At 71.7% G+C, this 55,249-nt stretch carries 55 protein-coding genes and 1 tRNA gene (2 of these 56 cut by a window edge); 40 read left to right on the top strand and 16 right to left on the bottom strand.

Annotation, left to right across the window (positions count from 1 at the left end; all coding sequences use genetic code 11):
* Together ppk2 and FB391_RS18095 are read left to right on the top strand one after the other, a co-directional pair.
* Positions 1-381, top strand: the end of a protein-coding gene (gene ppk2, locus FB391_RS18100) for a polyphosphate kinase 2 (RefSeq protein WP_141896576.1). 486 nt of this gene lie to the left of the window's left edge; 381 of the gene's 867 nt are visible here — the last part of the coding sequence; its start codon lies off the left edge, out of view; its stop codon occupies positions 379-381.
* 141 nt (positions 382-522) lie between these two features.
* On the top strand, positions 523-840 hold the full coding sequence (locus tag FB391_RS18095; RefSeq protein WP_141896481.1) for a DUF7882 family protein: 318 nt from the start codon (positions 523-525) through the stop codon (positions 838-840).
* Between the two features lie 18 nt (positions 841-858).
* On the opposite strand, the gene FB391_RS18090 is transcribed toward FB391_RS18095, so the two are convergent.
* The 3 genes from FB391_RS18090 to FB391_RS18080 all read right to left on the bottom strand — a co-directional run bounded on the left by FB391_RS18090 (position 859) and on the right by FB391_RS18080 (position 2,696).
* On the bottom strand, positions 859-1,419 hold the full coding sequence (locus FB391_RS18090; protein ID WP_185843162.1) for an FHA domain-containing protein: 561 nt from the start codon (positions 1,417-1,419) through the stop codon (positions 859-861).
* Positions 1,420-1,501: 82 nt separating this feature from the next.
* On the bottom strand, positions 1,502-1,903 hold the full coding sequence (locus FB391_RS18085) for a hypothetical protein (RefSeq protein WP_141896480.1): 402 nt from the start codon (positions 1,901-1,903) through the stop codon (positions 1,502-1,504).
* A 4-nt stretch (positions 1,904-1,907) separates the two neighbouring features.
* The gene (locus FB391_RS18080; protein ID WP_141896479.1) at positions 1,908-2,696 is read right to left on the bottom strand and encodes a CDP-alcohol phosphatidyltransferase family protein; all 789 of its coding nucleotides are present in this window, start codon (positions 2,694-2,696) and stop codon (positions 1,908-1,910) included.
* 89 nt (positions 2,697-2,785) lie between these two features.
* Here FB391_RS18080 and FB391_RS18075 point away from each other — a divergent pair, with 89 nt between their 5' ends.
* The 8 genes from FB391_RS18075 to FB391_RS18040 are packed head-to-tail and all read left to right on the top strand — an operon-like array spanning position 2,786 to position 10,170.
* Entirely contained in the window at positions 2,786-3,778 is a 993-nt protein-coding gene (locus FB391_RS18075) for a zinc-dependent alcohol dehydrogenase (protein ID WP_141896478.1), read from the top strand.
* A complete protein-coding gene (locus FB391_RS18070) occupies positions 3,775-4,170 on the top strand; it encodes a 6-pyruvoyl trahydropterin synthase family protein (protein WP_141896477.1) in 396 nt (131 codons plus the stop codon). The genes FB391_RS18075 and FB391_RS18070 overlap by 4 nt, the downstream gene beginning before the upstream one ends.
* Entirely contained in the window at positions 4,167-5,300 is a 1,134-nt protein-coding gene (locus tag FB391_RS18065) for a glycosyltransferase family 4 protein (protein ID WP_141896476.1), read from the top strand. The genes FB391_RS18070 and FB391_RS18065 overlap by 4 nt, the downstream gene beginning before the upstream one ends.
* Positions 5,297-6,112, top strand: coding sequence for an SAM-dependent methyltransferase (locus FB391_RS18060; protein ID WP_141896475.1), 816 nt, complete (start codon positions 5,297-5,299; stop codon positions 6,110-6,112). Before FB391_RS18065 ends, FB391_RS18060 begins: the two co-directional genes overlap by 4 nt.
* Positions 6,100-7,179 (top strand): lysylphosphatidylglycerol synthase domain-containing protein, encoded by a 1,080-nt coding sequence (locus tag FB391_RS18055; protein WP_141896474.1) that lies wholly within the window; start codon positions 6,100-6,102, stop codon positions 7,177-7,179. Before FB391_RS18060 ends, FB391_RS18055 begins: the two co-directional genes overlap by 13 nt.
* Before the next feature lie 10 nt (positions 7,180-7,189).
* Positions 7,190-7,960 (top strand): RibD family protein, encoded by a 771-nt coding sequence (locus FB391_RS18050; protein ID WP_246093604.1) that lies wholly within the window; start codon positions 7,190-7,192, stop codon positions 7,958-7,960.
* Entirely contained in the window at positions 7,957-9,648 is a 1,692-nt protein-coding gene (locus tag FB391_RS18045) for an alkaline phosphatase family protein (protein WP_141896472.1), read from the top strand. The genes FB391_RS18050 and FB391_RS18045 overlap by 4 nt, the downstream gene beginning before the upstream one ends.
* A gap of 27 nt (positions 9,649-9,675) precedes the next feature.
* Positions 9,676-10,170, top strand: coding sequence for a GNAT family N-acetyltransferase (locus FB391_RS18040; RefSeq protein WP_141896471.1), 495 nt, complete (start codon positions 9,676-9,678; stop codon positions 10,168-10,170).
* A gap of 7 nt (positions 10,171-10,177) precedes the next feature.
* On the opposite strand, the gene FB391_RS20030 is transcribed toward FB391_RS18040, so the two are convergent.
* Positions 10,178-11,560 (bottom strand): alpha/beta fold hydrolase, encoded by a 1,383-nt coding sequence (locus FB391_RS20030; protein ID WP_246093603.1) that lies wholly within the window; start codon positions 11,558-11,560, stop codon positions 10,178-10,180.
* Between the two features lie 300 nt (positions 11,561-11,860).
* On the opposite strand from FB391_RS20030, the gene FB391_RS18030 reads away from it, so the two are divergent.
* The 6 genes from FB391_RS18030 to FB391_RS18005 all read left to right on the top strand — a co-directional run bounded on the left by FB391_RS18030 (position 11,861) and on the right by FB391_RS18005 (position 17,886).
* On the top strand, positions 11,861-14,017 hold the full coding sequence (locus FB391_RS18030) for a heavy metal translocating P-type ATPase (protein WP_246093613.1): 2,157 nt from the start codon (positions 11,861-11,863) through the stop codon (positions 14,015-14,017).
* 88 nt (positions 14,018-14,105) lie between these two features.
* The gene (locus FB391_RS18025) at positions 14,106-15,041 is read left to right on the top strand and encodes a DUF2510 domain-containing protein (protein WP_141896470.1); all 936 of its coding nucleotides are present in this window, start codon (positions 14,106-14,108) and stop codon (positions 15,039-15,041) included.
* Positions 15,038-15,844, top strand: coding sequence for a sulfite exporter TauE/SafE family protein (locus tag FB391_RS18020; RefSeq protein WP_141896469.1), 807 nt, complete (start codon positions 15,038-15,040; stop codon positions 15,842-15,844). Before FB391_RS18025 ends, FB391_RS18020 begins: the two co-directional genes overlap by 4 nt.
* A gap of 42 nt (positions 15,845-15,886) precedes the next feature.
* Entirely contained in the window at positions 15,887-16,336 is a 450-nt protein-coding gene (locus FB391_RS18015) for an FAS1-like dehydratase domain-containing protein (RefSeq protein ID WP_141896468.1), read from the top strand.
* The gene (locus tag FB391_RS18010) at positions 16,333-16,746 is read left to right on the top strand and encodes a MaoC/PaaZ C-terminal domain-containing protein (protein WP_141896467.1); all 414 of its coding nucleotides are present in this window, start codon (positions 16,333-16,335) and stop codon (positions 16,744-16,746) included. Before FB391_RS18015 ends, FB391_RS18010 begins: the two co-directional genes overlap by 4 nt.
* Before the next feature lie 3 nt (positions 16,747-16,749).
* Positions 16,750-17,886, top strand: a complete 1,137-nt coding sequence (locus FB391_RS18005) for a UDP-N-acetylmuramate dehydrogenase (protein WP_141896466.1) — start codon at positions 16,750-16,752, stop codon at positions 17,884-17,886.
* Between the two features lie 254 nt (positions 17,887-18,140).
* Here FB391_RS18005 and FB391_RS19780 read toward each other — a convergent pair whose 3' ends face one another.
* Positions 18,141-18,653: an endonuclease domain-containing protein gene (locus FB391_RS19780; protein ID WP_185843161.1), complete on the bottom strand. Its 513-nt coding sequence runs from the start codon at positions 18,651-18,653 to the stop codon at positions 18,141-18,143.
* Positions 18,654-18,734: 81 nt separating this feature from the next.
* Here FB391_RS19780 and FB391_RS19775 point away from each other — a divergent pair, with 81 nt between their 5' ends.
* The gene (locus tag FB391_RS19775) at positions 18,735-19,094 is read left to right on the top strand and encodes a hypothetical protein (protein WP_185843160.1); all 360 of its coding nucleotides are present in this window, start codon (positions 18,735-18,737) and stop codon (positions 19,092-19,094) included.
* Between the two features lie 273 nt (positions 19,095-19,367).
* Here the strand turns inward: FB391_RS19775 and FB391_RS17995 are convergent, their stop codons facing one another.
* Positions 19,368-20,570: a pyridoxal phosphate-dependent aminotransferase gene (locus FB391_RS17995; protein ID WP_141896464.1), complete on the bottom strand. Its 1,203-nt coding sequence runs from the start codon at positions 20,568-20,570 to the stop codon at positions 19,368-19,370.
* Positions 20,571-20,705: 135 nt separating this feature from the next.
* On the opposite strand from FB391_RS17995, the gene pnuC reads away from it, so the two are divergent.
* From pnuC to FB391_RS17960, 7 genes are read left to right on the top strand one after another with little or no spacing between them, the layout of a single operon-like run.
* Entirely contained in the window at positions 20,706-21,317 is a 612-nt protein-coding gene (gene pnuC, locus FB391_RS17990; RefSeq protein WP_141896463.1) for a nicotinamide riboside transporter PnuC, read from the top strand.
* Positions 21,289-22,416: an AAA family ATPase gene (locus FB391_RS17985; RefSeq protein ID WP_185843159.1), complete on the top strand. Its 1,128-nt coding sequence runs from the start codon at positions 21,289-21,291 to the stop codon at positions 22,414-22,416. Before pnuC ends, FB391_RS17985 begins: the two co-directional genes overlap by 29 nt.
* A 9-nt stretch (positions 22,417-22,425) precedes the next feature.
* Entirely contained in the window at positions 22,426-24,000 is a 1,575-nt protein-coding gene (locus FB391_RS17980) for an AAA family ATPase (protein WP_141896461.1), read from the top strand.
* On the top strand, positions 23,997-24,650 hold the full coding sequence (locus FB391_RS17975; protein WP_141896460.1) for a potassium transporter Kef: 654 nt from the start codon (positions 23,997-23,999) through the stop codon (positions 24,648-24,650). The genes FB391_RS17980 and FB391_RS17975 overlap by 4 nt, the downstream gene beginning before the upstream one ends.
* On the top strand, positions 24,647-26,632 hold the full coding sequence (locus FB391_RS17970; protein WP_246093602.1) for a vWA domain-containing protein: 1,986 nt from the start codon (positions 24,647-24,649) through the stop codon (positions 26,630-26,632). Before FB391_RS17975 ends, FB391_RS17970 begins: the two co-directional genes overlap by 4 nt.
* Complete coding sequence (locus FB391_RS17965; RefSeq protein WP_141896459.1) at positions 26,625-27,233, top strand: phosphohydrolase; 609 nt, start codon at positions 26,625-26,627, stop codon at positions 27,231-27,233. Before FB391_RS17970 ends, FB391_RS17965 begins: the two co-directional genes overlap by 8 nt.
* On the top strand, positions 27,226-28,578 hold the full coding sequence (locus FB391_RS17960; RefSeq protein ID WP_141896458.1) for a phenylacetate--CoA ligase family protein: 1,353 nt from the start codon (positions 27,226-27,228) through the stop codon (positions 28,576-28,578). The genes FB391_RS17965 and FB391_RS17960 overlap by 8 nt, the downstream gene beginning before the upstream one ends.
* A 53-nt stretch (positions 28,579-28,631) precedes the next feature.
* Here the strand turns inward: FB391_RS17960 and FB391_RS17955 are convergent, their stop codons facing one another.
* Both FB391_RS17955 and aceB read right to left on the bottom strand, forming a co-directional pair.
* Positions 28,632-30,224 (bottom strand): isocitrate lyase, encoded by a 1,593-nt coding sequence (locus FB391_RS17955; RefSeq protein WP_141896457.1) that lies wholly within the window; start codon positions 30,222-30,224, stop codon positions 28,632-28,634.
* A 32-nt stretch (positions 30,225-30,256) separates the two neighbouring features.
* Positions 30,257-31,921, bottom strand: a complete 1,665-nt coding sequence (gene aceB / locus FB391_RS17950; protein ID WP_425462966.1) for a malate synthase A — start codon at positions 31,919-31,921, stop codon at positions 30,257-30,259.
* 205 nt (positions 31,922-32,126) lie between these two features.
* Between aceB and FB391_RS17945 the strand changes: the two genes are divergently transcribed.
* Positions 32,127-33,605 (top strand): helix-turn-helix transcriptional regulator, encoded by a 1,479-nt coding sequence (locus tag FB391_RS17945; RefSeq protein WP_246093601.1) that lies wholly within the window; start codon positions 32,127-32,129, stop codon positions 33,603-33,605.
* A gap of 13 nt (positions 33,606-33,618) precedes the next feature.
* Here FB391_RS17945 and FB391_RS17940 read toward each other — a convergent pair whose 3' ends face one another.
* Positions 33,619-34,824 carry an MFS transporter gene (locus tag FB391_RS17940; RefSeq protein WP_141896456.1) on the bottom strand — a complete coding sequence of 402 codons (1,206 nt, stop codon included), beginning with the start codon at positions 34,822-34,824 and terminating at the stop codon, positions 33,619-33,621.
* A gap of 54 nt (positions 34,825-34,878) precedes the next feature.
* Here FB391_RS17940 and FB391_RS17935 point away from each other — a divergent pair, with 54 nt between their 5' ends.
* A complete protein-coding gene (locus FB391_RS17935; RefSeq protein WP_141896455.1) occupies positions 34,879-35,196 on the top strand; it encodes an ArsR/SmtB family transcription factor in 318 nt (105 codons plus the stop codon).
* Between the two features lie 8 nt (positions 35,197-35,204).
* On the opposite strand, the gene FB391_RS17930 is transcribed toward FB391_RS17935, so the two are convergent.
* Together FB391_RS17930 and FB391_RS17925 are read right to left on the bottom strand one after the other, a co-directional pair.
* Complete coding sequence (locus FB391_RS17930) at positions 35,205-36,626, bottom strand: NAD(P)/FAD-dependent oxidoreductase (protein ID WP_141896454.1); 1,422 nt, start codon at positions 36,624-36,626, stop codon at positions 35,205-35,207.
* 570 nt (positions 36,627-37,196) lie between these two features.
* A complete protein-coding gene (locus FB391_RS17925; protein WP_141896453.1) occupies positions 37,197-38,729 on the bottom strand; it encodes a PucR family transcriptional regulator in 1,533 nt (510 codons plus the stop codon).
* Between the two features lie 92 nt (positions 38,730-38,821).
* On the opposite strand from FB391_RS17925, the gene gabT reads away from it, so the two are divergent.
* From gabT to FB391_RS17900, 5 genes are all read left to right on the top strand, one after another.
* The gene (gene gabT, locus FB391_RS17920) at positions 38,822-40,183 is read left to right on the top strand and encodes a 4-aminobutyrate--2-oxoglutarate transaminase (protein ID WP_141896452.1); all 1,362 of its coding nucleotides are present in this window, start codon (positions 38,822-38,824) and stop codon (positions 40,181-40,183) included.
* A gap of 102 nt (positions 40,184-40,285) precedes the next feature.
* A complete protein-coding gene (locus FB391_RS17915) occupies positions 40,286-41,647 on the top strand; it encodes a flavin monoamine oxidase family protein (RefSeq protein ID WP_141896451.1) in 1,362 nt (453 codons plus the stop codon).
* Positions 41,644-42,525, top strand: a complete 882-nt coding sequence (locus FB391_RS17910; RefSeq protein ID WP_141896450.1) for a universal stress protein — start codon at positions 41,644-41,646, stop codon at positions 42,523-42,525. The genes FB391_RS17915 and FB391_RS17910 overlap by 4 nt, the downstream gene beginning before the upstream one ends.
* The gene (locus tag FB391_RS17905) at positions 42,522-44,087 is read left to right on the top strand and encodes an APC family permease (protein WP_141896449.1); all 1,566 of its coding nucleotides are present in this window, start codon (positions 42,522-42,524) and stop codon (positions 44,085-44,087) included. Before FB391_RS17910 ends, FB391_RS17905 begins: the two co-directional genes overlap by 4 nt.
* A gap of 40 nt (positions 44,088-44,127) precedes the next feature.
* Entirely contained in the window at positions 44,128-45,489 is a 1,362-nt protein-coding gene (locus FB391_RS17900; protein ID WP_141896448.1) for an NAD-dependent succinate-semialdehyde dehydrogenase, read from the top strand.
* A gap of 113 nt (positions 45,490-45,602) precedes the next feature.
* Here the strand turns inward: FB391_RS17900 and FB391_RS17895 are convergent, their stop codons facing one another.
* Positions 45,603-46,217, bottom strand: coding sequence for a hypothetical protein (locus FB391_RS17895; RefSeq protein WP_141896447.1), 615 nt, complete (start codon positions 46,215-46,217; stop codon positions 45,603-45,605).
* A gap of 63 nt (positions 46,218-46,280) precedes the next feature.
* Between FB391_RS17895 and FB391_RS17890 the strand changes: the two genes are divergently transcribed.
* The 7 genes from FB391_RS17890 to FB391_RS17860 all read left to right on the top strand — a co-directional run bounded on the left by FB391_RS17890 (position 46,281) and on the right by FB391_RS17860 (position 50,916).
* On the top strand, positions 46,281-46,718 hold the full coding sequence (locus tag FB391_RS17890; protein WP_141896446.1) for a pyridoxamine 5'-phosphate oxidase family protein: 438 nt from the start codon (positions 46,281-46,283) through the stop codon (positions 46,716-46,718).
* Positions 46,719-46,883: 165 nt separating this feature from the next.
* Positions 46,884-46,956 (top strand) — tRNA-Trp (locus FB391_RS17885).
* Between the two features lie 88 nt (positions 46,957-47,044).
* Positions 47,045-47,317 (top strand): preprotein translocase subunit SecE, encoded by a 273-nt coding sequence (gene secE, locus FB391_RS17880; protein WP_141896567.1) that lies wholly within the window; start codon positions 47,045-47,047, stop codon positions 47,315-47,317.
* An 82-nt stretch (positions 47,318-47,399) separates the two neighbouring features.
* Positions 47,400-48,521, top strand: a complete 1,122-nt coding sequence (gene nusG / locus FB391_RS17875; RefSeq protein ID WP_141896445.1) for a transcription termination/antitermination protein NusG — start codon at positions 47,400-47,402, stop codon at positions 48,519-48,521.
* Between the two features lie 103 nt (positions 48,522-48,624).
* Positions 48,625-49,056 carry a 50S ribosomal protein L11 gene (rplK, locus tag FB391_RS17870; protein ID WP_018172800.1) on the top strand — a complete coding sequence of 144 codons (432 nt, stop codon included), beginning with the start codon at positions 48,625-48,627 and terminating at the stop codon, positions 49,054-49,056.
* Positions 49,057-49,070: 14 nt separating this feature from the next.
* On the top strand, positions 49,071-49,763 hold the full coding sequence (gene rplA, locus FB391_RS17865; RefSeq protein ID WP_018172799.1) for a 50S ribosomal protein L1: 693 nt from the start codon (positions 49,071-49,073) through the stop codon (positions 49,761-49,763).
* Positions 49,764-49,869: 106 nt separating this feature from the next.
* The gene (locus tag FB391_RS17860) at positions 49,870-50,916 is read left to right on the top strand and encodes an NAD(P)H-dependent flavin oxidoreductase (RefSeq protein ID WP_141896444.1); all 1,047 of its coding nucleotides are present in this window, start codon (positions 49,870-49,872) and stop codon (positions 50,914-50,916) included.
* Positions 50,917-50,920: 4 nt separating this feature from the next.
* Here FB391_RS17860 and FB391_RS17855 read toward each other — a convergent pair whose 3' ends face one another.
* Positions 50,921-51,196, bottom strand: coding sequence for an acylphosphatase (locus FB391_RS17855; protein ID WP_141896443.1), 276 nt, complete (start codon positions 51,194-51,196; stop codon positions 50,921-50,923).
* A gap of 45 nt (positions 51,197-51,241) precedes the next feature.
* Between FB391_RS17855 and FB391_RS17850 the strand changes: the two genes are divergently transcribed.
* Positions 51,242-51,634, top strand: coding sequence for an iron chaperone (locus tag FB391_RS17850; protein WP_141896442.1), 393 nt, complete (start codon positions 51,242-51,244; stop codon positions 51,632-51,634).
* A 3-nt stretch (positions 51,635-51,637) separates the two neighbouring features.
* Here the strand turns inward: FB391_RS17850 and lysE are convergent, their stop codons facing one another.
* Positions 51,638-52,321, bottom strand: coding sequence for an L-lysine exporter (gene lysE, locus FB391_RS17845; protein WP_221886325.1), 684 nt, complete (start codon positions 52,319-52,321; stop codon positions 51,638-51,640).
* Positions 52,322-52,389: 68 nt separating this feature from the next.
* Here lysE and FB391_RS17840 point away from each other — a divergent pair, with 68 nt between their 5' ends.
* Positions 52,390-53,289: a LysR family transcriptional regulator ArgP gene (locus FB391_RS17840; protein ID WP_141896565.1), complete on the top strand. Its 900-nt coding sequence runs from the start codon at positions 52,390-52,392 to the stop codon at positions 53,287-53,289.
* 13 nt (positions 53,290-53,302) lie between these two features.
* Here FB391_RS17840 and FB391_RS17835 read toward each other — a convergent pair whose 3' ends face one another.
* Positions 53,303-54,328: an NADP-dependent oxidoreductase gene (locus FB391_RS17835; RefSeq protein WP_141896440.1), complete on the bottom strand. Its 1,026-nt coding sequence runs from the start codon at positions 54,326-54,328 to the stop codon at positions 53,303-53,305.
* Between the two features lie 128 nt (positions 54,329-54,456).
* Positions 54,457-55,249: the 3' portion of an ROK family transcriptional regulator gene (locus FB391_RS17830; RefSeq protein WP_141896439.1), read on the bottom strand. The gene runs 383 nt beyond the window's last position; 793 of the gene's 1,176 nt are visible here — the last part of the coding sequence; its start codon lies beyond the right edge, outside the window — the gene reads right to left on this strand; it ends in the stop codon at positions 54,457-54,459.

The raw sequence follows: 55,249 nt of genomic DNA, 5'->3' as shown, positions 1-55,249 counted from the left end.
GCGCGCTTCGCTTCCCGGGTCGGCGATCCGATGCGCCGGTGGAAGCTGTCACCGACGGATCTCGAGTCGATCCTCCGGTGGGAGGACTATTCGCGCGCCAAGGACGACATGTTCGCCGCGACGGACACGGCAGAGTCGCCGTGGTGGACCGTGGAGAGCGACGACAAACGCAGCGCTCGCCTGAACGTGATGAGCCATCTGCTCAGCCGCATTCCCCACGGCAGGGTCGAACTGGAGGAGGTGTCGCTGCCTGACCGGCCGAAGGCCGACGACTACGAACGGCCCTCCGCCGACCTGTTCAACTACGTCCCCGACATCGCGTCCGATCTCGCCCGCGACCCCTCGAAGAAGCGCCGCACCGCGAAGAAGAAGGCCTCCTGATGGAGAGATCAGAGCACCGACACGAGCATGAGGACGCGCCGGCGACCACGGCGCCGTTCGAGCCGTCCACGGGCGAACGGGACGACCGCGAGGACAAACACACATGACTTCGCAGAGCCTGAACGGAGTAGCGTCCCTCGTGTGGGAACCCTCTACTACGGCGCGCACGACGTGCCGATCCACATCGAGGATCGCGCGCTCGCCCACCTCAAGGTGGTGATCGCGACCAAGCTGCGCCGCAACGAGAGCTTCACGCTCTCGTGGCGACACGGCGACGACGAGCCGGGGGGCCGCTCGACGATCTGGCTGCACCCCTCGATTCCGCTCATGTTCGTCTTCGACGATGCGGAGCCGCCGGAACTCAGCCGGGAGTGGATCGACAAGCTCGCGCACTCCGCGAACACGACGGGCGGCATCCTGCTCGTCGACGAGCTGCTCGAACCCGGCGGGGGCAGCTGATCGACGGCCTGTGGGACGTCACGCCCGGTCGGGCTTGACGTCCCGAGCCTCGCCCGTGTCGCCGGGGCTCGGCGCCGACTCGGCCGCCTCTTCGGTCGGCACCGTGCCTTCGCCGCGTTCCGAGTAGTCCGGGCGCGGCGGCTGCACGGGCTGGTCCTCGAGCTCGCCGCCTTCGCGCCCGCCGAACGGGCGTCCGTGGTCGGCGTACTCGTCGCGGGCGAAGGTGAACCGCCACTGGCCCATCCGGAACTGCGCGCCCGAGCGCAGAATGATCGACTGGGCTCCGTCGAGCGACTTCCGTGGCTCCGGCGTGGTGTTCGTCTCGGCCTCCGCGTACGTCAGCAGGAGGTATTCGTCACGGTCGTCGTGACGGATCTCGGCATGCACGGGCTGGGTGCCTGCGACGAGCAGATCCGCGTCGGACCCCGACCCGATCGTGAACCGCTCGCCGTCCAGCGGGAACTCGAAGTGGTCGGCACCCGAGACGATGAGCCGCGGATGGCCCGCACCCCATTCGCTGTGGGTGGTGGTGGGCACGTAGCCGGCCGTGTCGGCGGCATCCAGGTTCTCGTCGGTCATGGTGTTCGCCTCCTTCGTCTGCTCCCACGCTAGGGCGCGGGCGGGTCGGCGGCGCAGGGGTTGACCGTCTCGGAGGGCGGTGCTATCTCGCCGTGACAGGCGTGGGGCGCAGCACCATCACCGTGGTCACCGCCAGCAGCACGATGCCGATCGACTCGACGATCACGGTCTCGGGGACGAGCATGAAGTCCCAGGTCTCGGTGATCCCGAACAGCCCGACGGTGAGCGCGAGGATCAGCGCGCCCAGCGTCGCGATGAGGAACAGCAGGCTCAGCACGGTGGCCAGTTGCAGCAGTCGTCCGCGCAGGAACAGCATGCCCACCGCCAGGACGAGCGCCCCCACGGCGTTGAGCCCGAACATCACGCCGAGGATGCCGCCGACGCCGTTGAACACGAGATACAGATGGATGCCGCCTGCCGCGAGCAGAGCGAGCGCGCTGAGGATCCGCATGACCCGGAGCGCGGTGGTGGTCTGGGGCGCCATCGTCCTACCTGCTTTCGTCTCGAGCCCCGCGTGGCTCACGTGCGGGGGCGTTCTCGGGTGACACGAGATCCGCGCTCGTGCGGTTCATCCTGACGAGCCAGAGCACGTCGCGGCCGAACGATTCGACGAGCAGCGCGAGCGCCGCCGCCGCCAGGACCACGTTCGCGACCGCCGGCAGCAGCTGGGCGGCGACCACGGTGAGTGCGACACCGCAGGCGGCGGTCACGACCTTGCGCCAGTAGCGGTAGGGCAGGGTGCGCGCGAAGAACGGCCACAGCCAGGCGGCGGCGACGAATGCGTACCGCATGAGCCCGATCGACAGCACCCACCACCCCACGAACCTCGCGTCGTGCACGCTCAGCACCAGCAGCAGGAACGCGTCGACCTCCATGTCGAAGCGGCCGCCGAGCTCGCTCACGCTGCCGGTGCGCCGAGCGACATAGCCGTCGACGCCGTCCAGTGCCAAGGCGACGGCGACGATCGTCACGAGCAGACCGGTGTCGCCCCCGTCCGCGAACGCGGAGACGACGAGGGCGGTGGCGACCCCGACGAGTGCCGAGCGCGAGGCGGTCACGGCGTTGGCGGCGCCGAATCGCGTCTCGCCTCGCCGCCGCAGCCCGAGCGACATGAGCAGTGATGAGACGACCAGATAGGCGACCCCGGCGGCCCACGCCAGGAGCGTCAGCGGGGCGACTGCGCCGACGGCAGCCAGCATCGCGACGCCGCCTGCCGCCCACCACCAGGGGCGGGTCCACGCGGCCGACGGCGCGGGGGACGACTGAACTTTTGGCATGGGTGCTCCGTGTTCCCTTCATGGTCGTCAGAGATGACACGACGCGGAAGCCCGTTTCGGTTCACGCGGAATCGGTTCATGCTGAGGGGATGGATGCCGCGACCGCATGGTGGACCGTCGGCCCGGGCTGGGGCGAGTTCCGCTCGGAACCGCTGCCCGACCCGGACGATGGCGAGGCGCGGGTGCGCACCCTGTGGAGCGGGGTCAGCCGCGGAACGGAGTCGCTCATCGCCCGCGGGTCGGTGCCGACCTCCGAGCGCGAGCGCATGCGTGCGCCGTTCCAGGACGGCGACTTCCCGTTCCCCGTGAAGTACGGGTACCTCAACGTGGGCGTCGTCGAGGACGGGCCGCCGGCGCTGCGCGGCGGCACGGTGTTCTCGCTGTTCCCGCACCAGTCGCGATTCGTCGCCCCGGTGGACGTGCTCGTGCCCGTCCCGGCAGGGGTGCCCGCGCGTCGCGCCGTGCTCGCCGGCGCCGTCGAGACCGCCGTCAACGTGCTGTGGGATGCCTCGCCTGCCGTCGGCGACCGCGTCGTGATCGTCGGGGCGGGCATGATCGGGTGCGCCGTCGCGAGGCTGGCCGCCGGCATCCCGGGCTCCGATGTCACGGTCATCGACGTGGATCCGTCGAAGCGGGTCGTGGTCGAGCGGCTCGGGGCTCGCTTCTCGCTCGCCCCGGACGGATCGCACGACATCGACGTGCCCTCGGCGGATGTCGTGATCGAGGCGAGCGGCAACGGTGCGGGCCTGCAGCTCGCGCTGCGCCTCGCGCCCACCGACGGCGAGGTCGTCGTGGCGAGCTGGTACGGCGGCCGCACCGTGCCGCTGGAGCTCGGCGGCGACTTCCATTCGCGACGCCTGACGATCAGGTCGAGCCAGGTCGGAGCGGTCGCGACGAGCCGACGCTCGCGCCGCACGACCCGGGAGCGGCTGATGCTGGCGCTGGGCCTGCTCGAAGACCCGGCGTTCGATCTGCTGCTCGGCGGCACGTCGTCGTGGCGGCGGCTGCCCGACATCACGGCTGCGCTCGCCGACGGCACGGCCGGTGACCTGTGCGAGACGATCGACTGGAGCACGAAGTGACGTTCACGGTGACGGTCCGCGACCACCTGATGATCGCCCACAGCCTGCGCGGCAAGTTCTTCGGCCCGGCGCAGCGTCTGCACGGCGCGACGTACGTCGTCGACGCGGCCTTCCGCGCCGACGTCCTCGACGAGCATGGCGTCGTCGTCGACATCGGGAAGGCGTCCGATGAGGTGCGGGCGATCGTCGGCGCACTGTCGTACCGCAACCTCGACGACGAGCCCGACCTGCAGGGCGTCAACACCACGACGGAGCGGCTGTGCCAGGTGATCGGCGACCGCCTTGCGGCGCGCGTGCGGGACGGCGCATTCGGAGCTGCCGCGCTGACGGGGATCGCCGTGACGCTGCACGAGTCTCATATCGCGTGGGCCTCCTACGAGGTCGCGCTGTGACCGTCGCGTCGGTGGACGAGCCCCCGGTCGTCGCGGCTTCCGCGACGCAGCGCTCCGTGACGTTCCTCGTGCCCGAGGGTGTCGACGATCCGCTCCGCGTGAGCGGCGGCAACGTCTACGACCAGCACGTGCGCGACCGTCTGGGCGCGCACGGCTGGTCCGTGGACACGGTGGAGGTGCGGGATGCGGTTGGTGCGGCTGGGCCCACGCGGCCGGAGGCTCCGCTCGACGCGCCAGCGGCGAGGGGAGGGGACGCGGGGACCCTCCTCGATGAGCTGCCCGACGGAACCACTGTGCTCGTCGACGGGCTCGTCGCCGCAGGGGCGCCGGAGGAGTTCCGCGCTGCGGCCGACCGCCTGCGCGTGGTCGTGCTCACGCACATGGTGGTCGCCGCCTTCCCCGACGCGACGCCCGCGCAGGTCGATGCCGAGCGTCGCATGCTGTCCGCAGCGCACCGCGTCGTCGCGACGAGCGCGTGGACGGCACGGGAGTTCGAACGCCGCGGACTGGTGGACGCCGGCCGCGTGAGCGTCGCGGCACCCGGAGTGGCGGCATCCCTACCCGGTTCGGGGGAGCGGGCCCCGTCGGTCCGGGCCGACGGGCAGCTGCTGTGCGTGGGGGTGGTCGCGCCGCACAAGGGTCAGGATGTGCTGCTCGCGGCGCTCGCCCGGCTGCCCGACCAGGGCTGGGCGTGCACCATCGCCGGGTCGACCGACACCTCGCCGGAGTTCGCGTCCGGGCTGCGGCGCGACGCGGCCGCGCTCGGCGGCCGCGTGAGGTTCACCGGCGTGCTCGGGCGCGTGGCCCTCGACGCGGAGTACGAGCGCTGCGGGCTGCTCGTGGCCCCGTCGAGGGTCGAGAGCGCGGGCATGGCGATCGCCGAGGCGCAGGCACGCGGCATACCCGTCGTCGCGGCCGACGTCGGGGGGATCCGCGACACGGTCTCACGAGGCGGGGCGATGCTCGTGACGCCGGAGGATCCCGCGGCGCTCGCCGCCGCCCTGCGGGAGTGGCTGACCGATCCGGACGTGCGGCGCGGACTGCGCCACGGTGCGCGCGCCGCGCGTGCGGCGCTGCCGTCGTGGGACGACACGGCGGCTGCAGTGGCGGCCGCGCTGGAGGCGACATGACCACGATTTCGACGGCAGCGCCTTCGTGGCTCGCGCTGCGTGCCGGCGCCGACGACGCCGCCCGCTCCGTCGGGCTCGCGGCCGCGCTCGCCGCGCTCCTGCCGCCCGCCCCGGTCGTCCTGCACGATCTCGGGGCAGGCACCGGCGGCATGACCCGCTGGCTCGCACCCCGCCTCGCCGGACCCCAGCAGTGGGTGCTGCACGACGGCGATGCGGGCATCCTGGACCAGCTCGATCTCCGGTCGGCCGTCGACGATGCCGGTCGACCGGTCGCCGCGCAGACCGTGGTGGCGCACCTCGATGCGCTGCATCCCGGGGTGTTCCGCGGGGCGGCGGGCGTGACGGCATCCGCTCTCCTCGACGTCATCACGCGCGCCGAGGCGCGGCGGATCGTGGCGGCCTGCGTCGACGCGGGCACTCCGGCGCTGTTCGCGCTGTCGGTCACCGGCGAGGTGGAGCTCGACCCGCCGCACCCCGCGGACGCCGTGATCGGACGAGCATTCAACGCGCATCAGCGGCGCAAGGCGCACGGACGGCGGCTGCTCGGACCCGACGCAGCCGCCGTGGTCGCGGCGCTGTTCGCCGACGCCGGCTGGCAGGTGCGCCGCGAGGCCACCCCGTGGCGACTCGGCCCCGCCGATGCCGAGCTGGTCCTGGAGTGGCTCGACGGATGGGTGGGCGCCGCCGTCGCGCAGCGTCCGGAGCTCGGCGCCGACGCGGCCGGCTACCTCGACCAGCGCCGTGCGCAGGTCGCCGACGGCGCCCTCTCTGTCGTCGTCGGCCACGAGGACGTGTTGGCATGGCCGCGCTGACGGCCGTCGCGGTGCCCGCCGCCCGGCGGGCGGCGACGCTGCCCGCTGTGCGCAGGGCCGTGCGGGTCGGCGGGGGCATCGCCGTCGTCGTCGCGACCGCCCTCGTCGTCGGCGTCGGACCGTTCCTGCACGGCATCGCGGCGATCTCGCCGCCCGCCATCGCCGCCGCATTCGCGCTCATCGCGGTCGCCACCGCCGCCGCAGCCTGGCGCTGGCGCGTCGTCGCCGGCGGCTTCGGGCTGCCGCTGCCCTGGCACGAGGCGCTCGCGGCCTACTACCGCTCCCAGTTCCTCAACGCCGTGCTGCCCGGCGGGGTCGTCGGCGACGTCCATCGCGCGTACGCGCACGGGCACCCGCACGAGCGGATCGGATCCGCCGCGCGCGCCGTGGCCGCCGAGCGCGTGTTCGGGCAGATGGTGCAGGTCACGCTGACGCTGGCCGTGCTGCTGCCGCTCGCGGCCGCGCACTCGGCCTGGGGCTCGCCTCTCGCCCCGGTCGCGTGGGGCGCGGGCGTGCTCACCGGCGCGGCGGTCCTCGCCGTCGGCGTCGCGGCGGCCGTGCCGCGGTCGCGCCGCGTGCTGCAGCGGGAGTTCGGGATGCTGCGACCGCTGCTCGTGCGCCCGTCGGCGCTGGTGGCGATCGTGCTGGCCTCGGCCGTCGTGGTCGGGGCGCACGTGTCGTTGTTCGTCGTCGCGGGGCTCGCCACCGGCGTCGCCGCCGATCCCGGCGGACTCGTGGCGGCCGCACTCGTCGTGCTGGCGGCATCCGCTCTTCCGATCAACGTCGGCGGCTGGGGCCCGCGCGAGGCGGCGGCCGGCGCCGCCTTCGCCGTGGCCGGCCTCGGCGGCGCGACAGGGGTCGCCACGTCGACCGCCTTCGGGGTGCTCGCACTGCTCGCCGTCGCGCCCGGCGCGCTGGTGCTGCTCGTCGCTCGCTCGCGTGTCACCTGCGCCGCGCCGACCTGGCTTCCCTGGGTGACTTGGCGTATATGTACGCGACACGCCGGCGTGTCGCGTACATATACGCCAAGTCGACTCGATGAGGGTGGTGCTCGGGCGGATGACTAGGCGGCCGTATGTGACCCTCAGCTGCGCGATGTCGATCGACGGCTACCTCGACAGCGAGCTGCCGCAGCGGCTCGCGATGTCGAACGCCGCCGACCTCGATCGCGTCGACGACGTGCGTGCGCGCAGCGACGCGATCATGGTCGGCGCCTCGACGGTGCGCCGGGACGACCCGCGGCTGCTCGTGCGCGACACCGCGCGCCGCGCGCGGCGCCTCTCGCTCGGCCACGCCGAATCGCCGGCGAAGGTGACGGTCACCGCATCCGGGGACCTGTCTGCGGATGCCGCGTTCTTCACGACGGGCGAGTCGACGCGCCTCGTGTACTGCCCGACCGACCGCGCGCCGCAGCTGCGCGCCCGGCTCGGCGGGCTGGCCACCGTCGTCGGGCTGGGCGACGGCGACTGCGTCGTGATGGCCGACCTCCTCGACGACCTCGGCGAACGGCAGGGCATCCGGCGGCTCATGGTCGAGGGCGGCGGGCGTGTGCTGACGCAGTTCCTTCAGGCCGACCTCGTCGACGAGCTGCACCTCGTCGTCGCACCGTTCTTCGTCGGCGAGCCCGGCGCGCCGCGGGCCGTCGGTCCCGGCCGCTTCCCGTGGACGCCCTCGCGGCGCGCACACCTGGCCGACACCCGCCAGATCGGCGATGTCGTCCTGCTCCGTTACGCCCTGTCGGACCGCTGCGACCTCGGCGACGACGGTGGCGACGCCCTCCCGGGGCCTGTGCCTCCGGGGTCCGTGCCAGCCGGGGGCGGTCCGGCCGGGGCCGCGCCGGGACCGTGAGTGGGCCCGCCGCGGGCGCCGCCGGCCGCCGCGCCCGCCGCCTCGTGACGGCGTTCGCGATCGTGCTGCTGATCGTGCTTCCGGTTCTGCCCGGGATCATCGGCTCCGGAGGCACCGCCATGCTCCGCATCCCGGTGGAATCGCTCGTCGTCGTCCTGGTGCTGGCGATCGTGCCGTGGGCATGGCTGCGCCGCGCGCTCGCCGCCGCGTTCGGCCTGTTCGTCACGCTGGCGCTGGTGCTGGCGGGCATCGACCGCGGCTATGAGGCCGCGCTCGGCATCCACTTCGTCCCCCTGGACTGGCCGCAGCTCGCCGATGCGCACGGCGTCGTGTCGGACGCCATCGGGCCGCCGCTGGCGAACCTCCTCGTCGCGGTCGTCGTGCTCGTGGTGCTCGCATGCATCGGCGGCCTCGCATGGGCGGCGCTGCGCGTGGCGCGCCTCGTGCGACGCTCGGCCGACGGGCGGGCGGTGCTCGCCGGCGCGGTCGCGGTGTGGGTGGCGGCGGCCGTCGTGGCGCCCCCGCTGCGGATGACCGACCCAGTTGCGGCCGCGGCATCCGTCGGGTCGGTGGGAACGGCGGTGGCGCGCACGGTGTCGGCGCTGCAGGAACAGGCCGCCGTCGCACGCGACATCGCCGACGACGCCTACGCGGACGTGCCCGCCGACGACCTGCTCGGCGCGCTGCACGGCAAGGACGTCCTGATCGTCTTCGTCGAGAGTTACGGCCGCGTCGCCCTCGAGGGCGACGGCATCGCGGACGGCGTGCGCGCGGTGCTGGCCGACGGTGAGGCGGCGCTCGCCGCCGGCGGCTACGCGACCCGGAGTGCGTGGCTCACCTCGCCCACATACGGCGGGCGCAGCTGGCTCGCCCACTCGACGCTGCAGTCGGGCGTGTGGGTCGACGCGCAGACCGCGTACGAACAGGTGGTGACCAGCGACCGTCTCACGCTGACCCGCGCGTTCGCGGAAGCGGGGTGGCGCACGGTCGCCGACGTCCCCTCGAACACGCGGACATGGGAGGAGGGCACGTCGTTCTACGGCTACGACACGCAGCTGGACGCCGGCGACGTCGGCTATCGCGGTCCGCGGTTCGGGTACGCGCGCATCCCCGACCAGTACACGCTGAAGCACTTCGCCGACACGCAGCTCGCGGGTGACCACGATCCGGTCATGGCCGAGATCGACCTCGTGTCGTCGCACACGCCGTGGGCCCCGCTGCCGCAGCTCGTGCCGTGGGACGAGATCGGCGACGGCTCCGTGTACGACGCCCAGCCCGCGCAGAGCCGGACGGCGAGCGCCGTGTGGCAGAACCCGCGCACGGTGCAGCGGTACTACGGCATGTCGGTGCAGTATTCGCTCGGCGCTCTCGTGTCGTTCCTGCAGAACGTCGACGACCCCGACCTGGTCGTGCTCGTCCTGGGTGACCACCAGCCCGCCGCGATCGTGAGCGGGGAGGTCCCCACGGCCTCTCCACTCGCCGCTGACGCGTCGAGCGGAGCCTCGGGCCGCGTGGGCCCAGCCTCGCACGACGTGCCGGCCACCGTCATCGCCCGCGATCCCGCCGTGTTCGCGGCGATCGCCGACTGGGGCTGGCAGGACGGCCTGCTTCCGGGTGACGCGGCGCCGGTGTGGCGCATGGACGAGGTCCGCGACCGGTTCTTCGCGGCGTTCGACGCGGCGCGCTGAGCCTGCTGCGACTGGCAGGATGTCGAGATGACGTTCACGCTGCGCGCCCCCGTCCCCTCCGACGCCGAGGAGCTCGCGGCACTGCACGTGACGACGTGGCAGGAGACCTATACCGAGCTGCTGCCGGACGGATACTTCGACGATGCGTTCGTGGAGGGCCGCCGCCGGATGTGGACCCGCATGCTCGAAGATCCGCGGGACGACATGATCGTCCGGGTCGCCGAGGAAGACGGACGCATCATCGGGTTCGCTGTCTCAGGGCGGCCGATCGGCCCCCACGCCGATGAGGCACCCCGTGACCGGCACCTGTACATGCTGTACCTCGCGGCCGAGCGCCACGGCCAGGGAGCCGGGCAGGCGCTGATCGACGGCGTGCTGGGCGATGGCCCGGCCATGCTGTGGGTGGCGAAGCAGAACCCGCGCGCCATCGCCTTCTACCGTCGCAACGGATTCGAGTTCGACGGCGTCGAGGTGGTCGACGAGGGCGCGCCCTCGATCACCGACGCGCGCATGGTGCGGTAGGCCGGCGTCAGCCCACCTCGTCGGTGTCGTCCGACCAGGCAGCGAGGTCGACGCCGTGGTTGTCGGGCGAGGCGAGGGTCCACCACTCCGGCACGTGCGAGTCGTCTGCGAGACGTCCGCCCGCCTCCAGCGCCGCAGCGACGTAGGAGTCGACCCGGTCGCGCGGCACCGACACATCGATGTGCGTGCGGCCGCGCCCCGCCTTGGGCGGCTCCATCGTCTGGAACCAGAGGTGGGGGCTGCGTCGCAGCGGATCCACGGCGTCGTCGGCGCCCATCGGCTCGTACCCCAGCGCGGCCGTCCAGAACGGGCGCACATGCGCGTCCGGACCCTGCACGACCGCGATGCCGAGCACGCGCAGGACCGAGGGGTCGGGCTCGAGCTCCAGGCGCCGCGCGGCGGCCGAGACGGCAGCGGCCAGTTCGGCGTCGGCGGCGCTCAGCGAGCCGCTGCGGTGACTGAAGGTCTTGACGAACACACCCTCGGGGCGCAGGTCGATGTCGGGGAAGTGGCCCTGCTCCTCGGCGATCGCGACGACCTCGGCCACCAATCGCGCGCCGGCGCCGAGCGACTCGGCGCGGAAGAACGCGTGGGCACCGCCGTACAGCACGCGCCAGTCCTCGACGCCGTCGGCGGCGTGGAACGTGCGGGAGCTGATGAACTCGACGTCAGGCGCGATCGTGCCGTCGCCGATCGGCGGCTGCGCGACGATGATGTTCGCGAGCTGCCGTGGACGCGTGAGCATCGGCCAGTGCCCGGTCGGCAGGTCGACATACGTCACATCGCGGAACCGCGTGAACTCCTGCACGGGCTCTTCGCCGGCGTCGATCCAGTCCTTGAGGTCTGCAGTGGAGTACTCGGTCGAGACCGCGGTGACGGGGATGTCGAACCGCCGGTCGTCGTGCAGCTGCTGGATGCCGGTCACGACGCCCGCCGGCGACGGCACCGCGAACGCGCCGAAGGCTGCCATGCCGCCCTCGCCGAGGTCGCGCAGGTCGGCCTCGTCGAACTCGCTCCAGTCCGGCAGCGGCAGCTCGCCGCCCACAGGCTCGAAGCCGCGCAGCAGGGGAGTGCCGTGTGCGGCAGGGAACCCGCCCACCAGGATCAGGTGCGCGACCCTGTCGGGTCGGGCGTCGGCCGCGGCGTAGACGATGCCCGCGCTCGCCGAATGGCCGACGAGGACGACCTGCTCGCCCGGTGCGGCGTCGATCGCCTCGACGACGGCCGCGACGTGATCGGCCAGCGAGATCGACGAGCGGTCGGCATCCACCGATCCCATGCCCGGCAGCGTGACCGGCACCGGCCGGTGCCCGGCTTCTTCCAGCGCGGGCGCGACCTCATACCAGGCCCACCCGCCCATCCACAGGCCTGCGACCAGGATGATGTCCATTTCGGCTCCTCCGGCGAATCGGCGACAGCGCCAGTGTGCCGCAGGGCGCCGACATCCGGAACAGGGCAGCCGTCGTGGGAATACCGTCGGCGGCCGGAGCATTGACCCTTATACCCCTAGGGGGTATAACGGAATCGTCCCATCGATGAGGAGAACCTCGTGACCGACCCGCACCGCGACCACCACGACCACGGCGGTGCCGCCCCCGCGGCGCTTCCCGACGACGCCGCGCACGCCTCCCACGATCATGCCGGGCACGACCACACCGGTCACGACCACACCGCCCACGACCACTCCGCGATGGCGACGGCGACCCACGACCCCCACGCCGGCCACGGCGCCCACGCGGGCCACGGCGCCGACCATGTCGCCCGGTTCCGTCGGCTGTTCTGGATCAACCTCATCCTCGCCGTCCCGGTCGTCGCCTTCTCGGGCATGTTCGCGATGGTCCTCGGCTACTCGCTGCCCGATGCGCCGTGGGTGGGCTGGGTCTCGCCCCTGATCGGCACCGTCATGTACCTCTGGGGCGGCTGGCCGTTCCTCACCGGCGCCGTGTCGGAGCTGCGCGCCCGCAAGCCCGGCATGATGCTCCTGATCGGCCTCGCCATCACGGTCGCGTTCTTCGCGTCGTGGGGTGCGAGCCTCGGGCTGCTGCACCACGAGCTCGAGTTCTGGTGGGAGCTGGCGCTCCTCATCGTGATCATGCTGCTGGGCCACTGGATCGAGATGCGGTCGCTCGCGCAGACGACGTCCGCGCTGGACTCGCTGGCCGCCCTCCTCCCCGACGAGGCCGAGCGCGTCGAGGCGGACCGCATCGTCACGGTCGCGCCGTCGGACCTGCGCGTCGGCGACGTCGTGGTGGTCCGCCCCGGCGGCAGTGTGCCGGCAGACGGCCGCATCGTCGACGGCGGCGCCGACATGGACGAGTCCATGGTGACGGGCGAGTCCCGCCCCGTCGCCCGCACCGTGGGCGACCAGGTGACCGCCGGCACGGTGGCGACCGACTCCGGCCTGCGGGTGCAGGTGACCGCCACCGGCGACGACACCACGCTCGCCGGCATCCGTCGACTCGTCGCGGACGCGCAGAACTCGACCTCGCGCGCGCAGCGCCTGGCCGATCGCGCCGCGGGCTGGCTGTTCTGGTTCGCACTCGGCGCGGCGGCGATCACCGCGATCGTCTGGACGGCGATCGGGATGCCGGACGACGCGGTCATCCGGACCATCACGGTGCTCGTGATCGCGTGTCCCCACGCGCTCGGTCTGGCCATCCCGCTCGTCGTCTCGATCGCCACGGAGCGCGCGGCCCGCGGCGGCGTGCTCGTGAAGGACCGCCTCGCGCTGGAGAGCATGCGCACCATCGGCGCCGTGCTGTTCGACAAGACCGGCACCCTCACCAAGGGCGAGCCCACCGTCGTCGACATCGCGGCGGTCGCAGAGCTCGTCCCCACGGCCCCTCCACTCGCCGCTGACGCGTCGAGCGGAGCCTCTGGCCGCGTGGGCCCAGCCGACGGCGTGCTCGCGCTCGCGGCATCCGCCGAGGCCGACAGCGAGCACCCGCTGGCCCGCGCGATCGTGCGCGCGGCCGAGGAGCGCGGACTCGCGATCGCCCCCGCGACGGGCTTCCAGTCGTCGCCGGCGGTGGGCGTCACCGCGACCGTCGACGGTGCGACGATCCGGGTCGGCGGCCCGCGACTGCTGGACGAGGTCGGTGCCGGCGACGTGCCGGCGGCAGAGGCCTGGCGCGAGCAGGGATCGATCGTGCTGCACGTCGTGCGCGACGGCGAGGTGGTGGGCGGCCTCGCGCTCGCCGACGAGATCCGTCCCGAGTCCCGTGAGGCGGTCGAGGCGCTGGGAAGGCTCGGGGTCGAGGTCGTGATGATCACCGGGGATGCCGAGCCCGTCGCCCGCTCGGTCGCCCAGGCGCTCGGCATCCGGCGCGTGTTCGCCGGCGTCCGCCCGGAGGACAAGGCGGCGAAGGTCGCCGAGCTCCAGGCCGAGGGGCTCAAGGTCGCCATGGTCGGAGACGGCGTCAACGACGCCCCCGCGCTCGCCCGCGCGGACGTCGGCATCGCCATCGGGGCCGGGACCGACGTCGCGATCGGCTCCGCCGGCGTGATCCTCGCCTCCAGCGACCCGCGGTCGGTGCTGTCGGTGATCGAGCTGTCGCGCGCCGGCTACCGCAAGATGACGCAGAACCTGTGGTGGGCCGCCGGCTACAACCTGATCTCGGTGCCGCTCGCGGCCGGCGTGCTGGCCCCCATCGGGTTCGTGCTGCCGATGTCGGTCGGCGCGATCCTGATGTCGCTGTCGACGGTGGTCGTCGCGCTCAACGCGCAGCTGCTGCGCCGCCTCGAGCTTCCCTACGCCCCCTCCACGCAGCGCTGGCGCGCTGCGCGGAGCCTCCGGGCGCAGGGGCCCACACCCGAGGCGAGCGTGCGCGCGGTGCTCGACCGCTGACCCCCTTCGGACGAGTGGATGCCGGCGGCCGCGGCCGCCGGCATCCACTGGTCTCTTCGCAGGCGCACGCCGGAGATAGGGTTTGAGCATGACGACGACTCCTCCCGGCTGGTACGACGACGGTCACGGCGCGATGCGCTGGTGGGACGGCGTCCAGTGGACGGAGCATGTCGCGCAACCCGATCCGGTGGCGTCGCCCGCGCCGAGCGAAGCCGAGATCGTCGCCGCCCAGCTCGGGTTCGAGCAGCCCGCCGCTCCGGCGACCGCGCCCCCGGCGGCTCCGGCGATCGACCCGGGCGTGGCCGCCTACCTCGCCCAGCAGAACACCGCAGCCGTGCCGCCGCAGCCGGTGCCGCCGTACGGCGCCGCCCAGCCGGAAGCACCGCAGTACGCCCCCGCGCAGTACGGCGCTGCCCCGCAGCAGTACGGCGCCGCGCCGCAGTACCCCACGGCCGACCCTGCGTACGCGCAGCCGCCGTACCCGGGTGCCGCGCCGGGCGGCGCGTTCGCCGCCGCCACCGAGCCGCGGTCCTCGTCCAAGCTCTGGATCGTGTGGGTGGTGCTCGGCGTCGTGCTCTTGGGCATCGTCATCGCCGTCGCGGTCGTGGTGCCGCTGCTGATCCTGAACGCGACCTCGGGCGGCGGCGCCGCGCAGACCGACGACGAGAAGGCCGCCGTCAGCGCCGTACAGACGTACGACCACGCCTGGCAGACCGGTGACTGCGACGAACTCCTCGCGGTGACCACCGAGGACTTCCGCGAGGCGAGCCAGTACGTCGACTGCGAGACGTTCCAGAGCGACGCCGCGAACTTCGACGACACGTTCGACGACTACGAGCTGGCGATCACCGGGGTCGAGTCCGACGAGGACGAGATCGAGATCACCACGAACGAGACCTACACGCTCCTCGTCGACGAGAACGGCGACCCCGCCGACCCGTCGTCCGGGGCGACCGTCTACCACTACACGCTGGTGCCGGACGGCTCCGCGTGGGTGATCGACGACCTCTACTACGACGAATGAGCGCGCCGGGCACTCAGCGTCCGCCCCACGACACACGCTTCTACCTCACCTGCATCGGGATCGGCCTGGTCGCCGGTGTGCTGTCGGGCCTGTTCGGCGTCGGCGGCGGCACCGTCATCGTGCCGTTCCTGATCATGTTCCTGCACTTCGACCAGCGCCTCGCCGCGGGCACCTCGCTCGCCGCCATCGTCCCGACGGCGACCGTCGGCGTGATCTCGTACGCGGTCACCGGCTCCGTCGCCTGGATCCCCGCCCTGCTCCTCGCGCTCGGTGCGGTGTTCGGCGCACAGATCGGCACCTGGCTGCTGCCGCGGCTGTCGCTCACCGTGCTGCGCTGGGCGTTCGTCGGGTTCCTCGTCGCCGTGATCGTGAGCCTGTTCCTGGTCATCCCGTCCCGCGACGCCGAACTGGTGCTCACGTGGGGGAGCGGCGCGGCATTGGTGGTCGTGGGTCTCGGGACCGGCATCCTCTCGGGTCTCATCGGCGTCGGCGGCGGCATCATCGTGGTCCCGATGCTGATGGTGCTGTTCGGCACGAGCGACCTGGTGGCCAAGGGCACATCGCTGCTCATGATGATCCCGGCTGCGGTGTCGGGCACGTTCGGCAACATCCGGCGCGGCAACGTCGACCTCGTGGCCGCCGCCGTCGTCGGTGTCGCAGCCTGCACCACGACCGCACTCGGCGCATGGATCGCGACGCTCGTCGACCCGTTCGTGGGCAATGTGCTGTTCGCGGTGTACCTCGCCTTCATCGCCGTGCAGATGGGCGTGCGCGCCTGGCGCGGACGCCGCCGCCCGGCCTGACCGGCCGCCGGGGTGCCGCAGCCTGCTCGGTAGGATGACAGGGTGCCAGTGAACCCCGAGCTCGTCGGCCGCGACTTCCCGCCGACCGCCACCTACCTCGTGGGTCGCGAGAAGGTGCGCGAGTTCGCGCGCGCCGTCTTCGCCGACGACCCGCAGCACACCGACCCCGCGGCCGCGCAGGCGCTCGGCTACGCCGATGTCGTCGCGCCGCCGACCTTCGCGATCGTCGTGACCGACGCCACGCTGCAGCAGCTGCTGTCCGAGCCGGATTCCGGCATCGTGCTGCACAACGTCCTGCATGCAGAGCAGAAGTTCCGCTACTCGCGGCCGATCGTGGCGGGCGACGAGCTCACCGCGAAGCTGTCGGTCACCGGCATCCGGGCGATGGGCGCCGCCGCGATGGTGACGAGCGAGTCCGAGATCACCGACGCCGAGGGTGCCCATGTGGTCACCACGACCTCGGTCCTGCTGGTGGGGGAGGGCGAGGCATGACGGCGCTGACCGGTCTGATCGTGGGTGACGTCGTCGCCGAGCGCACGGTGCACCTGACGAGGGAGTCCCTGGTGCGCTACGCCGGGGCCTCCGGCGATTTCAACGCGATCCACTACCGCGACGACGTCGCGGCCGCCGTCGGGCTGCCGGGCGTGCTCGCCCACGGCATGCTCACGATGGGTCTGGCCGTCGGCACCATCGAGTCGTGGCTGGGCGACACCGGCCGCATCCTCGACTACGGCGTGCGGTTCACCAAGCCTGTCGTGGTCGACCCCGAGACGGGCGCCGACGTCACCGTCGTGGCGAAGGTCGGCGCCGTCGACGACGAGTCGGCGCGCATCGACCTCACGGTGTCGTTCGACGGCACCACGGTGCTCGTCAAGGCCCAGGTGCGGGTGCGGACCGTCTGACGCATGCCTGAGGTCACCCCCATCCCGCTGTCGCGGCTCACCACGCTGCGCACCGGCGGCACCCCCGAGCGCATGATCGACGCGCATACGACCGACGAACTCGTCACGGCGCTGCGCGACGTGTGGTCCTCCGGCGACGACTGGCTCGTCCTCGGCGGCGGCTCCAACCTGTTCGCCGGCGACGATCCCTTCGAGGGGACCGTCGTGCGCGTGCTCACCAGCGGCATCGAGCGGATGCCGTCGCCCATCCCCGGTCGTGCACGGATCCGCGTGCACGCCGGCCACGACTGGGACGCGGTCGTCGCCTACGCGGTGGCTGAGGGCCTCGGCGGCATCGAGGCGATGTCGGGCATCCCGGGCACGGTGGGTGCGGCCCCGGTGCAGAACATCGGGGCGTACGGCCAGGAGATCGTGCAGACGCTCAGCGAGGTGGAGCTGCTCGACGAGTCCACCGGCGAGGTGTCCGTGGTGCCCGCGCCCGAGCTTGGGCTCGGCTTCCGCACGTCGGTGCTGAAGCACCACTACGGCTCGGTGCCGGCGCGGCGCGCGGTGATCCTGTCGGTGACGCTCGACCTCCCCGAAGTCGGATCGGGCGCCCGCCGCATCGCCGGAGACCAGCTGCGCACGGCGCTGCGCCTCGGACCCGACGACGAGGTGACCCTCGCGTGGGTGCGTGACCGCATCCTCGAGACCCGCCGCAGCAAGGGCATGGTGCTCGACGCCGACGACCCTGACACGTACAGCGCCGGCTCGTTCTTCCAGAACGCCGTCGTGTCGGCATCCTTCGCCCGCACACTTCCCGACGAGTGCCCGCGCTGGCCGGTGCACCCCGATCTCGATCCGGTGCTCGTGATCCCGCTCGAGAACTTCGACGGCTATGTGCCGGCGCCCGCGGCGGTGGAGTCCGACGTCAAGGTGAGCGCCGGCTGGCTCATCGAGCACGCCGGGGTGCGCAAGGGGTTCAAGCTGCCGCGCTCACGCGCCGGGCTGTCGACCAAGCACGCCCTGGCGCTCACCAACCGGGGTCATGCGACGGCCGCTGAGCTCGCGGAGCTCGCCCGCTTCATCCAGGGCCGCGTGCAGTCCGAGTTCGGCCTGGTCCTGCAGCCCGAGCCCGTGCTGGTCAACGTAGAACTCTAGTCCTCGCGCCGGTCGTCCTCGAGCTGCGCGAACAGCACGTCGCGCTGCGTCGGGGCGAGGTTCGCCAGGGCCGCGGCCACCACGGCCGCGATCGTCAGTCGTCGTCCCATGGGAGTGTCCTTTCGTGGTCTTCACGAAGGACGACGAACGGGCGCGCGCGTTCTCGACAAAGAAGGATCCGGTGTCGACGAGTCGCCAGGATCGTCGCGCCGTCCGTGCGCTTCTTGGCGACTCGTCGACGTGCGCACGGATCGTCACGTCTCGAGGAGGCGCCGGATCCGTGCTGCCAGAGCGTCGAGGTCGTCGAAGTCGCGGCGCGTCACGACCGTCACCCGGTAGCCGAGGGATTCCAACTCGGCACGCCGCATCTCGTCGCGACTCCACTGGTCCGGATCGCGGTGGTAGTCGCCGTAGTACTCCACCACGAGCCTCTGCTTGCGGTAGATGATGTCGACCCGTGCGATGAACCGCGTCCCGTCGTAGATCTCGATGTTGCATTCCGGCCGCGCAAGCCCAGCCAGCTCCAGTGCGCAGCGCAGCTCCGACTCGCGGGGCGACTCGGATGCATCCGAACACAGCTCCAGCGCGCGACGGCGACCGTCTGCACCCGGCGCGCGCGGCGACGCGGCATGGGCCGCCGCCAGCTCGTCCTTCGTGCAGTGACGTCGTCGTCGCGCGATGAGGTGGTCGGTGACTGCCACGAGCGCCCGCAGATCGAGTTCTGCGGACAGGTCCATCCACGTGCGCGCCGCGCTCGTTGATCGCATGCCGCGTCGTGTCACGAGGTCAGCGGGATCGATGCGGAGCGCCCGTCCGCGGATTCCGCGGCCGCGCAGGCGATTGCGCGGGTGACCCACCGCGATGGTCGGTCGGCGCAACGCCTCCCGATGAACCGCGGCTGGCAGTGGGACTCCCCATACCGTGCCGGCCGTCGGACCGCACATGAAGGCGTGCGCAGGTACGGTTCGCATCAGCAGCGCGAGCCGGGCGACATCGTCGAGCTCGCGAACGGCGCGGGCACCCTGGAACGGCTTGCGCAGCCTGCGACTGCGCAGCTGCCGTTCGTCCAGTCCGGCATCCCTTCCTTCGGCGAGGGTGAACGCCGGGAGCAGGCGCTGTGGCAGGGCCGGATTCTTCATGCCTCGATGGTTCCGGTCACCTGCGCATCGGGACCGCTCGCCCCGTGGGATCTGTGGGAAGCCTCGTGAGCACGTCGGGTGTGGAGGAAGATCCGCGCCACCCCGCCCTCGCCGCGCCTCGCGTCGCCACGTTCTGCGCGTCCGATACGGCGTTCGTGGCGACTCGCCAAGATCTGCCCGAAACGGGGCGGCGCGCCGCAGGGGTGGATCGCCACGTTCTGCGCGTCCGATACGGCGTTCGTGGCGACTCGCCAAGAACGACCGGAGCGACGGGGGACGGGTGCCGAAAAACGGAACGTGGATGCCTCGGGCGAGGCATCCACGTTCCGGAGAGGTTGCGCGTCAGGACGCGAAGAGGCGCTGCAGGCGCTGAACCCCTTCGAGCAGCGCGTCGTCGCCGAGGGCGTACGACAGCCGCAGGTAGCCCGAGGGGCCGAAGGCCTCGCCGGGGACGACCGCGACCTCGGCCTTCTCGAGGATGAGGTCCGCCAGCTCGAGCGACGTCGTCGGGGTGACGCCCTCCCACTCGCGGCCGAGCAGGCCACGCACGTCGGGGTACGCATAGAAGGCGCCGAGCGGCGTGGGCACCTCGACGCCGTCGATCTTCGACAGCTCGGCGACGATGGTGCGGCGGCGGCGGTCGAAGGCCTGACGCATCTGCTCGACCTCGTCCTGCGGGCCGGTGAGCGCCGCGACGGCCGCACGCTGCGCGATGTTGTTGACGTTCGAGCACAGGTGCGACTGCAGGTTGCCGGCGATCTTGATGGCGTCCTTCGGGCCGAGCATCCAGCCCAGGCGCCACCCGGTCATCGCGTAGGTCTTGGCCACGCCGTTGACGAGGATCGTCTGGTCGGCCACCGCGGGCACGGCCTCGACGATCGAGACGGCGCGCGTGCCCTCGTAGACGAGGTTCTGGTAGATCTCGTCCGAGATGATCCAGATGCCGTGCTCGACCGCCCATTCGCCGATCGCCTTCGTCTCTTCGAGCGTGTACACCGACCCGGTCGGGTTCGACGGCGACACGAAGACGAGCGCGACGGTGCGGTCGGTGCGCGCGGCCTCGAGCTGCTCGACGGTGACCTTGTAGTCCTGGTCGGCGCCGGCGAACACCTCGACGGGGGTGCCGTCGGCCAGCGCGATCGCCTCGGGGTACGTCGTCCAGTACGGCGCCGGCAGCAGCACCTCGTCACCGGGGTTCACGACGGTCTGGAACGCCTGGTAGACGGCCTGCTTGCCGCCGTTCGTGACGATGATCTGCGACGGGTCGACCTCGAGTCCCGAGTCGCGCAGCGTCTTGGCCGCGATGGCTTCGCGCAGCACCGGGAGGCCGGCGGCCGGCGTGTAGCGGAAGTTCGCCGGGTTCTGCAGCGCTTCGGCGGCGGCATCCACGATGAACTGCGGCGTCGCGAAGTCGGGCTCGCCGGCGGCATACGAGATGACGGGGCGGCCGGCGGCCTGCAGCGCCTTCGCCTTGGCATCGACCTTCAGGGTCGCGGACTCGGCGATGGCGGAGAGCTTACGGGAGAGCGGTGCGCGTTCGGTCACGCCTCGAGCGTAGTCCGCGCGGCGGCGCGGGTCAGCCGCCGATCGGACGCGAGTGGCCCCGAAGCCGACAGTCCCGCGACGGATCGTCCGGAGACCGCGACCGTGCGCGGCGCACACGTTCCGTAGGCTCACAGGGTGATCGACTGGATTCTCGCGGAATGGACCCAGATCCTCGGGTTCGCGACGGGCGCCGCGTGCGTGCTGCTGGCCGGCCGCCGCAACGTGTGGACGTACCCGCTCGGCATCGCGAACAACATCGTGTTCCTCGTGGTGTTCGTGCCGGCGGGCCTGTACGCCGCCGCCGGGCTGCAGCTGGTGTACCTGGCGCTGGGCGTGCACGGCTGGATCCGCTGGACGCGCGGCGAGGAGCACGACAAGGGCTACATCGCCCGCACGCCGCGCCGGGCGATCGGCTGGCTGATCGCCGCGGGGCTCGTCGGCACGGCGCTGCTGGCGTGGGTGCTCGCGACCTTCACGGACTCGCAGGTCGCCCTGGCGGACGCGGCGACGACGTCCGCCAGCCTCGTCGCGCAGTACATGCTCAACCGCAAGTGGATCGAGAACTGGTTCGTGTGGATCGGCGTCGACGTCGCCTTCGTCGCGCTGTCGCTCGTGACCGGTCTGTGGATCATCGCCGCGCTCTACGCCCTGTTCATCGCGCTCTGCGTGTACGGCTGGCGCTCATGGCGCACGGTCGAGCGCGGAGAGAGCCGAGTGGATGCCGCACCGGAGCCCGCCCGTGCGTGAGCGTGAGTTCCGTCACGGGCTGGTGATCGGAAAGTTCTACCCGCTGCACGCGGGCCATTCGCACCTCATTCGCGAGGCGCTGCGCTCGAGCGACCGTGTCACCGTCCAGGTGCTGGCGGCATCGGTCGAGTCCATCCCCCTCGAGGTGCGTGCCGACTGGATCCGCGAGGAGCACCCCGGCGTCCGCGTCGTCGCCGCGATCGACGACGCCCCCGTCGACTTCGGCAGCGACGACGCATGGGCCGCGCACACCGCGGTCATCGCCGGACTGCTGGACGCTCCCGTCGACGCGGTGTTCACCTCCGACGCGTACGGCGCCGAACTGGCGCGGCGCCTGGGCGCGCGGTGGGTGCAGGTCGATCCCGGTCGTACCCGCAATCCGGTCTCGGGCACCGCGATCCGCGCCGACGCCGCAGCCCACTGGCACGAGCTGGCGCCGGCCGTGCGGGCCTCGCTCGCCGCCCGCGTCGTCGTGCTGGGCGCCGAGTCGACGGGGTCGACGACGCTCGCCGAGGCGCTCGCGGCCGCCTACGGCACCTCGTGGGTGCCCGAGTACGGGCGCGAGCTGTCGGTCACCCGCGACGGCGGCCTGGACGCGCCGTGGCGCAGCGACGAGTTCGACCTGATCGTCGACCGCCAGATCGGGCTGGAGGATGCCGCGCTGCGGCGGGTCCCCGTGCCGCTGCTGGTGTGCGACACCGATGTGCTGGCGACGGCCCTGTGGCACGAGCGCTACGTGGGCACGACCTCGTCGGGTACGGGCGGCGCGGAGCGCATCCACGCGCGCGCGGACGAGCACCGCCCCGACCTGTACCTGCTCACGGGCGACGAAATCCCGTTCGTGCAGGACGGCATGCGCGACGGCGAGCACATCCGCCACGCCATGCAGGGTCGCTTCCGCGACGTGCTCGCCGCCCAGCCGGTCCCGTGGGCGGAAGTCCGGGGCGACGTCGCGGCGCGAGTGGCGGCATCCCTCCCGCTCATCGACGCGGCGATCGCTCGCCGGCTCTCGTTCGCGGCCCCGCTGGAAGGGCGGCCGCACGACGAGCAGATCGCCCTGCAGCGCGCGGCCGCCGACGCCGTCGCGGCGCGCCGTTAGGCTGGCGCGATGGCGGATCGCTGGCACAAGGTCTCGGAGTCACCCACCACCCCTGCGGCCGCGGACGGCATCGAACAGCTCACCGCCGAAGATCTGTTCCGCGCCGAGCCGATCGGGCAGACGCACGTGCCGCTGGATGAGAAGCTGCGCCGCACCTATTACTGGATCGTCAACCGCGCCGTCATCTCGCCGTACTACGACATCGAGTTCTCGCACGGCGCACCGGTGAGCTTCCCGCTCGGCGACGCGGGCGCCGTGCTCACGCTCCCCACCGACGCCTCGTTCTCGTCGAACGTGCTGCTCCCGCTGCTGTCGTTCGCGGTGGGCGGCAAGTGCCTGCTGGTCGGCGGGCCCGGACGCGGCAAGACCACCGTCGCGGTCATCATGGGCGTCCTGTCGGGCTCGTCGGCCGAAGAGGTCCGACGCGGCGTGCAGCAGGGTCAGCCCCAGCTGACGATCAGCGATCTCGTCGGCATCCCGCTGCCGCGCGACCTCATCAACGCGTCGAGCCTCACCGACATCGGCATCGCGTGGCGGGGGTGGCTGACGCGTCCGGTGAAGATCGTCGACGAGTACAACCGCATCCCCACCAAGACGCAGTCGGCGCTGCTGACGATGGTCGCCGAAGGCTACGTCGAGAGCCACGACCAGATGCACCGCACGAACCCCGATCGTGGCGTCGAGAGCTGGTTCTTCACGGCCAACGACGATGCCGGCGGCGGCACGTTCCCGGTCATCCAGGCGCTGCGCGACCGCATGGACGTGACGGTGCAGGCCGCGAGCTTCAACAGCCGCTTCCTCGACGAGCTCGTCACCCGCGTCGAGGCCGGTGAGAAGCCCGAGGAGCACGTGCCGGCCGAGCTGGTGTTCGCACCCGACGAGCACGCGCGCATGCGCGACGAGATCCGCGCGGTGCCGATGCCGCCGGACGTGCGCCGGCGCCTGGAGTTCTTCCTCAGCCATTTCGAGTTCGTACAGGGCGGCGGCCGCCGGTTCGAGTACCGCACGAAAGACACCGTGACCACCGCCGGCGGACGCGTCGCGGAGGTCATCGACGGCAACTCCGGCGCCGATCTCACCGCCGACCTCGGCGCCCAGACCGTCAACGGACTGTCGGTGCGAGCCCTGCAGACCCTCATCGTGTACGCCAAGGCGATCGCGTGGTTCCGCGGCCGTCCGGCCGTCGGGATCGACGACGTGGCGGCGATGCTGCCCTTCGTGCTGCGCGGCAAGCTGCTGCCCAACACCACGCATCCGCGGTTCGACATCGGCGCCGAGCACGAGCTCGCCACCGACGTCGTCAGCTGGCTCGGCGACCTGTTCGCCGAGTCGTGCCGCCAGTACGACGTTCTCGGACGCGACCAGGACGATCCGGTGCGCGAGCTGCTCGGGCAGCTGGATCAGGGCCTCGACGGCGTGACGGCGGTGGAGGCATCCCGGCGTCTCACCGAGATCGAGGCGCGCGTGCGGGCGATCTCGGCCGCGGGCAAGCTCTACGGGCGCGACTTCGACGATCTTACGACGCTCAAGTATCTGCACCAGCGGTACACCGCGTACCTGCGTTGGGCGGAGCGGCAGGCATGATCCGCCGGCCCGGACACCTCGCGAATCGCGGTGTGCCGGCATCGGGGGCTCCGCAGCCGGTGGCGGGCCTGGACCTCGCGGTCGCGGCGCGCAACGTCCGCGCGGCCGGTGGCGACGCGGGGCGGTTCGGCGCATCGCTCGCCGCGGCCCAGCAGCGGGATGCCGCACCCGAGCACACAGTGGCGCTCGCGGGCCTCGCCGCGTGGCGTTCGGGCGCGCTGGCGCTGCGCGAGGACGCCCTCGCGCGGCTGGACGTGCTGCGTGCGGACGCGGCAGGGCGACGCGCGGCCGCCGCGGCGCTGTTCCTCGCCGAGGACGCGATCGACGAGTTCGCCGAGCGGCAGCGGACCGACAGGTTCTGGTGGCCGGGGCGCGCCGACGCGCGAGGGTACGTCTGCGCGGTCGGCGGGTTCCGCGGGCTGGGGGGCACGTGGACCTCCGCCCCCGATGCGGGACACCCGCTCGGCGACGCGGGTGTGTTCGCGATCCGGGCCGGCGCGGACTGGTGGCGGCTGGACGCCGATGTGTGGGGGGCGCGGCTCGCGCGGCTGGACGCGCAGCCGCGGGCGGCGGCATCCGCTTCGGGCACGTCGATCGTGTGCCTGGCGGACTCGTACCTGGCGTGGGTGCATGCGGGGGATGCCGCATGATGAAGCCGCGGCTCGCGCCGGTGCCCGAACGCGTCGCCCTGGAGGGGCCTGCGCGAGAGGCCTGGGAGCGGGCGCAGGAGCTGTGGGGCGTCCGGATGGGCGATGCGCGGCTGCTGCCGGGAGCGGGCGCCGAGCACGGAGCGGCCGCGTGGTTCACGTTCCCGCCGGCGATCGCCGTCGACCCCGCGATGCTGGCGGACCTGGGCGCCGGCGCCGAACTGGAGAGCGTGTTCGCGCACGAGCTCGGCCACCACGCACTCGCGCCCAGCACCCGCATCGACCAGCTCAAGATCCGCCATCAGCTGGCGCGGGCGCTCGTCGCCGCCGGAGCCACAGCGGTCCGCGACGACGACGTGTCCCTGCTGTCGAACCTGTGGACCGACCTGCTGGTCAACACCCGGGTCGCCCTGCTGCAGCGTCGGCGTGACGCCCGCGGCCAGGTTCCGGCCGGCGAGCCGGGCATCGTCCGCACGTCCCGGCTGATGTATCGGGGCGGCCGCGAGACCGCACGACCGCTGTGGTGGGTGTACCTGCGGGCGTACGAGCTCCTGTGGAACCTCGCCGCCGGCGAGCTGTGCGCGCTCGTGCCCCCGCCGGTCTCGCCGCCCGCACGGGCCGAGGCGCCGCCCGACGCGGACCGTCCGCTCGATCGGGTGCCTGAGCGCTTCCGAGAGAAGGAGAAGGCGCTCCGCGAGGCGCGCGCGGCGGCGGCGCGCGTCGCGGCCGAGCTCGAGGCGGCGGTCACCGTGCATCCCGTGCTCGACGCCGACGACGTGGCCCGCATCGTGCGCACCTTCGCGAGCGACGCGGTCTCGGGCGCGCTGCGCTTCGGCGTCGTGATGGCACCGTACCTCGTCGCCGAGGAGCGGGCTCGGCAGCGCGAGCGCGCCGCGTCCGGGCCATCCCGGCCGGATGCCGGCGCGCCGGGAGCCCCCGCGCCCGCCGGGCCCCCGGGCGGCGCCTGCGCAGCCGACTCCGCGCCGGCCACCGCGGACGAGCTCGGCCGCGTCTTCGCCGACCCGAGACTGCACGGCAACGTGCCCCTGCGCGTGCGAGCGACCGATCCCGGCCGCGCCGGCGCGGGCAAGGACGCGATCGGCGACACCGCTGCGTCGGGCAGGCAGGGGGCCGGCCAGGGGTTCGGCGTCGCCCAGACCCTCGCGCTGTACGAAGGCTCCGATCCTGCAGCGGTGCTGGCGACGTGGTACCGCGCCGAGGCGGCGCGCTGGGTGCGGCCGTTCACGCAGCGCCGCCCGGCGGCGCCCGCGCCCGAGCTGCCCGGTCCCCTCGAGACGTGGGAGGCCGGCGACGACCTCGCCGACCTCGACTGGCCGGCCACGCTGCAGGCGGCACCCGTCGTCGTCCCCGGCGTCACGACGCGCCGCCGGTCGTACCTCGACGATGAGCCGACACCCCGCGAGACGGGGATCGAGCTCGACCTCTACATCGACTCGTCCGGCTCGATGCCGGCCCCGACACGCGGATCGGCCGCGATCCTCGCCGGCACCATCCTCGCGCTGTCGGTGCTCCGCGGCGGCGGACGGGTGCGGGTCACGAGTTTTTCCGGCCCGGGTGAGGTGGGCGGGTCGGACGGCTTCAGTCGTGACCACGTGCGCATCGCGGCAGACCTCGCCCTGTACTTCGGCGGGGGCACGTCCTTCCCGCTCGATCTCCTGGCCCGCCGCTACGACCCGCTGCCCGCGCTGCCGGAGTCCGGGGCGTCCGGGGACGCCGTCCGCCGGCACCTCGTCGTGCTGTCGGACGATGGGCTCACGTCGATGTTCGGCGTGGGCAACGAGCCGTTCGCCGGTGTCGCCGCGCGCGTGCGCACGAAGCTGACGACGGGGTCGCTCGTGGTGCTGGACTCCGCGCGGCGCGTCGAGGGCCTCGCCGCCGCGGCCGGGTACGACATGCTCTACGTGACGAAGATGGACGACGCGCCGCGCGCGTGCGCGCGGCTCGCGGAGGTGCTGCATGGCTGAGGCCGACCGGATCCTCGGAGTGTGGGCGGCTGCCGCGCCCGCCCTGGACGCGCAGTGGGATGCCGCACGGCCGGGGCCCGCGCTCGCCGCCGTCGCGGCGCGGCTGTCGAGCGTGCCAAAGCCGTTCCTCGACGCGGACGTCTCGATCGCGGCGCTCGCCGGCGACATCCTCGGTCGCGGCGTCACGGCGACCGCGCACGCCGACGACGAGCGCGTCCGCCAGGGGGCGGCGATCGGGCTGTGGCTCGTCGCGAGCGAAGACGTCCTGGAACCCTTCGATCCGCCCCTGACCGGCGGCACCCCCGCACTCGCCGTCGACGCGCTGGCGCTGCGGCTGGCGCCCGTCGCCGCGCCGATGGACTGGCTGTTCGATGACGAGCGGCGCGAGGAGGCCGCGCGCACCTTCCTGCTGTGGTGCGGCTTCCTGCCGGCGGGCGAGGATGCGCACACCGCCCGATCGCTGCTGGACGCACGCGACTCGCTGCGCCGCAACGCGGCCCTGGCCGAGGCGTTCGCCGAGCACAACCACCGCGCAGAGATCGCGCGGCGCCTCGCCGACGCCCGGGCCCGCGAGGCCGCGGCGAGGTACTCCAGTGAGTGACCGCGCCGACGATCCGCTCGCGCTCGCCGAGTACACGCCTGGCGCGACGGCGGTGCTGACCGACGCGGAGCGATGGCCCACCATGGATGCCGCGGGCCTCGCCCGCCTGCAGCGGTGGCGCCGGCATCCCTCCGCCCCGCAGTGGGTGCACGCGACCGGCGACCGCCTCACCGCGGACGCCGTCGAACGCGTGCGGTCGCCGCTGCCGACAGACGGATGGCTCGACGCGCACCTCGACACCGCGCGCGGGCTGCTGCACTACCGCCGGATGCGCGGCCTCGACGGACTCCGGGACTTCCCGCCCGTCACCCGCGCCGACCTCGTCGACGACCTCGCGGCGTTCGTGCCGTTCGACGTCGACCTCGAGCGGATGCTCCACGGCTCGAGTTCGGGGTCCACCGGTGCCGCCCTGCTCATCCCCGACGACGTCGAAGAGGTCGCGCGCGGCTTCCACCTGCTCGTGTCGCTCGCCGGCGAGGCGGGGGTCCGCTGGCGGCCCGACGGCGAACGGCTCGCACTGGTGAACGTCGTGCATCAGCGGCAGGCGTTCACGTATGTCTCGCTCGTGAGCTCGTTCGCGCAGCGGGCGATGGCCCGGGTCAACCTGCACGGGAGCGCGTGGGCCTCGGCATCCGATCGCTCCGACTTCTTGAGGGATGCCGCACCGCAGGCGATCACCGGCAACCCGACGAGCCTCGCGGAGCTGCTCGCGCCCGACCTTCGCGCCGCCGCGCGACCGCTCGTGCTGTTCTCGGGAGCGATGGCGCTCTCGGCGCCGCTGCGCGCCGACCTCGTGGACGCGTTCGCGTGCCCCGTGTTCGACGTGTACGGCCTGCACGAGACCCGGCCCGTCGCGGTGCGCACCGACGACGGGCCGTTCCGCGTGCTCGACCGGCGCGTGCTCGTCGAGACGCTCGACGCCGACGGGCTGCCCGTCGCCGACGGCGAGGTGGGCGAGATCACCGTGACCGCGGGCGAGAACCCGCTGCTGCCCCTGGTGCGCTATCGCACCGGAGACTTCGGCCGTCTCGTCGTGCTGCCGGACGGCGCGACGGGGATCGCGGACCTCGAAGGCCGCGAGCACACCGTGTTCGTGCGCGGCGACGGCGCCCCCGTGCCGTGCGTGGACCTCACCCAGCAGCTGCAGACGCACGGAGCGCGCGGCTGGAGCGTCGAACAGGATGCCGCGGGCGGTGTGGACGCCCGCATCGCGGGCGGCGACGCGGATGCGCTGCGCCGCGCGCTGGTGGCACTCCTCGACCAGCCGCTCACGATCGAGCGCGTCGACCGGCTCGGCGACCTCGGCGAGGGCAAGCCGCGCCGGTATCGCAGCGCCGCCCGCTGACGCCGGGAACAGTGGATGCCGCCACCCGGCCGGGTGGCGGCATCCACTGTTCTTCAGAACTGGTTCATCGTGTTGTGCTGACCGCCGGCCTTGAGGGCGGCCTCACCGGCGAAGTACTCCTTGTGGTTGTCGCCGATGTCGCTGCCTGCCATGTTCTGGTGCTTGACGGTGGCGATGCCCTCGCGGATCTCGCGACGCTGGACGCCCTTCACGTACGCCAGCATCCCCTCGTCGCCGAAGTAGCCCTTCGCGAGGTCATCGGTCGACAGCGCCGCCGTGTGGTACGTCGGCAGGGTGATGAGGTGGTGGAAGATCCCGGCGCGGGCGGACCCGTCGCGCTGGAAGGTGCGGATCTTCTCGTCTGCCAGGCGCGCCAGCTCGGTGTCGTCGTACGCGACGCTCATCAGGTCGCCCCGGTCGTAGGCCGAGACGTCCTCGCCCCGCTCGGCGAGCAGGTCGTACGCCTGCTGGCGGAAGTTGAGCGTCCAGTTGAACGACGGGCTGTTGTTGTAGACGAGCTTGGCGTTCGGGATCTCGGCGCGGATGGCATCCACCATTCCCGCGATCTGCTCGACGTGCGGCTTCTCGGTCTCGATCCACAGCAGGTCGGCGCCGTTGCGCAGCGACGTGATGCAGTCGAGCACCACACGCTCCTCACCGGTTCCCGGTCGGAACTGGTAGAGGTTGCTCGCCAGGCGCTTCGGCCGCAGCAGCCTGCCGTCGCGCTTGATGACGACATCGCCGTTGCCGAGGTCGGCGTCCGAGATCTCTTCCACGTCGAGGAACGCGTTGTACTGGTCGCCGAGGTCGCCGGGCTCGCGGGTGACGGCGAGCTTCTGCGTCAGACCGGCGCCGAGCGAATCGGTGCGCGCCACGATGACGCCGTTGTCGATCCCGAGCTCGAGGAACGCGTACCGCACGGCGTTCAGCTTCGCGATGAAGTCCTCGTGCGGGACGGTGACCTTGCCGTCCTGGTGGCCGCACTGCTTCTCGTCGGACACCTGGTTCTCGATCTGGATGGCGCATGCGCCCGCCTCGATCATCTTCTTCGCCAGGAGGTACGTGGCCTCGGGGTTGCCGAAGCCCGCGTCGATGTCGGCGATGATCGGCACCACGTGGGTCTCGTGGTTGTCGATCTGCGACTGGATGAACTCGACGGCGGTGTCGTCGCCCGCGGCACGCGCGTCGTCGAGCCTCGTGAACAGCAGGTCGAGCTCGCGCGCGTCGGCCTGGCGCAGGAACGTGTAGAGCTCCTCGATCAGCGCCGGCACCGCCGTCTTCTCGTGCATCGACTGGTCGGGGAGCGGCCCGAACTCCGAGCGGAGGGCCGCGACCATCCACCCCGACAGGTACAGGTAGCGCTTGTTCGTCGACTTCAGGTGCTTCTTGATCGAGATGAGCTTCTGCTGCCCGATGAAGCCGTGCCACACGCCGAGCGACTGGGTGTAGACGGACGAGTCGGCGTCGTACTCGGCCATGTCGCGGCGCATGATGTCGGCCGTGTACTGCGCGATCTCCAGCCCCGTGCGGAACCGGTTCTGCGCCCGCATGCGGGCGACGGACTCCGGGTCGATGGCGTCCCAGCTCGGGCCGTTCTGCTCTCTGAGCGCCCGTATGGCGTCGATGTCGTCCTGGTAGGAGGTCATGTCTGTTCCTTGTTCGTTGCGTCGGTGCCGGGTCACTCGGCGTCGGTCAGGTAGCGGGAGTATGCGGGCAGGGTCAGGAACGCCGGGAACTCCTGGCCGAGGGCGACCTCGCGGAAGATCTCGGCCGCGTCGTCGAACCGGTCGGCGTCGTGGCGCTGGACCTCGCCCAGCACCTGGTCGATCAGCCCCTCGATGTAGTCGCGGGTGATCGCGGTGCCGTCGTCGGTGGCGCGGTCCTGGTGGATCCACTGCCACACCTGGCTGCGGCTGATCTCGGCGGTCGCGGCATCCTCCATGAGGTTGTCGATCGCCACCGCGCCGAGACCTCGCAGCCACGCCTCCAGGTAGCGGATCGCCACCGAGACGTTCGCGTGGACGCCCGCCGTGGTCACCGGGCGCCCGATGTGCACGTCGATCAGGTCCGCCGCGCTCACCCGCACCTCGGGACGCTGCCGGTCGAGCTGGTTCGGCCGATCGCCCAGGACGGCGTCGAACTCGGCGCGTGCCGTGGGGATCAGGTCGGGGTGGGCCACCCACGTGCCGTCGAAGCCGTCGCCGGCCTCGCGCTTCTTGTCGGCGGCGACCTTCTCGAACGCGCGTGCGGTCACCTCGGGGTCGCGGCGGTTCGGGATGAAGGCGCTCATGCCGCCGATCGCGAAGGCGCCGCGCTTGTGGCACGTCTGCACGAGCAGCTCGGTGTAGGCCCGCATGAACGGGACCGTCATCGTCACCTCGCTGCGGTCGGGGAGCACGAAGCGCGCGCCGCGGCCGCGGTAGTTCTTGATGATCGAGAAGATGTAGTCCCAGCGTCCGGCGTTCAGGCCCGCGACGTGGTCGCGCAGCTCGTAGAGGATCTCTTCCATCTCGAACGCCGCCGGCAGCGTCTCGATCAGCACGGTGGCGCGGATGGTGCCGTGCGGGATCCCGATGTACTGCTCGCTGAACGAGAACACGTCGTCCCACAGCTTCGCCTCTTCGCTGGACTCGAGCTTGGCGATGTAGAAGTACGGGCCGCGGCCGTTCGCGATCAGAGCCTCGGCATTGTGGAAGAAGTACAGGCCGAAGTCCACGAGCGAACCCGACGCGGCGAGCGTGCGGCCCGTCCGGTCGGTGAAGCGCAGGTGCGCCTCGGGCAGGTGCCAGCCGCGCGGTCGCATCACGATCGTCGGCGTCTGGGCGGCGGTCACCTCGTAGCGCTTGCCCTCGGGGCTCGTGTACTCCAGCTCCCCGCGGATGGCGTCGCGGAGCGACAGCTGGCCCTCGATGACGTTCTGCCACGTGGGGCTGGTGGCGTCCTCCTGATCGGCGAGCCACACCTTCGCGCCCGAATTCAGGGCGTTGATCGTCATCTTCGGGTCGGTCGGGCCGGTGATCTCGACGCGGCGGTCCTCGAGCCCGGGCCCGGCGCCGGCGACCTGCCAGTCCGCGTCCTCACGGATGTGGCGCGTGTCGTCGCGGAACTGCGGGTCGTGGCCGTTGCCGATCTCGAACCGGCGGCGCATGCGGTCGGCGAGCCGGTCGTGGCGACGGGCGCCGAAGCGCTGGTGCAGCTCGATGAGGAACGTGATCGCCTCGGGCGTGAGGATCTCGTCGTAGCGGGGTTCGAGGCGGCCGGCGATCTCGAGCGTCGGCTGGTGTGTCTGGGTGGGGATCGGTCCGGTGCGGGTGCGCATCGGGGTGGCGGTCGCAGGTGTCATGTCCCTGCCTTCCTGTGTGCGAGTGCGGTGTGGAGGGGAAGGATGCCCGCCCCCGGCGTGTGTGCCGGGTCCGGGCGTCCCGTGATCCGCGTTCTGGATCGATCGGTCGTTCGTGTGTCCACTATCCGGTGAAGTTCGGGGCCTCAGACGACCAAATCCGCTGTGAAGTTTCAGCAGATTTCTGTTTTCGTGACAGAATCGCCCCATGACGACGCTGACGAGCACCGATCGCCGGCCAGAAGAACCCGACGATGGAGAGGTGGATCCCCTCACCATCGGCCGGCGCATCCGGCAGCTGCGCGCGGACCGCGGCATGACCCTCGAAGAGCTCGCGAACGCTGTGGACCGCGCCCCCAGCCAGCTGTCGATGATCGAGAACGGTCGTCGCGAGCCGAAGCTGTCGCTGCTGCAGTCGATCGCCCGCGCCCTCGGCTCGTCGATCGAGGCGATCCTCGAGTCCGAGCCGCTGGACGAGCGCGCGACGCTGGAGATCTCGCTGGAGCGCGCGATGCGCGGGCAGACCTTTCAGGCCCTCGGCATCCCGCCCTTCCGCATCGGCAAGACGGTTCCGACCGAGGCTCTGAAGGCCATGATCGCGCTGCAGGGCGAGATCGAGCGGCTGCGCGACGAGCGTGCGGCGACGCCGGAAGAGGCGCGGCGGGCCAACGTCGCCCTCCGCAAGCTCATGCGCACGCAGAACAACTACTTCCCCGAGCTGGAGGAGCAGGCGCGCCGCATCCTCGACGCCGTCGATCACCCGGGCGGTCCGCTCACCCAGCGCACGGCATCCGATATCGCCGCGCATCTCGGGTTCACCCTGCACTACGTGCCCGACCTGCCGCAGACGACGCGGTCTGTCGCCGACATCAAGAACGGGCGCCTGTACCTGTCGAGCCGGCTCACCGCGAAGGGCGACCCGCGCACGGCGGTGCTGCAGGCGCTGTCGAGCCGGATCCTCGGGCACCGGGAGCCCACCTCGTACGCGGACTTCCTGCGTCAGCGCGTCGAGACCAACTACCTGACCGGCGCGCTGCTGATCCCCGAGGCTCACGCGGTGCCGTTCCTGCAGGACGCCAAGAACGACCGCGCCATCTCGATCGAGGACCTCCGCGACGCCTACTCGGTCTCGTACGAGAGCGCCGCGCACCGCTTCACGAACCTCGCGACGGTGCACCTCGGGCTGCCCGTGCACTTCCTGAAGGTGCACGAGTCGGGCGTCATCACGAAGGTCTACGAGAACGACGACGTCAACTTCCCGACCGACCGCCTCGGCTCGATCGAGGGGCAGATGTGCTGCCGCAAGTGGACCTCACGCGTCGTGTTCGACGTCGACGACCACTTCAACCCGTACTACCAGTACACCGACACCGGCAACGGCACGTACTGGTGCACCGCGCGCGTCGAGATGTCGAGCGAGGGTGCGCACTCCGTCTCGGTGGGCGTGCGCTTCGACGACACGAAGTGGTTCCTCGGTCGCGACACCCCGAACCGCGGCGTCTCGAAGCACTCGGTCGAGGTGTGCTGCCGCCGTGCTCCCGCAGAGCTCGAGACCTCGTGGCGCGAGCAGTCCTGGCCGAACGTCCGCACGCCGCGCACGCTGCTCGCGACGCTGCCGACCGGCTCGTTCCCCGGTGTCGACACGACCGATCTGTACGAGTTCCTCGAGGCGCACGCGCCGCGCTGACACGATCCGCGGGTCAGGCGGTCTGCTGGCCCGCGTCGGCGAGTGTACGTGCCGGCCGCCGGCGGTAGCCCGAGAGGAACATCAGCACGGCTGCGGCGGTGGCGACGGCCCCGGCGATCGGGATGAGAACGGCACCGCCGACGGCGTCCGCGACGTTGCCGAGCGGCGGAGCGATCGCGATGCCGAGGTACATCGCCGTCGAGAACCACGACATCGTGAACCCGGCCGACTCGGGGGCGAGCGAGACCAGCCGGTGCTGGATCGGGATCGTGATCGCGAACGCGGCGGCTCCCCATGCCGCGAACGCCACGAGCAGCCCGATGTACGAGCTCTCCAGCGGTGCGATCGCCACGAGGCACACGAGCTGCACCGCGAGCGCGCTCACGGCCGCGGCGCGGCTGCCGAGCCGGTCGGTGAGGCCGCCCGCGATCGCGTTGCCGACGACCCCCGCTGCACCGTAGACGAGCAGCAGCGTCGCGAGCTGCGCGCCCGAACCGTCGGTCGCCGGCGCCGAGACGGCCGCGCTGAAGATGTACACGATGTTGAACGCGGCCACCGTCAGCACGACGGCGCCGAGGGTGAGCACGACACGGGCGTCCGCGAGCGGAGCGAACCGCTCGCGCAGCGTGGCGGAGCCGCCGCGGGCGGGGAGCCGGAAGAGCGCGAGCAGGGGCGCGGCCCACACGAGTCCGCAGGCCGCGAGGATCCACAGGGGTGTCCGCCACCCGACGACACTGCCCAGGGCGGTGCCGAGCGGGGCGCCCAGGGCGGTCGCCAGCGTGAAGCCCGCACCGACGATCGCGAGCGAGCGGCCGCGTCGCTCGGCGGGGCCGAGCTGTGCGGCGACGGCCGTGGCGGTGGGGACGAGGGCCGCGCCGCCGAACGCCGCGACGACGCGTCCGACGGTGAACCACTCGACGCCGGTGGCGAGTGCCGTGATGGCGGCACCGGCGGCGAACAGCAGAGCGCCGGCGGCCATGAGCACCCGCGGCCGGGTACGCGGCAGCAGCACGGCGATCGCCGGCGCCGCGAGCGCGACCACGAGCGCATAGGCGGTGACCGTGTAACTGACTGCGCCCTCGGTGGCGTGCAGCGAGCCGGCGATGCGGGGGAGCAGGCCCGCGATGACGAAGGCGTTGGTTCCCACCAGGAAGGTCGCACCGGCGAGCACGATGAGCCGGCCGATGGTTTCGCGGTACGATTGTTCGATCGTGGTCATACGGTCACCGTAGGGTATTGTTCGATCACCGTCAAACAATTCGGGGAGGATGCTGTGCCTGCCGACGCCGCCGACCCGTACCCGGCGCCCGACATCGACGATGTCGACCTCGTCGGCGTACTGCGCGCGCTGGCGGATCCGGCCCGGCTGTCGATCGTGCGCGTGCTCGCCGACGGCGAGCCGCACTCCAAGGGATACGACGTGTGGGGCCTGGGCATCCAGAAGTCGACGCTGTCGCACCATTTCAAGACGCTGCGCGAGGCGGGCCTCACGCGGACGATCGTGAGCGGCCGCACGCACGCCATCCAGCTGCGCCGGGCAGAGCTCGACGAGCGGTTCCCCGGCCTCATCGAGGCGCTGCTGACCGACTGAAGGGCTGGTCAGTGCCGCCCGGCGATCGCGTCGGCGAGGTGCGCCGGCCACGCCGTGCGTGGGGAGCGGGAGGATGCCTCGGCCCGGTCGGCCATCCCGTACGCGGCGTAGATCGCGTTGACGGCGGTCCACCGCAGGGGTTCGGCCTCCCAGCGCTGGGCCCGGTGCCCCACCCACGGGAGCCGTGTGAGCTCGGTGTCGCGCTCCAGCACGAGATCGGCGAGCGTGCGTCCGGCGAGGTTGGTGGCGGTCACGCCCGTGCCGACATAGCCGCCCGCCCAGCCGAGCCCGTTGGCGCGGTCGTGCACGACGGTCGCCGACCAGTCGCGGGGAACCCCCAGCACGCCGGCCCAGGCGTGCGCGATCGGAGTGCCGGCGGCATCCGGGAAGAAGTCGCGCAGCAGACGCGTGAGCGAGGCGATGGTCCGCCGCTGCGTCGAGCCGTCCGTGTCGACGCGCGACCCGTAGCGGTACGGCACACCCCGCCCGCCGAACGCGATGCGGTCGTCGGCCGTCCGCTGCGCGTACATGTAGACGTGCGCGAAGTCGCCGAGCGTCTCGTGCGCGCGCCAGCCGACGGCATCCCAGAATCCCGCGGGAAGCGGCTCGGTCACGATCATCGACGAGTTCATCGGCAGCCACGTCCGGTGCTCGCCGCGCAGATCCGCGGTGAATCCCTCCGTCGCTCGCAGCACGTGCGTCGCGCGCACCGTTCCGCGGTCGGTGACGGCGCGGCCGGCGGAGATGTCGAGCACGCGCGTCTGCTCGTGGATGGTGACGCCGAGCCGCTCGACGGCGGCGGCCAGGCCCCGCACGAGCTTCGCCGGGTGGACACGCGCGCAGTGCGGGTGCCAGACGGCGCCGAGCGCGCCGGCGATGCGGATCCGGGATGCGGTGGCCGCGGCATCCCACGTCTCCACATCGGTGTGCGGCCAGGCCTGCTCGGCCGCGGCGAACGCCTGCAGCCGTGCGAGCTGCGCAGGCGTGCGGGCGACCTCGAGCTCGCCGCCTTTCACGATGTCGGCGTCGATGCCCTCGCGCGCGGCGACCGCGATGACCTCGTCGACGCTCTCGTTGAGCGCACGCTGCTGGGCGACCGCCGCGTCGCATCCGCCCTCGGACGCGCTGACGGACCGATCGACGTAGCGCTCACGGCCGCCCGTCACCGAGTTCGTGAGCCAGCCGCCGTTGCGGCCCGATGCCCCGAATCCGGCGAACCGCTGCTCGAGCACGACGATGCGCAGATCGGGCTGCGCGCGCTTCAGGTAGTACGCCGTCCACAGCCCGGTGTAGCCCGCACCCACGATGGCGACATCGGCGTCGAGGTCGCCCGGCAGCGGGGCCCGGAACGGCGGTGGGCCGCCGAGGCTGCGCCACCACCACGACACCTCGCCGTTCGGGACGGAGGCGTCGGGCGTCGAGGTGCGCATGCCCTCATCCTGCCGCGCCGGCGGGCGGACCCATCGATGCGGAATGTGCGCAGATGGCCGCGGACCATACCGTCCGTAGGGGTGTATCCGTAGAACCCGATGAACCTCCGGTTCACACGGCGTCGGTGAACTTCCGTTTCACACGGCGTCGGTGAGTGTTCGGTTCAGACGGCGTCGGTGAACTTCCGGTTCACACCGGGGCGGTGAATGTGTGGTTCACACGGCGTCGGTGAACTTCCGGTTCACACCGGGTCGGTGAATGTTCGGTTTAGACGGCGTCGATGAACTTCCGGTTCACATGGCGTCGGTGAACTTCCGGTTCACACGGTCTGGTGGGGCTGCCGGTGAACGTCCCGTTCACACGGGTGACAAGGCGGCCGGTGAACTTTCGGTTCACGCACCATCCACTGCACCAGCATGTGAACCGGAGGTTCAACGAGGTCCGGACGGTTCCCCTTTCGTGTGAGCAGGAGGTTCATCGGGCTTTTTCGATATACGCCTCAGGCGAGCCCGCCCGAGCCGACCCGACGGCGGCGAACGTCGCATCGTCGGGGGCCCGGCTCGCCGAGGTCAGGCGTCGAGCGCGCGCAGCGCCGCCCACAGCTCGGCGCGCGTCGCGAAGGACGACAGGTCGCGGCCGAGCACGCGCTCGACCAGCGCCAGCCGCGTGCGCACGGTGTGGCGGTGCACGCCCAGCGCCTGAGCGGTGGCCTCGTGAGAGCAGTCCTTGTCCAGCCACACCTGCAGCGTGTCGACGAGGTGCGTGCCCTGCGACGCGTCGTGGTCGTACAGCGGGGCCAGCTCGGCGCGCGCGAGCGATCGCGCCTCGTCGGTGAACGCCGACAGCACGCCGGCGCGCGACACGTCGGCGAACGCGGTGATCGGGCCGATGCCGCGGTCGCGCGCGACTCGCGCCTGGCCGACCGCCGCGGTGAACCCGTCGTAGCCCGCCGGGTCCGACAGGCCGATCCGCAGCTCGAACCGGTCGGCGAGGTCGCGGAGGGCCGACAGCTCGCCGGCGGGGACGACGAGCACGAGGCCGTCGTCGGTGCGTCCGAAGAACAGTGCGCCGCGGCGTTCGTCGGCCCAGAGCTCCAACAGTTCGGCGATGCCGTCCACACGCGCGGAGGCGGCATCCGTCAGTCCCACGGTCACCGGCGCGGGCGGAAGCGGACCCCACAGCTCGCGCGACGTGCGCCGTGCGAGCGCCGGATCGCCCGCCAGCAGCGACTGCACGAGTCCCGCGCGCAGCGCGCTGCGCGCACGCACGAGGCCCTGCTGCTGCTCCAGGGCGAGTCCCGCCATGGCGATGACCGACGTCACGACGACGCGCCCTTCCTGGTCGAGATCCCCGGCAGCGATCGCGATGACCCCGCGCAGATGACCGCCGCGGCCGAGCGTCTGCAGCGTGAAGGGCGTGTCGCCGATGCGCAGCGACGAGCCGGCGCGCGCACCACGGTGCAGCACCGCCGTCACCTCGCGCTGCAGCGCCGCCGCCGTCTCGGGATCCAGACCGGCCGCCGGATGCTCGCGCGCCGGCTCGCCGGCAGCGTCGAACATGCCCACCCACGTGTCGAGCTGCTTGGCCAGCTCGGCGACGGTCGCGCCGAGGCCGTCCGGCCGCAGGGCGGCCAGTGCGATCGCCCGCTGCGCGGCGAGCGCCCAGCTGCGCCGTGCGTACGCCTCGGCCGCGATCGCCTCGGCGTTGGCGCGGGCGACGGCGATGAACGGGGTGCGGTACGGGACCTCGAACAGCGGCATCCGCTCGTCACGGCAGGCGTCCACCAGCGCGGGAGGGATGCCGTCACGCACCACCTCGGTGCCGAACCCGAGGCCGACCACCCCGCGCGCCGCCAGCCGGCGCACGTACGCGTGATACGGCTCCGGCGCGTCGGCGCCGTCGCCACCGGGGAACTGCGTGCCGGTCGTCAGCAGCACGAGGCCTTCCGACAGGAACGGCGTCGGGTCGGCGAGGTCCGAGCTGTGCACCCACCGGATCGCGCGGTCCAGCGCCGCCGCCTCGACATCGTCGACCGCCAGCGAGAGGTGCAGATCGCGACGAGCGAGCAGCGCGCGCAGGGTGGGGGCGTCGTCCGCGTCCATGATCCCCGAGTGTACGGGTCGTACAGCGAGCCGGACAGAATGTACGTGGCGGCAGGTGCGGCCGGCCGGAGCGCCGACATACGCTCCCGAGCATGAGCAGCGCAGCCGACACCCTCACCGCAACGCCCCTCGGCGGCCCCACCCTGCCCCAGGAGCGCCGCCTCGTCACCAGCATCCCCGGCCCGCGGTCGCAGGAGCTGCTGGACCGCAAGGCCGACGCCGTCGCAGCCGGCGTCGGGCATACCGTCCCCGTGCAGGCGGTGGCAGCCGGCGGCGGTGTCGTCGTGGACGCCGACGGCAACTCGCTCATCGACCTCGGCTCGGGCATCGCGGTGACCACGATCGGCAACGCGCACCCCAAGGTCGTGAAGGCCGTCCAGGAGCAGGTGGCGCAGTTCACCCACACGTGCTTCATGATCTCGCCCTACGACTCGTACGTGACGGTCGCCGAGGCGCTGAACCGCATCACCCCGGGCGACCACGCCAAGAAGAGCGCGCTGTTCAACTCGGGTGCCGAGGCGGTCGAGAACGCCGTCAAGATCGCCCGCAAGTACACCGGCAAGCAGGCCGTCGTCGCATTCGACCACGGCTACCACGGCCGCACGAACCTGACGATGGCCCTGACCGCGAAGGCCATGCCGTACAAGAGCGGGTTCGGCCCGTTCGCGTCGGAGATCTATCGCGCCCCGCTGTCGTACCCGTACCGCGACGGCCTCGACGGCGGCCTCGCCGCCAAGAGGGCCATCTCGATGATCGAGAAGCAGGTCGGCGCCGACAACCTGGCCGCGGTCATCATCGAGCCCATCCAGGGCGAGGGCGGCTTCATCGTGCCCGCCGACGGGTTCCTTCCCGCCATCGTCGAGTGGTGCCGCGCCAACGGCGTGGTGTTCATCGCCGACGAGATCCAGACCGGCTTCGCTCGCACCGGACGCATGTTCGCGAGCGAGGTCTTCGGCATCGTGCCGGACCTCATCACGACCGCCAAGGGCATCGCGGGGGGCCTGCCCCTGGCGGCCGTGACGGGCCGGGCCGAGATCATGGACGCCTCGCACTCGGGCGGACTCGGCGGCACCTACGGCGGCAACCCGATCGCCTGCGCCGCCGCGGTGGCCGCGATCGACGTGTTCGAGAACGACGGCATGGTCGAGCGCGCCCGCGAGATCGAAGAGATCCTCAAGGGCCGTCTGCAGCAGCTGCAGTCCGCCGACCCCCGCATCGGCGACGTCCGCGGCCACGGCGCGATGATCGCCGCCGAGTTCGTCGACCCTGCGACGGGCGAGCCGGATGCCGCGCTCACCGCCGCGGTCGCGAAGGCGTCCATCGCACAGGGCGTCATCGTGCTCACGTGCGGCACCTACGGGAACGTGATCCGTTTCCTGCCGCCGCTCTCGATCACCGACGACCTGCTCCACGAGGGCCTGGACGTCATAGCGGCCGCGCTGGCCGACAACTGATCCGGGATGCCGCGACCGCCGCAGCACGGCGGTCGCGGCATCCATCCGAACGCAAGAACCGCAGGATGCGCGCCCGCCGGCGCGCCCGACAAAGGAGTCCGAATGACCGAGCTGACCCGTGACGTCGTCATCATCGGCGCCGGCGCCGCCGGCACCACCGCCGCCAACGAACTGAAGAAGGCCGGTCTGTCGGTCGTCGTGCTCGAGGCGCGCGACCGCGTGGGCGGCCGCCTGTGGACGGACGTCATCGACGGGGCGATGCTCGAGATCGGCGGCCAGTGGGTCTCACCCGACCAGGACGCGCTCAAAGAGACCATCGCCGAGCTCGGCCTGGAGACCTTCAGCCGCTACCGCGAGGGCGACAGCGTCTACGTCGGGCCCGACGGCACGCTGCACCGCTTCACCGGCGAGATGTTCCCGGTCGCGCCCGAGACCGAGCAGGCGATCGCCGAGATCACCGAGCGCCTGGACGCGATGGTCGCCGAGATCGACCCGGACCGCCCGTGGGAGCACCCGAAGGCCGCCGAGTGGGACGCCGTCACGTGGGACGCGTGGCTGCGTGCGCAGACCGACGACGACGAGGCCGTCCGCAACCTCGCGTTCGCGACCGGTTCGGCGATGCTCACCAAGCCGACGCACGCGTTCTCGCTGCTGCAGTCGCTGCTGATGGCGGCGTCGGCCGGTTCGTACTCCAACCTCGTCGACGCGGACTTCATCCTCGACAAGCGAGTCGTCGGAGGACTGCAGCAGGTGCCGATCCTGCTGGCCGAGCGGCTCGGCGACGACGTGCTGCTCGGTCACGCCGTGCGCACCCTGGAGTGGTCGGACGAGGGCGTCGTCGCCCACGCCGACGGCGACCTGCGCGTCAACGCGCGCTACGCGATCCTCGCGCACGCCCCGGTCCTCTACGACCGCATCTCGTTCGTGCCGGCACTGCCTCGCCGTCAGCACCAGCTCCACCAGCACCTCTCGATGGGCTTCGTGATCAAGGTGCACGCCGTCTACGACCGTCCGTTCTGGCGCGAGCAGGGCCTGTCCGGCACGGCGTTCAGCCCCTACGAGCTGTCGCACGAGGCCTACGACAACACCAACCACGGCGACGAGCGCGGCACGCTGGTGGGCTTCGTCAGCGACCAGAACGCCGACGACCTGTTCACCCTCTCGGCCGAGGAGCGCAAGGAGCGCATCCTCGAGTCGCTGTCGCACTACTACGGTCCCGAGGCGAAGAACCCGGTCGTGTACTACGAGAGCGACTGGGGCTCGGAGGAGTGGACGCGCGGCGCCTACGCCGCGAGCTTCGACATGGGCGGGCTGCACCGGTACGGCGCCGATCTGCGTGCCGCCGTCGGCCCGATCCACTTCGCCTGCAGCGACATGGCCGGCGCCGGCTACCAGCACGTCGACGGCGCGATCCGCATGGGCCGCTTCGCCGCGGCCAACGTCCTCGAGGCGGCACGACGATGACCGCGCGGATCGTCGTCGGCTACACCGCGACCGACGCGGGAGCGGATGCCGTCGCCCTGGGCTCGCGCCTGGCCGCGGCCACGGGCGCCGAGCTCGACCTCGTCCTCGTTCTGCCGGGGGAGGACCGCAGCGTCATCACCCCGCCCGACGCGAGCTACGACCGATACCTGCTGGGTCAGGCCGAGACGTGGCTCGCCGAGGCGGCCCGGACGATCCCGGATGCCGTCACGTCGCGGTCGCACGTCCGCTTCGGCGACTCGTTCGCCGAGGGCCTCGAGGCCGCCGCGCATGAGCTGGCGGCATCCCACATCGTCGTCGGGGCCGCCAACGGCGGCCTGCGCGGACGCCACCGCCTCGGCACCGTGGCGAACGAGCTCCTGCACTCGTCGGACGTCCCCGTGGTGCTCGCCCCCGAGGGGTCGCGCCGCATGGAGGCGACCGGCATCACGCGGGTGACCGCGGCGATCGGCACCAGGCCGGGCGCCGAGGCGCTGCTCGACGAGAGCATCGCCCTCGCGGCCGCCACCGGCGCCGAGCTGCGCCTGCTGTCGCTGGTGTCCGTCGACCTGCCCGCGACCGTCGACACCGGCGTGATCCGCATCGCCGGCGCCGCGCACGCCGACGACGTGCTCAGCAGGGCGCTGGACGCCCTCCCCGACGATGTCGAGGCCGAGGTCGTCGTCGCCCGCGGCGACAGCATCGAGGACGCCGTCGCCCACCTCGCGTGGGAGCCGGGCGAGATCGCCGTCGTCGGCTCCAGCCGGCTGGCCCAGCCCCGGCGCCTGTTCCTCGGCTCGACGGCGGCGAAGATGCTGCACGAGCTTCCCGTCCCGATGGTCGTCGTGCCCCGCACGCGCCAGGAAGGCGCGTCACGATGAGCGCTCAGAACACCGGCGCTGCGGCGCCGCTCGCCCCCGCCTCCGGCGCCGATGCCGGCGGTCTGTCCAAGAAGGGCCTCAGCGCCGGCGCCGTGGGCGTCCTCGGAGCCGTCGTCATCGGCGTCTCCACGATCGCGCCGGCCTACACGCTGACGGCGTCGCTCGGCCCGACGGTCGCGGTCGTGGGCACGCAGGTGCCGGCGATCATCCTGGTCGGCTTCATCCCGATGCTGCTTACCGCCTTCGGCTACCGCGAGCTCAACCGGGCGATGCCCGACTCGGGCACGTCGTTCACGTGGGGCGTGCGGGCCTTCGGCCCGTGGATCGGCTGGATGACCGGCTGGGGGCTCGTCGCCGCCACCGTCATCGTGCTGTCGAACCTCGCGGGCATCGCCGTGGAGTTCCTGTTCCTGCTGATCGCGCAGCTGACGGGCAACCCCGACATCGCCGAGCTGGCGTTCAACCCGGTCATCAACGTCGTCGTGTGCCTGCTGTTCATGCTGGGCGCGACGCTCATCTCGTACCGCGACATGCAGACCACGCAGAAGTTCCAGTACGTGCTGGTCGGCTTCCAGGTCGTGGTGCTCGTGCTCTTCGCGGTCGTCGCGATCGTGAAGGCCGTGGACGGCGAGGCACCGGACCCGACCGCGTTCTCGTGGTCGTGGTTCAACCCGTTCGAGGTGTCGTCCTTCAGCGCGTTCGCCGCCGGGCTGTCGCTGTCGATCTTCATCTTCTGGGGCTGGGACGTCGTCCTGACCATGAACGAAGAGACCAAGAACCCCGCGAAGACGCCGGGCCGTGCGGCCATGGTGACCGTGGTCGTGGTGGTGAGCCTGTACCTGCTGCTGTCGATCGGCCTCATCATGTTCGCCGGCGTCGGATCGAGCGGCCTCGGGCTCGCCAACGAAGAGATCTCGGCGAACGTGTTCTTCGCCCTGTCGGACCCGATCCTCGGACCCCTGGCGTTCCTCGTGTCGCTCGCGGTGCTGTCGAGCTCGGCCGCGTCGCTGCAGTCGACCGCCGTCGGCCCGGCGCGCACGCTGCTCGCGATGGGCCACTACGGCGCGCTGCCGGCGAAGTTCGCGAAGGTCAGCCCGCGGTTCTTCACGCCCGGGTACGCCACCATCGTCTCGGCGATCGTCGCCTCGGTGTTCTACGCCGTCATGCGCATCGTCAGCGAGAACGTCCTGACCGACACGATCCTCTCGCTCGGCATGATGATCTGCTTCTACTACGGACTCACCGCGTTCGCGTGCGTGTGGTACTTCCGCAAGCAGTGGTTCGACTCGGCGCGGAGCTTCTTCTTCACGTTCCTGTTCCCGCTCGTCGGCGGTGCCATCCTCGCGGTGCTGTTCGTCACGACGCTCATCGACTCCATGGACCCCGCCTACGGCAGCGGTTCGAGCGTCGGCGGCGTCGGCCTCGTGTTCGTGCTCGGCGTCGGCATCATCGTCGTCGGCATCGCCATCATGATCTGGCAGGCGATCAAGCGTCCGGCGTTCTTCCGCGGTGAGACACTCAGTATCGACGCCCCCGCCAGCCTTCGACGCGCCGGCCGCTGACCGGCAGACTGACCCCATCCCTTCGATCGGAGAAGCACCCATGAGCGACTACGCCGTCGTCAACCCGGCCACGGGTGAGACCCTGGCCACGTATCCGACCATCACCGACGAGGCCCTCGAGGCCGCCATCGCGGGGGCGGATGCCGCCTACCGCACGTGGCGGACGACCTCGGTCGACGAGCGCGCCGCCCGCATCCGCAAGGTCGCCGACCTGCACCGCGAGCGTCGGGACGAGCTCGCCGCGATCATCGTGCGCGAGATGGGCAAGCCGCTGGAGGCGGCGCTCGGCGAGGTCGACTTCGCCGCCGACATCACCCAGTACTACGCCGACCACGCGGACCGCATCACCGGCGACCAGCCGCTCGAGATCGACGGTGAGGGCACGGCGGTGATCCGGCGCACGCCGCTGGGCGTGCTGCTGGGCATCATGCCGTGGAACTTCCCCTACTACCAGGTCGCCCGCTTCGCGGCGCCGAACCTCGTGGTGGGCAATACGATCCTGCTCAAGCACGCGCCGCAGTGCCCCGAGTCGGCCGCGGCGATCGCCGCGATCTACGCGGACGCCGGACTGGGCGCCGAGTACACGAACATCTACGCGACCAACGACCAGGCGGCCGCCGTGATCGCCGACCGCCGCGTGCAGGGCGTGTCGGTGACGGGATCCGAGCGCGCCGGCGCCGCCGTCGCCGAGATCGCGGGGCGCAACCTCAAGAAGGTGGCGCTGGAGCTCGGCGGCTCGGACCCGTTCATCCTGCTGTCGACGGACGACCTCGACGCGACCGTGGAGGCCGCCGTGGCCGCACGCCTCGACAACAACGGCCAGTCCTGCAACGCCGCCAAGCGCTTCATCGTGGTCGAGGGCCTGTACGACGCGTTCCTGGAGAAGTTCACCGCGGCGATGTCGGGCGCGAAGGTCGGGGACCCGTTCGCCGACGACACGGTCCTCGGTCCGCTGTCGTCGCTGACCGCCGCCGAGCGCCTCGCGGCGCAGGTCGACAACGCCGTCGCGCAGGGCGCGACGCTCGTCGCCGGCGGCGTGCGTGACGGCGCCTACTACCCGGGCACCGTGCTCACCGGCGTGACCAGCGACATGGACGCGTATCGCGAGGAGTTCTTCGGCCCCGTGGGCGTGGTCTACCAGGTCGCCGACGAGGATGCCGCCGTCGCGCTGGCGAACGACACCAGCTTCGGCCTCGGGTCGTACGTGTTCACGACCGACGAGGCGCAGGCGGCGCGCGTCGCCGACAAGATCGACGCCGGCATGGTCTACGTCAACGTCGTGCTGGCCGACGAGCCCGCGCTGCCCTTCGGCGGCGTGAAGCGCTCCGGCACGGCCCGCGAGATGGGGTTCCTCGCCGCCGACGAGTTCGTCAACAAGAAGCTCATCCGCGTCGGCGTCTAACACCACCCGGTCGTTGAGCGAGCGAGGTACGAGCGAGACGAAACGCGCCTGACCGTGCGCACGACGCGTTTCGTCTCCGCTCCTCCGTCGCTCCGCTCAACGACCGGATTCCGTCAGAGCAGGAAGCGCGCCTCTGCGAGAGCCTCGTCGGCCCACTGCACCTGCTGCGGCGTGCCCCAGCGTGCCGCGGCATCCCGGGCCAGCTCGAACGATGTGACGGCGTCGCCGACGCGCCCCGCATCGAGCCGCCGCCACCCGGTGTTGTTGTGCAGGGCGACGCGCCATCGCAGCGTGCGCGGGTCGTCGACGGCGTCGAGCGCGGCGTGGGCGGCATCCGTCCACGCGTCGGCCTGCTCGGCGTCGGCGATCGCCAGCATGTGGAGCGCGTCGACGCGGAGGAAGACGAGGTCGGGCCGGGATGCCGCATCCAGCGCCGCCGTGAAGTAGGGGATCGCGGCGTCGGGGTCGCCGGCCGAGTTGCGTACACGCCCGCGCTCCAGTGCCGCCCGCGCCGCCACCGCGTCGTCGGCGATCGCGACCGCGTCGAGTGCCGCGTCGGCCTCGGCGAAGCGCTCCTGCAGCCCGAGGGCCCGTGCCACCTGCGTCTGCAGCTCCGCGCGGACGGCGGCATCGTCTTCGCCCTCGGCGGCACGCCGCAGCCTGGCCCCGGATCCGGCGGGATCGGAGAAGTCCCACAGCTCGTCGAGCCGCGCCTGCGACAGGGTCATGCCGGAATGCTAGACCGTCTTCCGGGGGTGTCGTGCCGGGTCGCCAAGGGCGAGGATGGGGGTATGGCAGACACACCGGATCCCGTCGTCGCGCTCTCGGACGAGCAGTGCTGGGAGCGACTGCGTCAGCAGGAGCTCGGACGCCTCGTCACGCATGTGGGGGATGTGCTCGACATCTTCCCCGTGAACTACGTGGTCGACGGCCAGAGCGTGCTGTTCCGCACCGCACAGGGCAGCAAGCTCTTCGAGCTCACCGTCAACGACGAGGTGCTCTTCGAAGTCGACGACCACACCGACACCGACGCCTGGAGCGTGATCCTGCGCGGCCGGGCGCACCCGCTCGACCGCTCCGCCGACGTCGAGCGCGCGGACGGACTGGGACTGCGGCCGTGGATCCCGACACTCAAGTACACGTACGTGCGGGTGGAGCCCACCGTGATCTCGGGACGCGCCTTCGAGCGTGCTCCGGAGCCCGACCGGTACGGCATCCAGCAGTACTGATCGAGTGCGAGAGTGCGGCCCGGTTCGCGGGGCCCTCGGGCATGCCGTACACTTGATCATGCAGTTGAAGTCTGCATTCTTTCGCTGTGCCTGCCGGTCAGGAACAGTGCTCCCCAGTCGGACGACGGGGGAGGAGTGCGGGTTCAGCGAGACCTCCGGGTCTCTAGGGCGGTAGCTCAATTGGCAGAGCAGCGGTCTCCAAAACCGCAGGTTGCAGGTTCGATTCCTGTCCGCCCTGCGCTCAGCGCAACACCGGCTCGTCCGGTGGTTGACAAACACAGTGTGCCGATCCGTGTCGGCTCACGGAAGGTAATCAGGTGGCATCGATGGTTCAGGACGAGCCGAAGGGCGAAGTCGTCCCCGCTGAGGGAACGACCGCGCCTCGCGAGAAGAAGCCCAACGTCTTCGCTCGCATCGCCCTGTTCATCCGTCAGGTCTTCGCCGAGCTCCGCAAGGTCGTCACGCCGACGCGCCAGGAGCTGCTGAAGTACACGGCGGTGGTGCTCGGCTTCGTCGTCGTGATGATGGCCCTCGTCTACGGCCTCGACGTGCTGTTCGTGTGGATCACGTCGAACGTCTTCGGAGTGCCCGGCGCCTGATCCCGAGCGCCCGGGCGTGAGCCAGGGGCATGACACGGGCGGACCGCAGGTCCGGCAGCGGACGGAACGGAAGAGAACTCACGTGACGGAAAGATATTCGGACGACGCGGATTGGGCGACGGCTGCCGAGCAGTCGTCCGAGGACGACGAGGCTCAGGAGGGCAACGTCCTCGCCGCTGAGGAGCGCTCGGTCGAAGCGGCCGAGCATCTCGCGATCCACGTGGTGGACGACGAGGACGAGGACGACTCCGACCTGGACGACATCGACATCGACGACCCGGAGGCCGACGCGATCGTGAACGACGCACTGAACCTGGACGAGGCGGCTGAGACCGAGGCCGCCGCCGAAGTGATCAACGACTCCATCGCCGAAGAGGTCGCCGAGCTCGAGGCCGAGGCCGCCGACGAGGTCGCCCCCTACGACGGCCCCGACGTGAACGGCGACGAGGACGAGCCCGTCCTCGACGAGGACTTCGTGGCCGAGGTGGATGCCGCTGCCGCGGTCGTCGACGAGGCCGAGGAAGAGGAAGAGACCGGCGAGACCGACCTCGACGAGACCGACGACGACGAGACCGACGACGACGAGGACCCGTACGAGGCGTTCCGCGCCGAGCTGCGCAGCCTTCCGGGCAAGTGGTACGTCATCCACTCCTACGCCGGCTTCGAGCGCAAGGTGAAGGCCAACATCGAGCAGCGCAAGTCGACGCTCGAGGTCGAGGAAGACATCTACCAGATCGAGGTCCCCATGGAGGACGTCGTCGAGATCAAGAACGGGCAGCGCAAGATGGTCACGCGCGTCCGGATCCCCGGCTACGTGCTCGTGCGCATGGAGCTCAACGAGGACACCTGGTCGGTCGTGCGTCACACGCCCGGCGTGACCGGCTTCGTGGGCAACGCCCACAACCCGACCCCGCTGCGCTTCGAAGAGGCCTTCAACATGCTGAAGAGCCTCGTCGAGGTCAAGGAGGTCGCCTCCGCGAAGGGCGGCGCCGCCAAGAAGGGCCAGCCTGCGGCCGCGCGCGTCATCGCCGAGGTCGACTTCGAGGTCGGCGAGACCATCACGATCAAGGAGGGCTCGTTCGCGGGCCTGCCCGGCACCATCAGCGAGATCAAGCCCGAGAGCGGCAAGCTCACGGTCCTCGTCTCGCTGTTCGAGCGCGAGACCCCCGTCGAGCTGTCGTTCGACCAGGTCACCAAGCTCTGACACAGACTTCCCGGGTATCGTCCCGGGGGAACCGCTGTCCGGAGATGCCGGACGTGCGGGAGAAGGGATGCCCCTGGCATCCGTTCGATGAAAGGAAACAAGAATGGCACCGAAGAAGAAGGTGACCGGCCTGATCAAGCTTCAGATCAACGCCGGTGCAGCCAACCCGGCGCCGCCGATCGGCCCCGCGCTCGGTCAGCATGGCGTCAACATCATGGAGTTCTGCAAGGCGTACAACGCCGCGACCGAGTCGCAGCGCGGCAACGTCATCCCCGTGGAGATCACCGTCTACGAGGACCGCAGCTTCACGTTCATCCTGAAGACCCCGCCGGCCGCTGAGCTCATCAAGAAGGCTGCGGGCGTCCAGAAGGGCTCGAAGACGCCTCACACGGTCAAGGTCGCCAAGCTCACCAAGGAGCAGGTGCGCCAGATCGCCGAGACGAAGATGCCCGACCTGAACGCGAACGACATCGAGGCCGCCTCGCTGATCATCGCCGGCACCGCCCGTTCCATGGGCATCACGGTCGAGGACTGAGGGGAATAACGACTATGGCTACCAAGTCCAAGGCCTTCCAGGCTGCTGCCGCCAAGATCGAGGCGGACAAGTTCTACACCCCGACCGAGGCTGTCGCCCTCGCGAAGGAGACCGGTTCGGCGAAGTTCGACTCGACCGTCGAGGTCGCGCTCAAGCTCTCGGTCGACCCGCGCAAGGCGGACCAGATGGTGCGCGGCACCGTCATCCTCCCGCACGGCACCGGCAAGACCGCGCGCGTCATCGTGTTCGCGACGGGTCCGGCCGCTGAGGCCGCGATCGCCGCGGGTGCGGACGAGGTCGGCGGCGCCGAGCTCATCGAGAAGGTCGCCGGCGGCTGGACCGCGTTCGACGCGGCCGTCTCGACGCCCGAGCTCATGGGCCAGGTCGGTCGTCTGGGTAAGGTGCTCGGCCCCCGCGGCCTCATGCCCAACCCCAAGACCGGCACCGTGACCCCCAACCCGGCCAAGGCCGTGGAGGAGATCAAGGGCGGCAAGATCGAGTTCCGCGTCGACAAGCACGCCAACGTGCACTTCGTCGTCGGCAAGGCGTCGTTCTCGGCCGACCAGCTCGACGAGAACCTGAAGGCCGCGCTCGAAGAGATCGTGCGTCTGAAGCCCTCGAGCTCGAAGGGCCGCTACATCCAGAAGGGCGCCGTGTCGACCACGTTCGGCCCCGGCATCCCGCTGGACGTCAACGCGCTCGTCTGATCGCAGACACCCGCACGAAGCCCCCGACCGGTCACCGGTCGGGGGCTTCGTCGTTCCCGGCGTCACATCGGGGCGCTCCGGCCGGCCCGGGAGTAGCGTCGGAACCATGGCCGAGACGCTGCAGGATCTGTTCGGAATCGACGCGCCGATCGTGCTGGGACCGTTCGGCGGGCTGTCGTCGGTCGCGCTGACGGCGGCCGTGAGCGATCAGGGCGGGCTCGGCTCGTACGGCCTGTACGGCTACGACGCCGACCGGATCAGCGACACGATCGCGGCGCTGCGCTCGGCCACCGCCCGCCCGTTCGCCGTGAACCTGTGGCTTCCGACCGGCGACGAGGTCACTCCCGGCGACGTGGACCTGGCACCGGCCCTCGCGGCGCTCGCGCCGCTGTTCGATGCCGTCGGCATGGCTCCGCCCGCGCCGCCGGTCGAGTTCCTGCCCGACATCGCGTCCCAGCTGACCGCGGTGATGGATGCCGCCCCCGCAGCGCTCAGCCTCGTCTACGGTGTGCCGGACCACCGTCTGGTCGACGCGGCGCACAGCCGCGGCATCCGGATCATCGGCACGGCGACGACGGTGGCCGAGGCCGTCGCCCTCGACGAGGCCGGTGTCGACGCGGTCGTGGCGACGGGCGCAGAGGCCGCCGGTCACCGGGTGTCGTTCCTGCAGCCCGCGGACGCGTCACTGGTGGGCACCTTCGCGCTGGTGCCACAGGTCGTCGATGCCGTGAGCGTGCCGGTGATCGCCGCGGGCGGCATCGGGGACCGCCGCGGAGTTGCGGCGGCGTTCGCGCTGGGCGCCTCGGGCGTCCAGGTGGGCTCGGCCTTCCTGCGCACGCGGCAGTCCGCCGCGACCGATGCCCACCGACGGGCGATCGCCGAGGCGACCGACACGAGCACGGTGCTCACCCGGGCGATGAGCGGACGCTGGGCGCGCGGCATCCCGAATCGCGCCATGCGGACGATCGAGACGTCGGGCGTCATCGCCCCGTTCCCCGCGCAGAACTGGCTCACCGGCCGGTTCCGCGCCGAGGCCGCGCGCCGCGGTGACGGCGACCTGGTGTCGCTGTGGGCGGGGCAGGCCGCGGGGCTCGCCCCGAGCGACGACGCCGTCGAGGTGTTCGCCGAGCTCGCGGCAGGGGTCCCGGCCTGACGCCTCAGGCCGTCGGCAGCACCTCGAAGCCGCGATCGCCAGTGGGGGAGGACTCCGCCACGGTCGCCGACGAGACGACGGCACCGGGCGGACCCTCGGCCATCCACGCGAGCACCTGGTCGACCTGTCCCGGCGTTCCCTCGATCTCTGCCTCGACCGAGCCGTCGCGCCGGTTGCGCACCCAGCCCGCGACGCCGGCGTCGCGCGCCACCATGCGCATCGTGTAGCGGTAGCCGACACCCTGCACCTCGCCGCCGACGATCACGTGCACGCGTCTCATGCGGCCATCTTGCCGCGCCGGATGCCCGCGGGCCAGGATGCCGGTATGGGAACCGTCGACGAGTACCTCGAGAGCCTCGACCCCGACGACCGTGCGGTCGTCTCGCACGTGTTCGACATCGTGCGCGCGGCCGTCCCCGACCTCGAACAGGGCAAGAGCTACGGCATGCCGGCACTGCTCTATCGCGGCAAGGCGCTCATCGCGGTGATGCGCACGAAGAAGCACATCGGCGTGTACCCCTTCAGCGGGCGCGTCCCCGATGTCGTCGCGGCGGGGCTGCCCGAGGCCCAGCGGGCGGGGTTCGAGCACGACGGTGTTGATTTCGACAAGGGCACGATCCGGTTCCAGCCCGAGGCGCCGCTGCCCGACGACACGATCCGGGCGATCGTGACCGCGCGCATCGCCGAGATCGAGGACCCTTCGCTGCGCAAGGCCTGAGGATCAGCCGGCGGCCGGCAGCACCAGCGAGACGCCGAGCGCGATCATGACCACCGCGATCACGGCGTCGAGGATCCGCCAGGCGCGCGGCGTCGACAGCCAGCGCCCGAGCAGCCGCGCGCCGAACGCCAGGCCGAAGAACCAGACGGCGCTCGCCGCCATCGCCCCAGCCGCGAAGATCCAGCGGTCGGCGCCGTGGGTGTTGGCGACCGTGCCCAGCAGGAAGACGGTGTCGAGGTAGACGTGCGGGTTGAGCCACGTCAGCGCGAGGCAGGTGAGGAGCACCGGCGCGAGCCGGGTCGTCGTCGCCACTCCTGACGGACGGGATCCGGATGCCGCGCCCGACGGCTCGCCGGCATCCAGTGCCGCGCCCGACGGCTCGCCGGCGCCCAGTGCCGCGCCCGAGGGGCGCCATGCGCGCCGAGCGGCGAGCAGCCCGTAGCCGACGAGGAATGCCGCGCCCGCCCAGCGCACGACGTCGACGAGCCACGGCACCGCGTGGAGGACGAACCCGATGCCCGAGACCCCGAGCGCGATGAGCACGGCGTCAGAAGCGGCGCAGATCGCCGCGACCGGCAGCACGTGCTCGCGGCGCAGCCCCTGGCGCAGCACGAAGAGGTTCTGCGCACCGATGGCGACGATGAGCGAGAATCCGAGGCCGAGACCGGCGACGAGAGGGGTGAGCACTCTTCGACGGTACGACGAGCGGCATCCATCGTCCAGCTCACGATTCTTCAGTAGCATTAGCAATGCTTATGCTGCGCATCCCGTTCGAACTGGCCGAGACCCTCGCCGTCGCCGTCGACGAAGGCACGCTCGACGCGGCTGCTCGCCGGCTGCACGTCACCCCGTCCGCCGTCAGCCAGCGGATCAAGACGCTCGAGGAGCACCTCGGACGCCTGCTGCTCGTGCGGTCGAAGCCGGTGCGCGCGACCAAGGACGGCGCGGCGGTGATCCGACTCGCGCGGCAGCTCGCGCTGCTGGAGCACGATGCGCTGGCCGAGCTCGGCGCAGGCGCCGACGACGAGACGGTGCTGACAAGCGTCCCACTCGCGGTGAACGCCGACTCGCTGGCGACCTGGTTCCTCCCGCCGCTCGCTCGGCTGGCGGTGCGGCATCCCGTCGTCTTCGACCTGCACCGCGACGACCAGGACTTCACCGCCGGCCTGCTCGAATCGGGCACCGTGATGGGGGCCGTGACGTCGCGCGCCGCACCGGTGGCGGGGTGCCGCTCGTCGGTGCTCGGGGCGATGCGCTACGAAGCGGTCGCGACGCCCGGCTATGTCGAGCGCTGGCTCGGCGGAGACCGTGCTCGGGCGCTCGGGCACGCACCCCTCGTGGACTTCGACCGGCGTGACGACCTGCAGAACGAGTGGCTGACGCGGCAGGGCATCGACCCGGCGCGGCCGCCGCGGCACTACGTCCCGGCGTCGAGCGACTTCGCGACGGCGGTGCGACTGGGGCTCGGCTGGGCGATGCTGCCCCGCTTCCAGTCGCAGGATGCCCTCCAGCGCGGCGAGCTGGTGCTGCTGGGCGGTCCCGCGTCGGACGTGGTGCTGCACTGGCAGCAGTGGAACCTGCGCTCACCGCTGCTCGATGCGATCGCGGAAGAGATCGTCGCCGAGGGGCGCCGCGTCCTCGCGCCGATCGGCTGACGCCGCTCCGTCGTCAGCCGGCCGCGACCTGCAGCACCATCTTTCCGCGCGTGTGGCCGAGCTCCAGCTCGCGATGGGCGGAGGCCGCATCGCCCAGGTCGAAGACGCGGTCGATGTAGACCTGCACCGAGCCCGAATCGAGCAGGCGGGCGATCGTCGCCAGCGCGCCGCCGTCCGGCACGACCTTGTACGACGTGGCGCGCACCCCGGCCGCGGCCGCGGCCTCGGCATACCCGGGCCACGACCCGGTCGGCACCATGATGTACAGCCCGCCCGGCCGCAGCACGGTGAGCGATCGGGTGCCGGTGTCGGCATGCGCGTTGCCGACGAGGTCGATGACGACATCGACGTCGGCGATCACCTCGTCGAAGCGCGTCGTGGTGTGATCGATCACGACTGCCGCGCCGAGCTCCCGCACCCATGCCGCGTTCCGGCCCGAGGCGGTCGCCGTCACGTGCGCCCCGAAGTATGCCGCGAACTGCACCGCGAAGTGACCGACGCCGCCGCTCGCGGCGTGGATCAGGATGCGCTGGCCTTCGTGCGCATGCGCGGTCTCGACCACGAGACCCCACGCCGTGAGCGCCGCCAGCGGCACACCGGCGGCCTCGACGTGCGACAGCGCCGCCGGCTTGCGGGCGACCGACAGCGTCGGCGCGACCACGTACTCGGCGTACGTCCCTCCGGTGCGCGGGAACGACGCCATGCCGAACACGGGCGTGCCCGGCGGCAGCGGATGCGCCTCGTACGGACTCTTCACCACGACGCCGCTGAAGTCGAAGCCGAGGGTCGCGGGATACGCGGCGATCGCGCCCGACACGCCGGCACCGGCGCGGGTCTTCGCGTCGATCGGGTTGATCCCCGCCGCGACGACGCGCACGAGCAGTTCGCTGAGCACCGGCGAAGGGACCGGGAGGGATGCCGCGCCCAGCGCGTCGGGCGCGCCCGGCGCCCGAACCACCATCGCCCGCATCTCGGCGGGCGGCGCGGCCACGGGCTCCAGCGGCGGTGCCGACGTCGATCGCAGCGACCTGATCCTCATCGCGAACTCCCTCCGCGGGCGTGCCGGCATCGGCACGGACGTAACCCGGTGACCCCAGTCAACAGGGCGTACGTCTCGCCCGTGTTACGCGGGCGCTACCTCTGCGCGACGCCGCGGCGTCGCACCGTTCACCGGAAGCCGACGGTGAGCGCCTGCGGCGACAGCACGTGCTCGATCGCGAGCATGCTCGCACCGATGACCGCGGCCCGAGCGGCTGCCGTGGACTGCACGATCGACAGGTGCTCGGTGGCCAACGGGATCGAGCGGGCGTACACGACCTCGCGGACGCCGGCGATGAGGTGCTCGCCCACGCGCGCCATCGAGCCGCCGATCGCGATGATGGACGGGTTCACGAGGCTGACACACGTGGTCAGCACTTCGCCGATGTCGCGTCCGGCCTGCCGCACCGCCTGGACCGCCTCGATGTTGCCGCGCTCGACGAGGTCGACCACGTCGGAACCGCTGTGGGCTTCGATCCCCGCCTCGCGCAGCGTGCGCGCGATCGCCGGGCCGGAGGCGATCGCCTCGAGGCAGCCTCGGTTGCCGCAGCGGCACGCCACGTCGGCGGCGCGCGCGACCTGCACATGCCCGATGTCGCCGGCCACGCCCTGAGCGCCGCGCTGCAGCGTGCCGCCCGAGATCAGGCCCGCGCCGATGCCCGTGGCGACCTTCACGAACATCAGATGATCGATCCCGGGCCAGGCGACGGATCGTTCGCCGAGGGCCATGATGTTCACGTCGTTGTCGACGAGCACCGGCACCTTAAGGTGCCGGTTGAGCCAGCCCGGGATGTCGAACCGGTTCCAGCCGGGCATGATCGGCGGGTTCACCGGCTGCCCGGTGGAGTGCTCCACGGGCCCAGGGACGCCGATGCCGATCGCCGCGACGTGCGAGTGGTCGCGCCCGAGCCGGTCGAGCAGC

Source organism: Microbacterium kyungheense (genome assembly GCF_006783905.1).
Taxonomy (GTDB): Bacteria; Actinomycetota; Actinomycetes; order Actinomycetales; family Microbacteriaceae; genus Microbacterium; species Microbacterium kyungheense.
This window is presented reverse-complemented; position numbering and strand designations above follow the sequence as displayed.

What these genes read in the sequence shown, in the direction of transcription:
- FB391_RS18090 (WP_185843162.1), bottom strand. Translation starts at nt 1,419, where the DNA reads ATGACCGACGAGAACCTGGATGCCGCCGACACGGCCGGCTACGTGCCC.
- FB391_RS18085 (WP_141896480.1), bottom strand. Translation starts at nt 1,903, where the DNA reads ATGGCGCCCCAGACCACCACCGCGCTCCGGGTCATGCGGATCCTCAGC.
- FB391_RS18080 (WP_141896479.1), bottom strand. Translation starts at nt 2,696, where the DNA reads ATGCCAAAAGTTCAGTCGTCCCCCGCGCCGTCGGCCGCGTGGACCCGC.
- FB391_RS18075 (WP_141896478.1), top strand. Translation starts at nt 2,786, where the DNA reads ATGGATGCCGCGACCGCATGGTGGACCGTCGGCCCGGGCTGGGGCGAG.
- FB391_RS18060 (WP_141896475.1), top strand. Translation starts at nt 5,297, where the DNA reads ATGACCACGATTTCGACGGCAGCGCCTTCGTGGCTCGCGCTGCGTGCC.
- FB391_RS18055 (WP_141896474.1), top strand. Translation starts at nt 6,100, where the DNA reads ATGGCCGCGCTGACGGCCGTCGCGGTGCCCGCCGCCCGGCGGGCGGCG.
- FB391_RS18040 (WP_141896471.1), top strand. Translation starts at nt 9,676, where the DNA reads ATGACGTTCACGCTGCGCGCCCCCGTCCCCTCCGACGCCGAGGAGCTC.
- FB391_RS20030 (WP_246093603.1), bottom strand. Translation starts at nt 11,560, where the DNA reads ATGGACATCATCCTGGTCGCAGGCCTGTGGATGGGCGGGTGGGCCTGG.
- FB391_RS18030 (WP_246093613.1), top strand. Translation starts at nt 11,861, where the DNA reads ATGGCGACGGCGACCCACGACCCCCACGCCGGCCACGGCGCCCACGCG.
- FB391_RS18025 (WP_141896470.1), top strand. Translation starts at nt 14,106, where the DNA reads ATGACGACGACTCCTCCCGGCTGGTACGACGACGGTCACGGCGCGATG.
- FB391_RS18020 (WP_141896469.1), top strand. Translation starts at nt 15,038, where the DNA reads ATGAGCGCGCCGGGCACTCAGCGTCCGCCCCACGACACACGCTTCTAC.
- FB391_RS18010 (WP_141896467.1), top strand. Translation starts at nt 16,333, where the DNA reads ATGACGGCGCTGACCGGTCTGATCGTGGGTGACGTCGTCGCCGAGCGC.
- FB391_RS18005 (WP_141896466.1), top strand. Translation starts at nt 16,750, where the DNA reads ATGCCTGAGGTCACCCCCATCCCGCTGTCGCGGCTCACCACGCTGCGC.
- FB391_RS19780 (WP_185843161.1), bottom strand. Translation starts at nt 18,653, where the DNA reads ATGCGATCAACGAGCGCGGCGCGCACGTGGATGGACCTGTCCGCAGAA.
- FB391_RS17985 (WP_185843159.1), top strand. Translation starts at nt 21,289, where the DNA reads ATGCCGCACCGGAGCCCGCCCGTGCGTGAGCGTGAGTTCCGTCACGGG.
- FB391_RS17980 (WP_141896461.1), top strand. Translation starts at nt 22,426, where the DNA reads ATGGCGGATCGCTGGCACAAGGTCTCGGAGTCACCCACCACCCCTGCG.
- FB391_RS17975 (WP_141896460.1), top strand. Translation starts at nt 23,997, where the DNA reads ATGATCCGCCGGCCCGGACACCTCGCGAATCGCGGTGTGCCGGCATCG.
- FB391_RS17970 (WP_246093602.1), top strand. Translation starts at nt 24,647, where the DNA reads ATGATGAAGCCGCGGCTCGCGCCGGTGCCCGAACGCGTCGCCCTGGAG.
- FB391_RS17965 (WP_141896459.1), top strand. Translation starts at nt 26,625, where the DNA reads ATGGCTGAGGCCGACCGGATCCTCGGAGTGTGGGCGGCTGCCGCGCCC.
- FB391_RS17955 (WP_141896457.1), bottom strand. Translation starts at nt 30,224, where the DNA reads ATGACCTCCTACCAGGACGACATCGACGCCATACGGGCGCTCAGAGAG.
- aceB (WP_425462966.1), bottom strand. Translation starts at nt 31,921, where the DNA reads ATGACACCTGCGACCGCCACCCCGATGCGCACCCGCACCGGACCGATC.
- FB391_RS17945 (WP_246093601.1), top strand. Translation starts at nt 32,127, where the DNA reads ATGACGACGCTGACGAGCACCGATCGCCGGCCAGAAGAACCCGACGAT.
- FB391_RS17940 (WP_141896456.1), bottom strand. Translation starts at nt 34,824, where the DNA reads ATGACCACGATCGAACAATCGTACCGCGAAACCATCGGCCGGCTCATC.
- FB391_RS17930 (WP_141896454.1), bottom strand. Translation starts at nt 36,626, where the DNA reads ATGCGCACCTCGACGCCCGACGCCTCCGTCCCGAACGGCGAGGTGTCG.
- FB391_RS17925 (WP_141896453.1), bottom strand. Translation starts at nt 38,729, where the DNA reads ATGGACGCGGACGACGCCCCCACCCTGCGCGCGCTGCTCGCTCGTCGC.
- gabT (WP_141896452.1), top strand. Translation starts at nt 38,822, where the DNA reads ATGAGCAGCGCAGCCGACACCCTCACCGCAACGCCCCTCGGCGGCCCC.
- FB391_RS17915 (WP_141896451.1), top strand. Translation starts at nt 40,286, where the DNA reads ATGACCGAGCTGACCCGTGACGTCGTCATCATCGGCGCCGGCGCCGCC.
- FB391_RS17910 (WP_141896450.1), top strand. Translation starts at nt 41,644, where the DNA reads ATGACCGCGCGGATCGTCGTCGGCTACACCGCGACCGACGCGGGAGCG.
- FB391_RS17905 (WP_141896449.1), top strand. Translation starts at nt 42,522, where the DNA reads ATGAGCGCTCAGAACACCGGCGCTGCGGCGCCGCTCGCCCCCGCCTCC.
- FB391_RS17900 (WP_141896448.1), top strand. Translation starts at nt 44,128, where the DNA reads ATGAGCGACTACGCCGTCGTCAACCCGGCCACGGGTGAGACCCTGGCC.
- FB391_RS17895 (WP_141896447.1), bottom strand. Translation starts at nt 46,217, where the DNA reads ATGACCCTGTCGCAGGCGCGGCTCGACGAGCTGTGGGACTTCTCCGAT.
- FB391_RS17890 (WP_141896446.1), top strand. Translation starts at nt 46,281, where the DNA reads ATGGCAGACACACCGGATCCCGTCGTCGCGCTCTCGGACGAGCAGTGC.
- secE (WP_141896567.1), top strand. Translation starts at nt 47,045, where the DNA reads ATGGTTCAGGACGAGCCGAAGGGCGAAGTCGTCCCCGCTGAGGGAACG.
- rplK (WP_018172800.1), top strand. Translation starts at nt 48,625, where the DNA reads ATGGCACCGAAGAAGAAGGTGACCGGCCTGATCAAGCTTCAGATCAAC.
- rplA (WP_018172799.1), top strand. Translation starts at nt 49,071, where the DNA reads ATGGCTACCAAGTCCAAGGCCTTCCAGGCTGCTGCCGCCAAGATCGAG.
- FB391_RS17860 (WP_141896444.1), top strand. Translation starts at nt 49,870, where the DNA reads ATGGCCGAGACGCTGCAGGATCTGTTCGGAATCGACGCGCCGATCGTG.
- FB391_RS17855 (WP_141896443.1), bottom strand. Translation starts at nt 51,196, where the DNA reads ATGAGACGCGTGCACGTGATCGTCGGCGGCGAGGTGCAGGGTGTCGGC.
- FB391_RS17850 (WP_141896442.1), top strand. Translation starts at nt 51,242, where the DNA reads ATGGGAACCGTCGACGAGTACCTCGAGAGCCTCGACCCCGACGACCGT.
- FB391_RS17840 (WP_141896565.1), top strand. Translation starts at nt 52,390, where the DNA reads ATGCTGCGCATCCCGTTCGAACTGGCCGAGACCCTCGCCGTCGCCGTC.
- FB391_RS17835 (WP_141896440.1), bottom strand. Translation starts at nt 54,328, where the DNA reads ATGAGGATCAGGTCGCTGCGATCGACGTCGGCACCGCCGCTGGAGCCC.